At 53.3% G+C, this 57,671-nt stretch carries 52 protein-coding genes and 1 pseudogene (2 of these 53 cut by a window edge); 16 read left to right on the plus strand and 37 right to left on the minus strand.

Annotated features, from left to right (window positions below):
* From nrfF to nrfA, 5 genes and pseudogenes are all read right to left on the minus strand, one after another.
* Positions 1 to 381: pseudogene (nrfF, locus tag OGX90_RS06425) on the minus strand (heme lyase NrfEFG subunit NrfF); it reaches 1,849 nt to the left of the window's first position.
* A gap of 8 nt (positions 382 to 389) precedes the next feature.
* Positions 390 to 1,346 carry a cytochrome c nitrite reductase subunit NrfD gene (gene nrfD, locus OGX90_RS06430; protein ID WP_008786935.1) on the minus strand — a complete coding sequence of 319 codons (957 nt, stop codon included), beginning with the start codon at positions 1,344 to 1,346 and terminating at the stop codon, positions 390 to 392.
* Positions 1,343 to 2,014, minus strand: a complete 672-nt coding sequence (nrfC, locus tag OGX90_RS06435) for a cytochrome c nitrite reductase Fe-S protein (RefSeq protein ID WP_003031761.1) — start codon at positions 2,012 to 2,014, stop codon at positions 1,343 to 1,345. Before nrfC ends, nrfD begins: the two co-directional genes overlap by 4 nt.
* Positions 2,011 to 2,577 carry a cytochrome c nitrite reductase pentaheme subunit gene (nrfB, locus tag OGX90_RS06440; RefSeq protein WP_003826649.1) on the minus strand — a complete coding sequence of 189 codons (567 nt, stop codon included), beginning with the start codon at positions 2,575 to 2,577 and terminating at the stop codon, positions 2,011 to 2,013. The genes nrfC and nrfB overlap by 4 nt, the downstream gene beginning before the upstream one ends.
* Before the next feature lie 44 nt (positions 2,578 to 2,621).
* Positions 2,622 to 4,058 (minus strand): ammonia-forming nitrite reductase cytochrome c552 subunit, encoded by a 1,437-nt coding sequence (gene nrfA / locus OGX90_RS06445; RefSeq protein ID WP_003826647.1) that lies wholly within the window; start codon positions 4,056 to 4,058, stop codon positions 2,622 to 2,624.
* A gap of 434 nt (positions 4,059 to 4,492) precedes the next feature.
* On the opposite strand from nrfA, the gene acs reads away from it, so the two are divergent.
* The 3 genes from acs to actP all read left to right on the plus strand — a co-directional run bounded on the left by acs (position 4,493) and on the right by actP (position 8,654).
* On the plus strand, positions 4,493 to 6,451 hold the full coding sequence (gene acs / locus OGX90_RS06450; protein ID WP_286623372.1) for an acetate--CoA ligase: 1,959 nt from the start codon (positions 4,493 to 4,495) through the stop codon (positions 6,449 to 6,451).
* Positions 6,452 to 6,693: 242 nt separating this feature from the next.
* On the plus strand, positions 6,694 to 7,008 hold the full coding sequence (locus OGX90_RS06455; protein ID WP_286623373.1) for a DUF485 domain-containing protein: 315 nt from the start codon (positions 6,694 to 6,696) through the stop codon (positions 7,006 to 7,008).
* On the plus strand, positions 7,005 to 8,654 hold the full coding sequence (actP, locus tag OGX90_RS06460) for a cation/acetate symporter ActP (protein ID WP_008786931.1): 1,650 nt from the start codon (positions 7,005 to 7,007) through the stop codon (positions 8,652 to 8,654). Before OGX90_RS06455 ends, actP begins: the two co-directional genes overlap by 4 nt.
* 45 nt (positions 8,655 to 8,699) lie before the next feature.
* Here the strand turns inward: actP and OGX90_RS06465 are convergent, their stop codons facing one another.
* Together OGX90_RS06465 and OGX90_RS06470 are read right to left on the minus strand one after the other, a co-directional pair.
* Entirely contained in the window at positions 8,700 to 9,389 is a 690-nt protein-coding gene (locus tag OGX90_RS06465; protein ID WP_003031745.1) for an LrgB family protein, read from the minus strand.
* Positions 9,382 to 9,792 carry a CidA/LrgA family protein gene (locus OGX90_RS06470; protein WP_003826638.1) on the minus strand — a complete coding sequence of 137 codons (411 nt, stop codon included), beginning with the start codon at positions 9,790 to 9,792 and terminating at the stop codon, positions 9,382 to 9,384. The genes OGX90_RS06465 and OGX90_RS06470 overlap by 8 nt, the downstream gene beginning before the upstream one ends.
* Before the next feature lie 101 nt (positions 9,793 to 9,893).
* Here OGX90_RS06470 and OGX90_RS06475 point away from each other — a divergent pair, with 101 nt between their 5' ends.
* Positions 9,894 to 10,784 (plus strand): LysR family transcriptional regulator, encoded by an 891-nt coding sequence (locus tag OGX90_RS06475; RefSeq protein WP_032942105.1) that lies wholly within the window; start codon positions 9,894 to 9,896, stop codon positions 10,782 to 10,784.
* A gap of 75 nt (positions 10,785 to 10,859) precedes the next feature.
* On the opposite strand, the gene OGX90_RS06480 is transcribed toward OGX90_RS06475, so the two are convergent.
* The 4 genes from OGX90_RS06480 to soxR all read right to left on the minus strand — a co-directional run bounded on the left by OGX90_RS06480 (position 10,860) and on the right by soxR (position 16,057).
* Entirely contained in the window at positions 10,860 to 11,351 is a 492-nt protein-coding gene (locus OGX90_RS06480) for an REP-associated tyrosine transposase (RefSeq protein WP_060683098.1), read from the minus strand.
* Positions 11,352 to 11,836: 485 nt separating this feature from the next.
* Positions 11,837 to 13,483, minus strand: a complete 1,647-nt coding sequence (locus tag OGX90_RS06485) for a Na+/H+ antiporter (RefSeq protein ID WP_003826634.1) — start codon at positions 13,481 to 13,483, stop codon at positions 11,837 to 11,839.
* A gap of 157 nt (positions 13,484 to 13,640) precedes the next feature.
* Positions 13,641 to 14,990, minus strand: a complete 1,350-nt coding sequence (ghxP, locus tag OGX90_RS06490) for a guanine/hypoxanthine transporter GhxP (RefSeq protein WP_003826632.1) — start codon at positions 14,988 to 14,990, stop codon at positions 13,641 to 13,643.
* 608 nt (positions 14,991 to 15,598) lie between these two features.
* Positions 15,599 to 16,057, minus strand: a complete 459-nt coding sequence (soxR, locus tag OGX90_RS06495) for a redox-sensitive transcriptional activator SoxR (protein WP_003826630.1) — start codon at positions 16,055 to 16,057, stop codon at positions 15,599 to 15,601.
* An 86-nt stretch (positions 16,058 to 16,143) separates the two neighbouring features.
* Between soxR and soxS the strand changes: the two genes are divergently transcribed.
* Positions 16,144 to 16,467, plus strand: coding sequence for a superoxide response transcriptional regulator SoxS (soxS, locus tag OGX90_RS06500; protein WP_003031731.1), 324 nt, complete (start codon positions 16,144 to 16,146; stop codon positions 16,465 to 16,467).
* Positions 16,468 to 16,469: 2 nt separating this feature from the next.
* Here the strand turns inward: soxS and pdeC are convergent, their stop codons facing one another.
* Positions 16,470 to 18,056: a cyclic di-3',5'-guanosine monophosphate phosphodiesterase PdeC gene (pdeC, locus tag OGX90_RS06505; RefSeq protein WP_048236344.1), complete on the minus strand. Its 1,587-nt coding sequence runs from the start codon at positions 18,054 to 18,056 to the stop codon at positions 16,470 to 16,472.
* 552 nt (positions 18,057 to 18,608) lie between these two features.
* Here pdeC and OGX90_RS06510 point away from each other — a divergent pair.
* Entirely contained in the window at positions 18,609 to 18,890 is a 282-nt protein-coding gene (locus OGX90_RS06510) for a YjcB family protein (RefSeq protein WP_003826625.1), read from the plus strand.
* Between the two features lie 66 nt (positions 18,891 to 18,956).
* Here OGX90_RS06510 and ssb1 read toward each other — a convergent pair whose 3' ends face one another.
* Positions 18,957 to 19,481 (minus strand): single-stranded DNA-binding protein SSB1, encoded by a 525-nt coding sequence (gene ssb1, locus OGX90_RS06515; protein WP_003826621.1) that lies wholly within the window; start codon positions 19,479 to 19,481, stop codon positions 18,957 to 18,959.
* Between the two features lie 250 nt (positions 19,482 to 19,731).
* Here ssb1 and uvrA point away from each other — a divergent pair, with 250 nt between their 5' ends.
* The gene (gene uvrA / locus OGX90_RS06520) at positions 19,732 to 22,554 is read left to right on the plus strand and encodes an excinuclease ABC subunit UvrA (protein WP_061547501.1); all 2,823 of its coding nucleotides are present in this window, start codon (positions 19,732 to 19,734) and stop codon (positions 22,552 to 22,554) included.
* Positions 22,555 to 22,936: 382 nt separating this feature from the next.
* On the opposite strand, the gene OGX90_RS06525 is transcribed toward uvrA, so the two are convergent.
* From OGX90_RS06525 to dnaB, 5 genes are all read right to left on the minus strand, one after another.
* Positions 22,937 to 23,293 carry an MmcQ/YjbR family DNA-binding protein gene (locus OGX90_RS06525; RefSeq protein WP_008786927.1) on the minus strand — a complete coding sequence of 119 codons (357 nt, stop codon included), beginning with the start codon at positions 23,291 to 23,293 and terminating at the stop codon, positions 22,937 to 22,939.
* Positions 23,294 to 23,420: 127 nt separating this feature from the next.
* Positions 23,421 to 24,134, minus strand: a complete 714-nt coding sequence (gene aphA / locus OGX90_RS06530) for an acid phosphatase AphA (protein ID WP_003826615.1) — start codon at positions 24,132 to 24,134, stop codon at positions 23,421 to 23,423.
* A 184-nt stretch (positions 24,135 to 24,318) separates the two neighbouring features.
* Positions 24,319 to 25,512, minus strand: coding sequence for an aromatic amino acid transaminase (gene tyrB, locus OGX90_RS06535; protein ID WP_048227486.1), 1,194 nt, complete (start codon positions 25,510 to 25,512; stop codon positions 24,319 to 24,321).
* A 128-nt stretch (positions 25,513 to 25,640) separates the two neighbouring features.
* Positions 25,641 to 26,720, minus strand: a complete 1,080-nt coding sequence (alr, locus tag OGX90_RS06540; protein WP_003826612.1) for an alanine racemase — start codon at positions 26,718 to 26,720, stop codon at positions 25,641 to 25,643.
* A gap of 16 nt (positions 26,721 to 26,736) precedes the next feature.
* A complete protein-coding gene (gene dnaB, locus OGX90_RS06545) occupies positions 26,737 to 28,152 on the minus strand; it encodes a replicative DNA helicase (RefSeq protein WP_003826610.1) in 1,416 nt (471 codons plus the stop codon).
* Positions 28,153 to 28,216: 64 nt separating this feature from the next.
* Between dnaB and OGX90_RS06550 the strand changes: the two genes are divergently transcribed.
* Positions 28,217 to 29,200, plus strand: a complete 984-nt coding sequence (locus tag OGX90_RS06550; RefSeq protein WP_234691934.1) for a quinone oxidoreductase — start codon at positions 28,217 to 28,219, stop codon at positions 29,198 to 29,200.
* A 179-nt stretch (positions 29,201 to 29,379) separates the two neighbouring features.
* Here the strand turns inward: OGX90_RS06550 and pspG are convergent, their stop codons facing one another.
* The 3 genes from pspG to OGX90_RS06565 form a co-directional block, all read right to left on the minus strand.
* Positions 29,380 to 29,622 carry an envelope stress response protein PspG gene (pspG, locus tag OGX90_RS06555; RefSeq protein ID WP_003031713.1) on the minus strand — a complete coding sequence of 81 codons (243 nt, stop codon included), beginning with the start codon at positions 29,620 to 29,622 and terminating at the stop codon, positions 29,380 to 29,382.
* 133 nt (positions 29,623 to 29,755) lie between these two features.
* On the minus strand, positions 29,756 to 30,754 hold the full coding sequence (gene dusA, locus OGX90_RS06560) for a tRNA dihydrouridine(20/20a) synthase DusA (protein ID WP_048215129.1): 999 nt from the start codon (positions 30,752 to 30,754) through the stop codon (positions 29,756 to 29,758).
* A 107-nt stretch (positions 30,755 to 30,861) separates the two neighbouring features.
* Positions 30,862 to 31,350, minus strand: coding sequence for a cupin domain-containing protein (locus OGX90_RS06565; protein WP_003031710.1), 489 nt, complete (start codon positions 31,348 to 31,350; stop codon positions 30,862 to 30,864).
* 115 nt (positions 31,351 to 31,465) lie between these two features.
* Between OGX90_RS06565 and zur the strand changes: the two genes are divergently transcribed.
* A complete protein-coding gene (zur, locus tag OGX90_RS06570; protein ID WP_003031709.1) occupies positions 31,466 to 31,984 on the plus strand; it encodes a zinc uptake transcriptional repressor Zur in 519 nt (172 codons plus the stop codon).
* A 48-nt stretch (positions 31,985 to 32,032) separates the two neighbouring features.
* Here zur and OGX90_RS06575 read toward each other — a convergent pair whose 3' ends face one another.
* The 4 genes from OGX90_RS06575 to OGX90_RS06590 form a co-directional block, all read right to left on the minus strand.
* Positions 32,033 to 32,242 carry a CsbD family protein gene (locus tag OGX90_RS06575; RefSeq protein ID WP_003031706.1) on the minus strand — a complete coding sequence of 70 codons (210 nt, stop codon included), beginning with the start codon at positions 32,240 to 32,242 and terminating at the stop codon, positions 32,033 to 32,035.
* Between the two features lie 136 nt (positions 32,243 to 32,378).
* Positions 32,379 to 33,698: an MATE family efflux transporter DinF gene (gene dinF / locus OGX90_RS06580; RefSeq protein ID WP_234691933.1), complete on the minus strand. Its 1,320-nt coding sequence runs from the start codon at positions 33,696 to 33,698 to the stop codon at positions 32,379 to 32,381.
* 131 nt (positions 33,699 to 33,829) lie between these two features.
* Positions 33,830 to 34,438: a transcriptional repressor LexA gene (gene lexA, locus OGX90_RS06585; protein WP_003826596.1), complete on the minus strand. Its 609-nt coding sequence runs from the start codon at positions 34,436 to 34,438 to the stop codon at positions 33,830 to 33,832.
* A 109-nt stretch (positions 34,439 to 34,547) separates the two neighbouring features.
* Positions 34,548 to 34,916: a diacylglycerol kinase gene (locus OGX90_RS06590; RefSeq protein ID WP_003826594.1), complete on the minus strand. Its 369-nt coding sequence runs from the start codon at positions 34,914 to 34,916 to the stop codon at positions 34,548 to 34,550.
* A 170-nt stretch (positions 34,917 to 35,086) separates the two neighbouring features.
* On the opposite strand from OGX90_RS06590, the gene plsB reads away from it, so the two are divergent.
* Positions 35,087 to 37,507 (plus strand): glycerol-3-phosphate 1-O-acyltransferase PlsB, encoded by a 2,421-nt coding sequence (gene plsB, locus OGX90_RS06595; protein WP_008786919.1) that lies wholly within the window; start codon positions 35,087 to 35,089, stop codon positions 37,505 to 37,507.
* Between the two features lie 55 nt (positions 37,508 to 37,562).
* On the opposite strand, the gene ubiA is transcribed toward plsB, so the two are convergent.
* The 5 genes from ubiA to malK all read right to left on the minus strand — a co-directional run bounded on the left by ubiA (position 37,563) and on the right by malK (position 42,729).
* Complete coding sequence (gene ubiA / locus OGX90_RS06600) at positions 37,563 to 38,435, minus strand: 4-hydroxybenzoate octaprenyltransferase (protein WP_003826589.1); 873 nt, start codon at positions 38,433 to 38,435, stop codon at positions 37,563 to 37,565.
* Positions 38,436 to 38,448: 13 nt separating this feature from the next.
* On the minus strand, positions 38,449 to 38,946 hold the full coding sequence (gene ubiC, locus OGX90_RS06605; RefSeq protein WP_191221936.1) for a chorismate lyase: 498 nt from the start codon (positions 38,944 to 38,946) through the stop codon (positions 38,449 to 38,451).
* Positions 38,947 to 39,126: 180 nt separating this feature from the next.
* On the minus strand, positions 39,127 to 40,074 hold the full coding sequence (malM, locus tag OGX90_RS06610) for a maltose operon protein MalM (protein ID WP_286623375.1): 948 nt from the start codon (positions 40,072 to 40,074) through the stop codon (positions 39,127 to 39,129).
* Between the two features lie 113 nt (positions 40,075 to 40,187).
* The gene (locus OGX90_RS06615) at positions 40,188 to 41,528 is read right to left on the minus strand and encodes a maltoporin (protein WP_048215133.1); all 1,341 of its coding nucleotides are present in this window, start codon (positions 41,526 to 41,528) and stop codon (positions 40,188 to 40,190) included.
* A 91-nt stretch (positions 41,529 to 41,619) separates the two neighbouring features.
* Positions 41,620 to 42,729 (minus strand): maltose/maltodextrin ABC transporter ATP-binding protein MalK, encoded by a 1,110-nt coding sequence (gene malK / locus OGX90_RS06620; RefSeq protein WP_048215134.1) that lies wholly within the window; start codon positions 42,727 to 42,729, stop codon positions 41,620 to 41,622.
* Positions 42,730 to 43,089: 360 nt separating this feature from the next.
* Between malK and malE the strand changes: the two genes are divergently transcribed.
* From malE to xylE, 4 genes are all read left to right on the plus strand, one after another.
* Positions 43,090 to 44,280, plus strand: a complete 1,191-nt coding sequence (gene malE / locus OGX90_RS06625; RefSeq protein ID WP_003031680.1) for a maltose/maltodextrin ABC transporter substrate-binding protein MalE — start codon at positions 43,090 to 43,092, stop codon at positions 44,278 to 44,280.
* A 130-nt stretch (positions 44,281 to 44,410) separates the two neighbouring features.
* A complete protein-coding gene (gene malF / locus OGX90_RS06630; protein WP_286623377.1) occupies positions 44,411 to 45,955 on the plus strand; it encodes a maltose ABC transporter permease MalF in 1,545 nt (514 codons plus the stop codon).
* Positions 45,956 to 45,969: 14 nt separating this feature from the next.
* Positions 45,970 to 46,860, plus strand: a complete 891-nt coding sequence (gene malG / locus OGX90_RS06635; protein WP_103285894.1) for a maltose ABC transporter permease MalG — start codon at positions 45,970 to 45,972, stop codon at positions 46,858 to 46,860.
* 324 nt (positions 46,861 to 47,184) lie between these two features.
* On the plus strand, positions 47,185 to 48,660 hold the full coding sequence (gene xylE / locus OGX90_RS06640) for a D-xylose transporter XylE (RefSeq protein ID WP_071445334.1): 1,476 nt from the start codon (positions 47,185 to 47,187) through the stop codon (positions 48,658 to 48,660).
* Positions 48,661 to 48,705: 45 nt separating this feature from the next.
* Here xylE and psiE read toward each other — a convergent pair whose 3' ends face one another.
* Positions 48,706 to 49,116, minus strand: a complete 411-nt coding sequence (gene psiE, locus OGX90_RS06645; protein WP_003031674.1) for a phosphate-starvation-inducible protein PsiE — start codon at positions 49,114 to 49,116, stop codon at positions 48,706 to 48,708.
* A 138-nt stretch (positions 49,117 to 49,254) separates the two neighbouring features.
* Between psiE and OGX90_RS06650 the strand changes: the two genes are divergently transcribed.
* Positions 49,255 to 49,707, plus strand: a complete 453-nt coding sequence (locus OGX90_RS06650; RefSeq protein WP_008786912.1) for an acyltransferase — start codon at positions 49,255 to 49,257, stop codon at positions 49,705 to 49,707.
* Positions 49,708 to 49,804: 97 nt separating this feature from the next.
* Here the strand turns inward: OGX90_RS06650 and OGX90_RS06655 are convergent, their stop codons facing one another.
* The 5 genes from OGX90_RS06655 to pgi form a co-directional block, all read right to left on the minus strand.
* Positions 49,805 to 51,901, minus strand: coding sequence for a YjbH domain-containing protein (locus tag OGX90_RS06655; protein WP_286623380.1), 2,097 nt, complete (start codon positions 51,899 to 51,901; stop codon positions 49,805 to 49,807).
* Positions 51,901 to 52,638: a capsule biosynthesis GfcC family protein gene (locus tag OGX90_RS06660; protein ID WP_265639586.1), complete on the minus strand. Its 738-nt coding sequence runs from the start codon at positions 52,636 to 52,638 to the stop codon at positions 51,901 to 51,903. The genes OGX90_RS06655 and OGX90_RS06660 overlap by 1 nt, the downstream gene beginning before the upstream one ends.
* Complete coding sequence (locus OGX90_RS06665; protein ID WP_286623384.1) at positions 52,635 to 53,273, minus strand: YjbF family lipoprotein; 639 nt, start codon at positions 53,271 to 53,273, stop codon at positions 52,635 to 52,637. Before OGX90_RS06665 ends, OGX90_RS06660 begins: the two co-directional genes overlap by 4 nt.
* A 118-nt stretch (positions 53,274 to 53,391) precedes the next feature.
* Positions 53,392 to 53,634, minus strand: a complete 243-nt coding sequence (yjbE, locus tag OGX90_RS06670) for an exopolysaccharide production protein YjbE (RefSeq protein WP_003826562.1) — start codon at positions 53,632 to 53,634, stop codon at positions 53,392 to 53,394.
* 391 nt (positions 53,635 to 54,025) lie between these two features.
* Complete coding sequence (pgi, locus tag OGX90_RS06675) at positions 54,026 to 55,675, minus strand: glucose-6-phosphate isomerase (RefSeq protein ID WP_286623386.1); 1,650 nt, start codon at positions 55,673 to 55,675, stop codon at positions 54,026 to 54,028.
* Between the two features lie 314 nt (positions 55,676 to 55,989).
* Here pgi and lysC point away from each other — a divergent pair, with 314 nt between their 5' ends.
* Positions 55,990 to 57,339, plus strand: coding sequence for a lysine-sensitive aspartokinase 3 (gene lysC, locus OGX90_RS06680; RefSeq protein ID WP_032942084.1), 1,350 nt, complete (start codon positions 55,990 to 55,992; stop codon positions 57,337 to 57,339).
* A 42-nt stretch (positions 57,340 to 57,381) separates the two neighbouring features.
* Here the strand turns inward: lysC and OGX90_RS06685 are convergent, their stop codons facing one another.
* Positions 57,382 to 57,671, minus strand: the 3' portion of a protein-coding gene (locus OGX90_RS06685; RefSeq protein ID WP_168978985.1) for a nucleotidyltransferase domain-containing protein. It continues 496 nt past the right edge of the window; the window shows 290 of its 786 coding nt (coding positions 497–786); its start codon lies off the right edge, out of view; the stop codon is at positions 57,382 to 57,384.

A 57,671-nucleotide genomic window follows, 5' to 3' on the forward strand; every position in this document is an offset into this window, starting at 1 on the left:
CAGCGGAAACAGCGCGTCGGTATCACGCCGATAGCGTAAAGCGAACAGCGCGCTCCAGCCGGAAAGAAACAGCACCCACAGCAGCAGCGATCCTTCATGACCGCCCCACACCGCCGCCAGTTTTAATCCCCACGGCAGTAGACTGTAGCTGTGCTGAGCAACGTAGACCACCGAAAAGTCGCTGGTCAAAAAGCAGAATACCAGAATGGCAAAAGCCAGCAGTAGCAGGGTAAATTGCGCCCACACGCCCACCGTTGCAAGGCGCATCACCCCTTGCCAGCGCTGGCGGACACCCACCAACACGGCAAGCGGGGTCAACACGTTGACCCCAAGGCTTAATAACAGCGCCAGAAAACCGGCTTCAGGAAGGAGAACGTCCAGATATCACCTTACGCAACGGTTAGCTGACCCGCATAGAGTATAAAAAAACGCAGCAGCAGTACGCCGGTCAGGCTGGCGCCGCAGACTGCCAGCACGCCATGAAACGTCGAACTGCGGTTGGCCCAGGGTTTTAGCAGCATCGGCAGTATCAGCCCAAGCCCAGCCACGCCAAGCCAGAACCACCAGGTCCAGAATCCACCGCCCAGTGCCGCCTCCAGCGCGCGCATTTTGCCGTCATCACCCAGCGCCAGACCGACGAAGAACGCCGCCAGCAGGAAGATCTCCAGCCATACCACCGGGACTTCCATACGATGCACAAAGTGCGCTTCGGTACTGTGCGGGTTGCTACGATGGCGTAACGCCATGGCGATCAGCGCCACCGCGGCGCCGGAGGAGATCCCAGAGAACAGGAACAGCACCGGCAGGATCGGGTTATTCAGGAACGGGTAAGATTTCAGCGCCGACAGCAGAAAGCCGGTGTACGCCCCGAGTAGGACCGCCAGCACCAGCATTAACGTCTCAAGCACACGATGGAACGGCCCTATCAACGTCAATACTTTCTGCACGATACCTAACCGCGGCAGCCAGCGCTGTTGCAGAGCAATCACCTCTTTTTCAAAGATTTTTGCCAGCCACAGCACTAACACCACCATGTACAACTGGAACAGCATGACCCCCATCGACATCACCGAAGTGAAGCTGTAGTGGAACATCAGTTTCCAGAAGGTCCATGGACGCGTCAGGTGGAACACCAGAATCAACAGACCGAGGATAATCGCCCCCGGCCCTAACACCAGCGTAGTGCGCAGCAGCGTGCTGTCCGAACCGCCCGCCTCCGGATGGAAGCGACGCAGCAGAATCGCCAGCGTGACCAGTCCGGCAGAGATACCTATCAGGAACAGATAGATGGCAATGGGCCAGTCCCACACCAGTGATTCAAAATGAAATGCAGAAGCGGATGTCATTGGCTCACCTCCCCAAATTTAAAGGGAACGCGGTAGACCTTCGGTTTTGTACCCAACGCCAGCTTGTAACGGTAGGTCGTTTTCTGCTGCAACAAACGGGAGATATCGCTGTTGGGATCGTCCAGATTACCAAACGTCAGCGCCTTCGTCGGACATGACTCAACGCAGGCGGGCTGTTTGCCCGCTTTCAGGTTGGTTTTCCGGCAGAAATCGCATTTATCCGCCGTTTTGCTCACCGGATGGATAAAGCGCACGCGATAAGGACACGCGGCAATGCAGTACTGGCAGCCAACGCAAAGGTCCGGGTTCACATCCACAATGCCGCTGGCGGCATCACGATACGATGCCCCCGTCGGGCAGACGTCAACGCAGGGAGCGTGGTCGCAGTGCTGGCACGAGTGACGGAAGAAGCGATACTTCACATCAGGAAACGTTCCTTGCGGCTCACTGCGAATAATCGTCAGACGCGATACGCCTTCCGGCACGTTGTTGACTTCGCGACAAGCATCCATACAGGCCGTACAGCCGATGCATAATGACTCATCATGTACCATACCGTAACGCACGCCGTTGATGTTCAGCGTCTTCGCCACAACGCGCCCCGCCGTCCCGCTCACTGCCACCAGCGCGCCGACGCCGGTGATAAACTGGCGACGAGAGCAACTCATGGATGCTCCTTAAGCAACGGAATCGACGCCGGGTTAAAGTTCGGATTGTTACGCTGATCGCTGTGGCAATCGACGCAAATCTTGATCCGTCCTTTATCGCTCAGCGTTTGCATCGTGTCTTGCTTCGGATGCAGTGAGTGACAGCTGGCACACGCCACTTTGGTTACATGGACATCGTGCGGCCAGAACGCTTTTTGCAGCTGCTCAGGCAGGTGACAGGACATACAGACGCTGTTCTGCTGCTCCACGTTGTACATCGGCTCATTAAAGCGCATCACATCTTTCACCCCTTCACGGTGGTTCGGTGATGGCTGGCCGTGACAGTTAGTGCAGGTGACCGGCAGTTTGTTATTCGGGTTGATGACTTCCGCATGCTTACCATGCATGCCTTCGGTATCCGGCTTGTGACAGTCCAGACAGGCAGCATCCGGATTACGCTGTTGGGTAACCGTCCAGCGTTGATCCGACTCCTGCGGCGTTGGCGTGGCAGTGATTCCACTCAGGCTCCATAACAAGCCTGACGCCAGCACCCCAGCAGTTAATAACGAACGTAATACGCTCATATTCACTCCGTTGAGTTATCCGCCCCTTGCGGGGCGAAATGGGGTTATTGGCTTAACAGACCGTTTTTACGCGCCTGATCTTCCCACTGCGGAATCACCGTTTTGATGAAGTCCTGCTTCTCAGCATTGATTTGCTGCATGTTGAGACCAATCGCCGCCTGGGCTTTCTCTTTGGTCGAGATATCCGGCAACGGAATTTCATGCGTGATGCCTTTGGTCGCCAGCAAACGGACCAGTTTGGTACGCGCGTCGGCGGCTTTATCCATTGCGCTACCCAGCATCCGCAGACCTTCTTCCGGGGCGTGCATATGAATACCGTGTGAGGCGATAGACAGGTCCCAGCGCCATTGTGCGTGACGGATATCTTCCAGAATCGGCTTCATTTCCGCTTCAGTCGCGCCCGCATCCCATGCGGCTTTCGCTTCGAAGTGCGCACGAACCAGCTGATCTTCAACTTTGATTTTCAGGTCATGAATAGCCTGTTTACGCTCGGCGACCACTTTTTGCAGGGACGCTTTGTCCTGGGTGTGGCAGTTCGCGCAGGTCTGAGGGAAGTTGTCGAACGGGTTACCAATCTTATGGTCGGTATAGATCTTGCCTTCTGCGTTTTGCACTTTCGGCATGTGACAGTCGATACAGGTCACGTTGTTCTTGCCGTGAATGCCCGCGCTCCAGGTTTCATACTCCGGGTGCTGCGCTTTCAGCATCGGCGTTTTAGACAGGGAGTTGGTCCAGTCAGAGAAAGCAATGTTGTCGTAGTATTTCTCCATGTTCTCGACTTTCATGCCGTCGTCCCACGGGAACTTAACGGCTTTGTTTTTACCGTCGAAGTAGTATTCCACGTGGCACTGGCCGCAGACCATGGATTGCTGGTCAAAGCGACCGGCTTTCTCAAACGGTTTACCGATGGCTTCCATCGCGCGTTCTGCATAAGGACGCGACAGGGTCAGTTCTGGCTTGCCTTTGGCGAAGTCTGGTGACGCGGTATTATGGCAATCCGCACAACCGAGGTTGTTAACAATTTCCGGACCGCCGCGCGCCCATTTACCGTGGAAGTAGCCATCTTCACCGTCTTTCTGGATAAGACGCGCTACGTCCGGGCTTTTACAGCTCCAGCAGGCCATCGGCAACGGACCATCTTCTGCCGTTTTTGGTGCGCCGGTACGTAAGGTTTCACGGACATCGGTCACGGCATACGCGTGTCCCCGCGGTTTGTTGTAATCGCGCGAGAATGGGTATCCCGCCCACAGGATCACCAGACGCGGATCTTCTGCCAGTGCATCTTCACGGGCTGATTGCTCAGACGTGGCTTTCCAGGAGAGATATTGATCGGGATGCTGAGGTGCGAAGGTTTCATTCTTCGCTTCAACGGTGACGGTTTTTGCAGGTACAGAAGTTTGTTCAGCGTGAACAGCAGAAATAAATAATAAAGGTAATAACAGGCTGAAGAAACGGCGTACGCGTGATTTTATCCTTGCCATAGGGGTCTCATCCAGATGACGCCATTATCTGCAATGGCGGTTCTTTTATTGTTTTCCACAACAGCAACCACACGAATACTGTCATGACATTGCTCCACCCTATTTGTAACAAGAAACCACACTGAAAATGTTGTTTTTAATCAATTGTAAGTGTATGTAAAATACCACTTTAGAGTTATAACACCCCTCTAATCTCTCACTCTTTTGTCTAATTCAGAGACAGATCACCTTTTCAACAATCCTTTAGATAACTGCATGTTATCGCGAGATTTAATCAATTTTTGCTAGTTCCCTTCAAAATTCAGTTTGTCGCTAATTTGCACAATTCGTTTATTGCGTGATCTGCCGCGCAAATACTAAACAAAACTCTCAAAGCCCCTACATTTAACGTTTATGAGACATATTATTAACATCCTACAAGGAGAACAAAAGCCATGAGCCAAATACATAAACACGCTATTCCCGCAAACATTGCGGATCGTTGCCTGATAAATCCGGAGCAGTACGCAGAGAAATACCAGCAATCCGTTAACGAACCCGACACATTTTGGGGCGAGCAAGGAAAGATTCTTGATTGGATCAAGCCGTACAGCCAGGTGAAGAACACCTCCTTCGCACCAGGCAACGTGTCTATTAAATGGTACGAAGACGGCACCCTGAACCTGGCCGCAAACTGCCTTGACCGTCACCTGCAGGCAAATGGCGATCGTACCGCCATCATCTGGGAAGGCGATGACGCTACCCAAAGCAAAAACATTACCTATCGCGAGTTGCATCGCGATGTCTGCCGTTTCGCCAATACGCTACTGGATTTAGGCATTAAAAAAGGTGACGTAGTGGCCATTTATATGCCGATGGTGCCAGAGGCTGCGGTTGCCATGCTGGCCTGTGCCCGCATAGGGGCCGTGCATTCTGTCATCTTCGGTGGTTTCTCACCGGAAGCCGTCGCCGGACGTATTATCGACTCCAATTCACGCCTGGTGATCACCGCCGACGAAGGCGTACGCGCCGGGCGCGCTATCCCACTGAAAAAGAACGTGGATGATGCGCTGAAAAACCCAAACGTGAAAACCGTTGAACATGTGGTCGTCCTCAAACGTACCGGTGGCAAAACGGAGTGGCAGGAAGGCCGTGACCTGTGGTGGTCCGATCTTATCGAGAAAGCCAGCTCAGAACACCAACCGGAAGAGATGAACGCGGAAGATCCGCTGTTTATCCTGTATACCTCCGGTTCAACCGGCAAGCCGAAAGGCGTGCTGCACACCACCGGCGGGTATCTGGTCTACGCTGCAACCACCTTTAAGTACGTGTTTGATTACCATCAGGGCGATATCTATTGGTGCACCGCTGACGTGGGTTGGGTAACCGGACACAGCTACCTGCTGTACGGCCCGCTGGCCTGCGGTGCAACCACGCTGATGTTCGAAGGCGTACCAAACTGGCCAACGCCTGCGCGTATGTCGCAGGTTGTGGACAAGCACAAGGTCAATATTCTGTATACCGCACCGACCGCCATTCGCGCACTGATGGCAGAAGGCGACAAAGCGATTGAAGGTACTGACCGTTCGTCGCTGCGTATCCTGGGTTCCGTTGGCGAGCCGATCAACCCGGAAGCGTGGGAGTGGTACTGGAAGAAGATCGGCAACGAAAAATGCCCGGTCGTCGATACCTGGTGGCAGACCGAAACCGGGGGATTCATGATCACCCCACTGCCGGGCGCTACCGAGCTGAAAGCCGGTTCTGCAACCCGTCCATTCTTTGGCGTACAGCCTGCGATTGTCGATAACGAAGGTAATCCACTGGAAGGCGCGACGGAAGGTAACCTGGTGATTACCGACTCGTGGCCAGGCCAGGCGAGAACGCTGTTTGGCGATCACGAACGCTTTGAGCAAACCTACTTCTCTACCTTCAAGAATATGTACTTCAGCGGCGACGGCGCGCGCCGTGACGAAGATGGCTATTACTGGATCACCGGACGTGTGGACGATGTGCTGAACGTCTCTGGCCACCGTCTGGGAACGGCTGAAATCGAATCGGCGCTGGTGTCGCATCCGAAGATTGCCGAAGCCGCGGTGGTGGGAATTCCGCATAATATTAAAGGCCAGGCGATCTACGCCTACGTCACGCTGAATCACGGTGAAGAGCCGTCACCTGAGTTGTACGCCGAGGTTCGCAACTGGGTGCGTAAAGAAATTGGCCCGCTGGCAACGCCAGACGTGCTGCACTGGACCGACTCACTGCCGAAAACCCGCTCCGGCAAAATCATGCGCCGCATCCTGCGCAAAATTGCGGCGGGCGATACCAGCAATCTGGGCGATACCTCGACCCTCGCCGATCCTGGCGTCGTGGAGAAACTGCTCGAAGAGAAGCAGGCCATCGCGATGCCATCATAACAAAGTCCTGAAAATGCCGGATGGCGACGCGAAAGCGTCTTATCCGGCCTACAAATCTGACCCTACCCTCTCTTCACCGGGAGGGAAATATAAAAAACCTCCCCCAAAGGATTTCGTGTTACAGGAAGGCGGCAAGCGAGCACATCCCCAAGAGCATAGTTCACTATGTGACTGGGGTGGGCAAGTGCGGCCAACGAACTTGTAGCACGAAAGACGCAGGGGGACCTCTGGAGAGCTCTGTGATGAATGACCAAATTTATCAGCGGATAGAAGACAGTGCGCGTTTCAGGGAGTTAGTAGAAAAACGGCAACGGTTTGCCATCATTCTGTCCATCATCATGCTGGCAGTTTATATCAGCTTTATTTTATTGATTGCCTTTGCGCCGGGCTGGCTGGGTACTCCGCTACACGCGGGAACCAGCGTCACCCGCGGTATTCCGATTGGGGTCGGTGTGATCCTTATCTCTTTCATCCTGACCGGGATCTACATCTGGCGGGCAAACGGTGAATTCGATCGCCTGAACAATGCGGTTTTGCACGAGGTTAAAGCATCATGAAGAGAGTCCTGACGGCGCTTGCCGCCACGCTGCCCTTCGCCGCAAACGCGGCGGATGCTATTAGCGGTGCAGTCCAACGCCAGCCAACCAACTGGCAGGCGATTATTATGTTCCTGATTTTCGTCATCTTTACGCTCGGCATTACCTACTGGGCGTCAAAGCGCGTACGTTCGCGTAATGACTACTACACCGCTGGCGGTAACATCACCGGTTTCCAGAACGGGCTGGCGATTGCGGGCGACTATATGTCGGCGGCATCTTTCCTCGGGATTTCCGCGCTGGTCTTTACCTCCGGTTATGACGGGCTGATCTATTCACTCGGCTTCCTGGTCGGCTGGCCAATTATTCTGTTCCTGATTGCTGAGCGTTTGCGTAACCTGGGTCGTTACACCTTTGCAGACGTTGCGTCTTATCGTCTGAAGCAAGGGCCAATCCGTATTCTGTCCGCCTGTGGTTCCCTGGTGGTGGTTGCGCTGTATCTGATCGCCCAGATGGTTGGTGCAGGTAAGCTGATTGAGCTGCTGTTTGGTCTGAACTATCACATCGCTGTCGTACTGGTTGGCGTGCTGATGATGATGTACGTTTTGTTTGGCGGCATGTTGGCGACCACCTGGGTACAGATCATCAAAGCCGTACTGTTGCTGTTCGGTGCCAGCTTCATGGCCTTTATGGTGATGAAACACGTCGGCTTTAGCTTCAATAATCTGTTCACCGAAGCGATGGCGGTACACCCGAAAGGTTCAGCCATTATGAGCCCGGGCGGGTTGGTAAAAGACCCAATCTCCGCACTGTCGTTAGGTCTCGGCCTGATGTTTGGTACGGCAGGCTTGCCGCACATCCTGATGCGCTTCTTCACGGTTAGCGATGCCCGTGAAGCACGTAAGAGTGTGTTCTACGCCACCGGTTTTATGGGTTATTTCTACATCCTGACCTTTATCATCGGCTTTGGCGCAATCATGCTGGTTGGTGCAAATCCGGCGTACAAAGATGCTGCGGGCGCGCTGATTGGCGGTAATAACATGGCGGCGGTTCACCTGGCGAATGCGGTAGGCGGTAACCTGTTCCTCGGCTTCATCTCGGCAGTGGCGTTTGCCACCATTCTGGCGGTGGTTGCCGGCCTGACGCTGGCGGGCGCATCGGCGGTTTCTCACGATCTGTACGCCAACGTGTTCCGCAAAGGCGCCACCGAACGTGAAGAGCTGCGGGTTTCGAAAATCACCGTGCTGGTGCTGGGCGTGATTGCCATCGTGCTCGGCGTGCTGTTCGAAAACCAGAACATCGCCTTCATGGTCGGCCTGGCGTTCGCCATCGCGGCGAGCTGTAACTTCCCCATCATTCTGCTCTCTATGTACTGGTCGAAACTGACCACGCGTGGCGCAATGTTGGGTGGCTGGTTAGGCCTGCTGACGGCAGTCGTGCTGATGATTCTTGGTCCAACAATTTGGGTACAGATCCTGGGTCACGAAAAAGCCATTTTCCCGTATGAGTATCCGGCGTTGTTCTCCATCAGCGTAGCATTCCTCGGGATCTGGTTCTTCTCTGCCACCGACAACTCAGAAGAAGGCAACCGCGAACGCGAGCAGTTCCGTGCTCAGTTCATTCGTTCCCAGACCGGGTACGGCGTAGAACAAGGTCGCGCGCACTAACTTCCCTTTTCCTCCGGCTTTCGGGCCGGAGGATTACATCCTTTCTCAGAACATCAGCCTCGCCACCAGCGGTGCCACCAGCACCATTACCACGCCGGAAAGCATCATCACCAGGCTGGCAACGACCCCTTCCTGCTGACCGAGTTCATAAGAGCGTGCCGTGCCTGCGCCGTGCGATGCTGCGCCAAATCCTGCGCCTTTCGCCATCCCTTCACGAATGGAAAGCCGTAAAAACAGCACATCGCCGACCGCCATACCAAATACGCCGGTCACCACCACGAACAATGCCACCAGGTCCGGCTGCCCGCCCAACGGTTCTGCCGCCGCCAGCGCAAACGGTGTGGTGACGGAGCGCACCGCCAGACTGCGTTGGATCTCATCAGGCAACATAAACAGGCGCGCCAGCCATACGGAACTGGTGACGGCCACCAGCGTTGCCGTTACCACGCCCGCCGTCAGCGACATCCAGTGACGCTTAATCACGGCAAGGTTGTCATACACCGGAACGGCAAACGCGATGGTCGCCGGGCCTAACAGCCACAGCAACCAGTGCGATTCACCAATATAGTTTTGCCAGGAGATATGGCCGAAAACCAGCATCAGCACCAGCAGGGCCGGGGTGAGAACTAATGGCATCAGGGGTAATTTACGAAAACGGCGATACAGGCGCTTATTGGCAAAGTAGATACCCAGCGTAATCACCAGACACAACACGCTTAACTGGAAATTACTCACGGTTTAGCCTGCGCATTTCATAGCGATACACTTTATCCACCACCCACGCCGTTGCGCCGAGCACCATCAGCGTACTGATCGCAATCACGGCAAATATACGCCAGCCATCAACCAGCAACAGCTGCGTGTAGTTCACAACGGCGACCACCGCCGGGACAAAAAACAGCAGCATTTCAGCCAGTAACCAGCGAGCACCTGCGCGAATCCAGTTCAGCGGGATAACTCGACAGACAATTAACGCCAGCATCAGCACCATCCCGACCAGGTTGGCAGGAAGCGGCAGATGCAGCCAGGAGACAAGATATTGAGCAAATACAAAAAGACCTGCGTACAACAGAACCTGAACAGGAATCTGGAGTCGATGAATAACGGCAGGCGTCACGCGGCTTATCGCCACAGCCATGAGGGTATGTCCTTAAAAAATAGAGAGCGCCAGTATAGAGAGCCCCCGTCCAGGACTGAAATGAATTAAACTCATTGCAGGCATAGTCTTAAGGAATAATCATGGATATCAGAACGCTGCGATATTTTGTTGAGGTGGTTCGTCAGCAGAGCTTTACCCGCGCAGCGGAGAAGCTTTTTGTCACCCAGCCCACCATCAGTAAGATGTTGAAGAACCTTGAAGACGAGCTTAACTGCACGCTGTTAATCCGCGACGGTCGGCGACTGCTGTTAACCGATACCGGGCAGGTCGTTTTCGAACGCGGCCTGGCAATCCTTGCCGAGTTTCGCCAGCTTGAAGCGGAACTCAGTGACATTAATCACCTCAACAAGGGCGTGCTGCGCCTCGGTATTCCGCCCATGGTGGGGATGTTGATGGCCGGGCCGATCGGCCTGTTTCGCCAGCGCTATCCCGGCGTAGAGCTGAAGGTCTCTGAATTTGGCGGCTTAACCGTTCAGCAGGCGGTAATGAACGGTGACCTGGATGTCGCGATGACCGCGCTGCCGGTTGAAGAAGAGAGCGGTCTGGCAACCTTACCGCTTTTTAGCCATCCACTCTGTGTGTTGGTTCCTCGCTCCGGCCAGTGGACAACGTGCGAATCCATTTCCCCCGAGGCGCTGGCGGAACATCCGCTGCTTATCTACAACGAAGATTTCGCGTTGAGCCGCCAATTGCTTGAGCTGTTTAGCCAACACAACGTCAAGCCCCGCATCGCGGTGCGCAGCGGGCAGTGGGATTTTCTGGCGGCAATGGTACAAGCCGGAGTCGGGATTGCCATTTTACCGGAGCCGATTTGCCAGCGGCTGGATAAGCAAACGTTGCGCTGGATCCCTCTGGAGAGCGACTTACGCTGGCAGTTGGGCATGATTTGGCGCGAAGGCGTTTATCTGTCGCACAGCGCCCAGGCGTGGCTCAAATGCTGTGAAGGGTTTTGGCTACCGCAAGCGTCGTAAAATGCCGGATGCGGCTAACGCCTTATCCGGCCTACATCGGTATGCCGGTGTTGTAGGCCTGATAAGCGTAGCGCATCAGGCACGTTCACCCGCATTAAAATCCATGATTTCACCTGCCCAATCTTGCGGGTACAAACCGTGCCTCACATCACGATGAAATGTTGAAAAAGGCCAATCCTGTACCTGTTTTACCCAGGCGTGCTTCACAGGGTTAATGTAAATATAATCAACATGCTGGCGATAATCATGTTCATCACGGATGGTGTGCTCCCAAAAGCGAGATTGCCAGATATGTCGGGAAGACAATGAGTGGGTGAAATGCTTCTTAATTTCCCGCCAGCGAGAGGAATAATCCGCATCATTGCCAGGTAACGTCCATATACAATGCATATGCTCGGGTAAAACGACCCACGCATTGATGCGAAAAGGCCTAACCTTTTTGACCGCAGCGATTGCACACCGAAGCGCGTGAATGTTGTCTGTCAGAAGGTGGCTTCGACGGTCCTGCAGATTTACCGTAAAAAACCAGGTTCCCCCATTGATGTAATTTCGTCGATAGTTGGACATGTTTCCCCCTTTCCTCAACCGTATGGAGAAAAGAGGGAATCGACAAGAGGGATGGATTCGTTCAGGAATGTCGCTCGCAAATTACACGATGAATAATTTCTTGCAGCCAGTTGCGCGCCATTTGGCCCACCTTTCGCCGGATGCGGCTAGCGCCTTATCCGGCCTGCATCGCTATTGCCGGTCTTGTAGGCCTGATAAGCGTAGCGCATCAGGCACCCCTTCGCCGGATGCGGCTAGCGCCTTATCTGGCCTACATCGCTGTTGCCGGTCTTGTAGGCCTGATAAGCGTAGCGCATCAGGCACACCCTTCGCCGGATGCGGCTAGCGCCTTATCCGGCCTACATCGCTGTTGCCGGTTTTGTAGGCCTGATAAGCGTAGCGCATCAGGCACACCCTTCGCCGGATGCGGCTAGCGCCTTATCTGGCCTACATCGCTGTTGCCGGTCTTGTAGGCCTGATAAGCGTAGCGCATCAGGCGCTATCGTTTACTGATTCTCAATCAACAGCGCTTCCAGCAAATCCAGGTCGTGCAGTAGTTTTTGCAGCGTTTCATTGCTGATTTCACGCGTGGCGCGCAGGTGATAAAGCTCTGCGCGTTCTGAACGCAGCGCTGCCAGGCGGAAACGTCGCTCGAGGTTTTCTTCCTGCATCGAGCTTTCCACATCGTTGCGCCCGTCGGCGCGTCGGCGCAGGTTACCAATCACGCGTGAACTCACCTCGGTGAGCAACTGGTTATCGATGTTCTCTTCGGTGTCCGCGGCCAGTCGCTCCTCCATTTTCTGGATCGCGACAATCGCCACTTCTGCCGTGGCGGCGCGGGCAATACGTTCCTCTTTCTGCTGCTGCGAGTGGTCTGCCACTTCCAGATGTTGTAGCAGAATCGGCAGCATCACCACGCCAACAAACAGCGAGAACAGGATCACGCCTGCGGCAAGGAAGATCAGCTCATATCGCGCCGGGAAGCCGCTACCGTCCGGTAACAACAGTGGAATGGAGAGCACACCGGCGAGGGTAATGGCCCCGCGTACACCGGCAAAAGAGGCGATCATGATTTCACGCGTCGTCCAGGATCCAAACTCCATCGGTTTTTTCTTCAGGAAGCGCAGACTGAACTTTTTCATGGTCCACAGCCAGCCAAAACGCACCAGCATTAGCGCCACGTAAATCAGCACGACATCGGTAAACAGCATCCAGATTTCAACATTCGGATCGGCCTCGGCCGCCGCCAAAGAAGACTCCAGAATTCCCGGTAACTGTAGCCCTAACAGCAAGAAGACCATGCCGTTAAACACAAACTCCAGCATCGCCCAGGTACTGTTAGCACGTAAACGCATCGCCAGCGGCGCGCGGCGCATCACCCCGGAACGGGTGATCGTCATCCCGGCAGCGACCGCTGCGAGGATACCGGAAACGCCGATATGTTCCGCAATCAGGTAAGACGCAAACGGCAGCAGGAACAGCAGGACGATTTGCGTTGCCGGCTCGTCACCGCCCCAGCGGCTGAGGAAGCGCAGGGAGCGGCCGTACAGCCAACTGACGACAAAACCAGCCAGGATGCCGCCAATCGCCACTTTGAAGAACTCAAGCGTTGCGCCACCAACGGTGAATACCATTGTGCCCATCGCCACGGCGACGGCAAACTTCAGAGAGACCAGACCGGAGGCGTCGTTCATCAACGCTTCGCCCTGCAGGATACCCATGATTTTCTTCGGTATACGTCCCTCTCCCACAATGCCGGAAAGTGCGACGGCATCGGTTGGCGATAGCACAGCAGCCAGCGCAAAGGCTGGGATGAGAGGGATCCCCGGCACCAGCCAGTAAATCATAAATCCAATGCCGACCACCGTGACCAGCACCAGCGCCAGTGCCAGGCCGAAAATCTCTCGCCCGTGCTCGAGAAACTCACGCGTTGGCGTCTTCCAGCCATCGGCAAAGAGCAGCGGCGGGATGAACAGAACCAGGAACAGCTCAGGATCGAATTCCACATGCAAACCAAACGTCGGCCACGCCAGCAAGGCGCCGATGGCGATCTGCATAAGGGGTAAAGGAAGTTGGAAGGGCAATACGCGAGTAAATACCCCCGACAGCGAGACCACAAGGGTCATGATGAGTATGGTGAAAAAGATTTCCATGCGTTCCCTGTTTGCGATGTTTCTTATGATTGCTAATGAGAGGCGTCGTGCCTCAATTCTATCTAATTGAGAGTAACGCAAAAGACAACGAGTGTGTTCTGAAAATGAAAACGGGCGGCCAAAGCCACCCGTTTTTAGGATCTTCAGGAAATCAGAATCAGATAGCCCAACCGCCGGCGTAGAAGGCCACCAGCGCGATGGCGATCACCACGGTGCCGATGTTCAATTTGCGCCATTCACCAGAAACGATGCGGCCAATTACCAGGGTCGCAAAGCCAATCATGATGCCGGTAACGATGTTACAGGTCAGCACGATAAATACGGCCGTAACCAGTCCTGCCATTGCGTCGACAAAGTCAGCGAAATCGATTTTCGCAACATTGCTCAGCATCAACAGACCCACATACATCAGCGCAGGTGCCGTTGCGTACACAGGTACAAGATAAGAGAGCGGAGAGAGGAACAGGATCAGCAGGAACAGTACGCCAACGGTGATCGCTGTCAGGCCAGTTTTACCGCCTGCCGCCGTACCCGCTGCGGATTCAATGTAAACCGCCGCCGGAGCTGCACCCACCAGACCAGAGAACACGCTGCTCAGGGAGTCAGTGGTCAGCGCTTTGCCACCGTCGATAATCTGTCCGTCTTTATCCAGCAGATTCGCCTGTCCGGCTACCGCGCGGATGGTTCCAGTTGCATCGAAGACAGCGGTCATGACCAGCGCCAGCACGCTCGGCAGGACAATCGGGTTCAGTGCCCCCATGATATCCAGGCTGCCGATCAGCGAGTTGCCGTTTTCATCACTCAGAGACGGCATGGCAAAAATGCCGGAGAAATGCACTGCCGGGTCGAAAATCAGACCAACCACTGAAATACCGATAATGGTCAGCAGAATGCCACCCGGTACTTTCAGTTTTTCGAGGCCAATAATCACCGCCAGACCAATTAACGACATAATGACCGGGAAGGTATCGAAGTCACCCAGCGCAACCGGCAGGCCGTCCAGCGGGTTCTTAATTACCAGACCGACACCGTTTGCCGCAATCAGCAGCAGGAACAGGCCGATACCAATCCCCGTACCATGCGCAACGCCCTGCGGCAGATTGCGCAGGATCCAGCTACGGATACCGGTCGCGGAAATGATGGTAAACAGGACCCCCATCAGGAACACCGCACCCAGCGCAACGGGCACGCTAATATGTTGGCCCAGCACCAGGCTGAATGCGGTAAATGCGGTCAGAGAAATGGCGCAACCAATTGCCAGCGGCAGGTTTGCCCACAGGCCCATCACAATAGAACCGACGCCCGCGACCAGACAGGTCGCCACAAATACAGCAGCAGGTGGGAACCCGGCTTTACCCAGCATCCCCGGAACCACGATAACGGAGTAGACCATGGCCAGGAAGGTCGTTAATCCGGCAACGACTTCCTGACGAACGGTACTGCCGCGGAGCGAAATTTTAAACCAGGCGTCGAGTGAACCGCCGGTACGCGCTGAAGGCGTAGACATAGAAAACATCCCCTGAGAGTTTATTTTTTCGTCATTATGCGTGCTGGACAATCCACTGCCTGCTAAACGTTTTCTCCATGTGCCAGGTTTGCGTCAATAGGGGTGTCGCAAAAAAGCAAACGTTTAGCTCCGCGCATAAAAAACGGGTGGTAAAAAAAAGCAAACGATTATCCAGCGATCATACGCTGGTTTTCAACTGAACTTTGCCGCTTTTTACTCATTTCTTCTTATAACGCGCAAGAAATAACCAGTCGATGCGCAAACGTTATCGTCAATGCGCAATTTGGCAACAAATTTCGCGGAGTGATTACATCATCGGCGTGTTTATTTCGCGCAACTCGCGCAAGAAAACAGGTGAAGATGCGTAAAATTTTTTGGCTAAAAAATCACCATTTCACTGGCAAATGGAGGGAGGTGGCTTACACTTACATTATCAACACAGGCCGGAACCTCCCCTAATGTGCTCGACTGAGGGGTGTTGATGTCGGGGGAAACCCTCCCGTGAACCAGCGGGATAGAGTGAAAGACAAAGACCGGAACCAAACTAAAGCGCCCTCTGTGGCGCTTTAGTTTTATATCCTTCATACCCGTCACATATTTTAAACCAATTAATCATCTTCCAGCAGGCGCGCTCCGGTCCCCTGCTCGCCAAGCTGATCGCCAGGGTTACGCAACGGGCAATCGCTACGTGACAAGCATCCGCAACCAATACACCCATCCAGCTCATCGCGTAGCGCCACCAAAGTATGGATGCGTCGGTCCAGTTCTTCACGCCATTGCGAAGAGAGCTGCTTCCACTCTTTGGCACTAAGCGAATGCCCCTCAGGTAATACACCTAACGCGTCACCGATCGTGGCCAGCGGGATCCCGATGCGTTGAGCAATCTTGATTATCGCGACGTAACGCAACACATCACGTTTGTATCGCCGCTGATTGCCGCTGTTGCGCATGCTACTGATTAACCCTTTGCTTTCATAGAAATGCAGGGTCGATACCGCCACGCCGCTACGTTTGGCGACTTCACCTGGTGTGAGCAGCGCTTTTATCCGGGGTAATTTCTTTTCCATAAATCGCTTTACCTCAAGTTAACTTGAGGAATTATACTCGCCCACAGACAAAACGACGAATCGAATACTGAGAAAGAGGCAGCCCTATGTCCCATCAGCAGATTATTCAGACCCTTATTGAATGGATTGATGAACATATCGATCAACCGCTGAACATTGAGGCGGTGGCGAAAAAATCAGGTTACTCGAAGTGGTATTTACAAAGAATGTTCCGCACGGTGACGCGCCAGACCTTGGGTGACTACATCCGCCAGCGTCGACTTTTGCTGGCCGCCGTTGAACTGCGGACAACTGAGCGACCTATTTTTGATATCGCGATGGATCTTGGTTATGTGTCGCAACAAACCTTCTCGCGTGTGTTTCGCCGCGAATTTGATCGTACTCCCAGCGACTACCGCCATCGTCTGTAAGATTATTGCCCGCTCTGCGTCAGTATGGCGGGCGACCGTTGTATCCAGTGCATGAACTCCTGCGGCGGCAGCGCCTTCGCAAAATACCAGCCCTGACAATACTGTACGCCGCGTTCAAGCAGCCATTCGATTTGCTCCTTCGTTTCCACCCCTTCCGCAATCGTCTTCAGGTGTAAGCTTTGTGCCATCTCAATAATATGTTCGGCAATCAAGTGACTGGTGCTGTTAGTGGACAACGTGCTAATAAACGATTTGTCGATCTTCAGGATATCGACATTCAGCGCTGACAAATTATGCAGATTGGAATATCCCGTGCCAAAATCATCAAATGCCACTTCATAACCCGCTTTGCGGAACGCCTGGATTACGGGGGTCATTTTATGTACATCTATGAACCCACGCTCGGTCACTTCGACTTTAATTTGCTGGGCCGCCACGGAGTACTCACGATTTTTGTCGTTAATCAGAGCAATCAATCGGGATGAATGAAAGTCAGAAGCGGAAAGGTTAATCGATATAGAAAGCTGAGGATGCGCCGAAAGAAAATACCCCAAATCGTTGAACACCTCTTCAACGACATAATCCGTGATCCGCTCAATCATTCCCTCTTTTTCAGCCAGTGGAATAAACTCCGTCGGGCTCATCACCTCACCTTTACAGCCCGGCCAGCGCAGCAGAGCTTCAGCGCCAACACATTGACCGTTCTTGATATCAATAATCGGCTGGTAATGCAGGCAAAGCTGACGTTTTTTGATCGCGCGTTTTAGCAAACGCCGAGGGGATAAGTATTCCTGACGCGTGCGCCACCACATTAGCAATATCAGGATGCTGCAGATAATCCCGAAGGGAATGGTTAATGCCGCCTCGTGATAGAAAATCTGACTTACGCGGTTGTCTGAGGTCGACACAATAATCGCAATTGGACGTTTTTCTGAATGCACGATGGTGTAGAAGCGATCGTCTTGTTGAAAGGTCGAGGCTTCACCGCGTATGAGCGGCGCGAATTGCGCAATATTTGCCGCTTCACTAGCAGAGAAAAACGTATCTGTTACTGTGTCATACACGCCCCAGGAGAGATCCGGATCATCTGACATGACTTCGCTGTAGGACAATGGATTGATGACTGCGACGTAGTTCCCGCGTTGCATGTACGTCATTCTGTAGCCAGCGAAAAAAGGGGTATCGCGGTAGTAATAGATGGCGATATCCGGCGTACGTTTATAATCGGCTGTCGGCATAATATAAGTAACAGGCGGCGCCATCGACGTAGAGCACAAAAAGTGATCGCCCTGCGCATAAATTAGCTCACTGATATATAAACGACCGCGAATAATATTTAGCATACTTTTCTGATGTGCCGGGGTACACATCTTACCCTGATACAACTGGGCCATATCACGCGCCAAATCAGCTTGTAGGATCACCAATTCTGTTTTATTTAACACCAGTTGAGCAAAAGAGCGGAGTTGGCTATGGGTTTCGGTCATCGCCCGGATGTGCGCAAACCATATCGCCAGCACCACGGGGAACAATACCACCATGAATGTTCCCAGGAACTTCAGCATCTTGCGTCGCGCACTGTGATTCATGTCAGCCCTATTTCCCTGTTTCGTATATGCCAGAACCCATCAAGGCAGGATGCTATAAACACCGACTGATTAAGTTGCATGAATCTATCAGTATTAGCAACAGACTTCTCTATGTAAAAGTCTGATAATAGTTGATGATGATATTATTTTTCCGTAAGGCAAACTTAAAGTTATGCTTATTTCATAACGTTATTATCCCCACGGAGTAATTTTTTATGAGCATTATCCTGGCTGCATTTAAGAAATTCATTAATTTTTTTTAACGTTTAATTTAGGATAAATATAACAAGCAGACTAAATGCATGTTTAAAACATGGTTATTTATTATCAACTCTTCATTAAACAAAACCACACACTTGAAGTGGTTATAAGCCTACAAAAATAACGGCCAATACTGGTGAACAAACGACCAGATGTGATATAGTTCACAAAAATCATGTAACAGAAACAATGTTTCATTCATGTTATTGCCCGTCGATAGCCAGAGTATCACACCCTCGGTGAACACCCCCGCGCTGTCCTGGGCATCCAGACTTTCTGAGGACGTTTTTCATGGCGACAATAACAACTGGCGTGGTTCTTCTGCGGTGGCAACTACTCAGCGCGGTGCTGATGTTTTTAGCCAGTACGCTCAATATCCGTTTTCGTAAATCAGATTATATTGGCCTGGCCGTCATTAGCAGCGGTTTAGGGCTGGTTTTTGCCTGCTGGTTTGCGACTGGATTGCTCGGCATAACCCTGGTGGATATGTCCGCTATCTGGAAGAACATTGAAACCGTAATGGTTGACGTGATGAGCCACACACCGCCAGATTGGCCGATGGTGTTGAACTGATAACAAAATTGCATATGGCTACCCCAGTCTTGAGGTAGCCATTATTTTCAGCGTAACGCAGTGGGATTAGAACGGAATATCGTCGTCGAAATCCATCGGCGGCTCGTTAGACGGCGCTGCCGGCGCTGACTGTTGCGGGCGAGACTGTGCGCCGCCGCTGAACTGGTTGCCACCCTGCGGCTGCTGAGGTTGACCCCAACCGCCCTGCTGCTGACCGCCACCTGCCGGAGCACCACCACCCTGACGACCACCCAGCATTTGCATGGTGCCGCCAACGTTAACCACAACTTCTGTGGTGTACTTTTCTACACCGGACTGATCGGTCCATTTGCGGGTACGCAGCTGACCTTCGATATAGACCTGAGAACCTTTACGCAGATATTCGCTGGCCACTTCCGCCAGTTTGCCAAACAGCACAACACGGTGCCATTCAGTCTGCTCTTTCATTTCACCAGTCGCTTTATCACGCCAGGATTCGGAAGTAGCCAGCGTAATGTTGGCAACTGCGCCACCATTCGGCATATAGCGTACTTCCGGGTCCTGGCCCAGATTACCGACGAGAATCACCTTGTTTACGCCTCTGCTGGCCATGATCGTGTCTCCTGAAAACGTTACTGAATAAGTGTAAGCGCGGGATTGTAGCATTTCCAATAGCGCTTTTACTACGTTGCGAAGTTGATTCCAGTAAACAACTCCAGCCAGACATTGTTGCACAGACGTCTGCGTTTTGCATTCCAATACTGTATATCCATTCAGGTCAGGTTGTGTCATAATTAACCGTTTGTGATCGCCGGTAGCACCATGCAGCCAGGCAAAAAAGCGTTTAATCCGGGAAAGATGAATGGATAAGATCGAAGTTCGGGGCGCCCGCACCCATAATCTCAAAAACATCAACCTCGTCATCCCGCGCGACAAGCTGATTGTCGTCACCGGGCTTTCGGGCTCAGGCAAATCTTCGCTCGCTTTCGACACCTTATATGCCGAAGGGCAGCGTCGTTACGTTGAATCCCTTTCCGCGTACGCGCGTCAATTTCTGTCGCTGATGGAAAAACCGGACGTCGACCACATTGAGGGGCTCTCTCCTGCCATCTCAATTGAACAAAAATCGACGTCCCATAACCCGCGATCCACGGTAGGTACAATTACCGAAATTCACGACTATCTGCGTCTGCTGTTTGCCCGCGTTGGCGAGCCGCGCTGTCCGGATCACGACGTTCCCCTGGCAGCGCAGACCGTAAGCCAGATGGTGGATAACGTCCTGTCGCAGCCGGAAGGTAAGCGGCTGATGCTGCTGGCGCCGGTGATCAAAGAGCGTAAAGGCGAGCACACCAAAACGCTGGAAAACCTGGCAGGCCAGGGCTATATCCGCGCCCGTATCGACGGTGAAGTCTGTGATCTTTCCGATCCGCCCAAGCTTGAGCTGCAAAAGAAACACACCATTGAAGTGGTGATTGACCGCTTTAAAGTCCGTGACGACCTCACCCAACGACTGGCGGAATCCTTTGAAACCGCACTGGAACTGTCCGGCGGTACGGCGGTCGTTGCCGATATGGACGATCCGAAAGCGGAGGAGCTGCTGTTCTCCGCCAACTTCGCCTGCCCTATCTGCGGCTATAGCATGCGCGAACTGGAACCGCGGCTGTTCTCGTTTAACAACCCGGCGGGCGCGTGTCCAACCTGTGACGGTCTCGGCGTGCAGCAATATTTCGATCCTGATCGGGTGATCCAAAACCCGGAGCTGTCGCTGGCCGGTGGTGCTATCCGCGGTTGGGATCGCCGTAACTTCTATTACTTCCAGATGCTTAAGTCTCTGGCGGAACACTATAAATTCGACGTTGAAGCCCCGTGGGCCAGCCTGAACCCTACCGTGCATAAAGTCGTACTGTACGGTTCCGGTAAAGAGAATATCGAATTTAAATACATGAACGATCGCGGTGATACGTCCGTACGTCGCCATCCGTTCGAAGGCGTATTGCACAATATGGAGCGCCGCTATAAAGAAACGGAATCCAGCGCGGTACGTGAAGAATTAGCCAAGTTCATCAGTAACCGTCCTTGCGCTAGCTGTGAAGGGACGCGTTTACGCCGGGAAGCCCGTCACGTATTTGTTGAAAATACGCCGCTACCTGCGATTTCTGACATGAGCATCGGTCATGCAATGGATTTCTTCAACAATCTGAAGCTTGCGGGTCAGCGGGCGAAGATTGCCGAGAAAATTCTTAAAGAGATTGGCGATCGTCTGAAGTTCCTGGTCAACGTCGGCCTCAACTACCTGACGCTATCGCGGTCGGCGGAAACACTCTCCGGCGGTGAGGCCCAGCGTATTCGCCTGGCAAGCCAGATCGGTGCGGGTCTGGTCGGTGTAATGTACGTACTGGATGAACCGTCTATCGGTTTGCATCAACGCGATAACGAGCGTCTGCTGGGTACGCTTATCCACCTGCGTAATCTGGGAAATACCGTCATTGTGGTCGAGCACGATGAAGATGCAATTCGCGCCGCTGACCACGTTATCGATATCGGCCCGGGCGCGGGTGTTCACGGCGGTCAGGTCGTCGCCGAAGGGACGCTCGACGACATCATGGCAGTGCCTGAGTCGCTGACCGGCCAGTACATGAGCGGTAAACGCAAGATTGAAGTGCCTAAACAGCGCGTTGCGGCTGACCCAGAGAAAGTGCTGAAGCTCACCGGTGCACGCGGTAACAACCTGAAAGATGTCACCCTGACGCTGCCGGTAGGTTTATTTACCTGCATTACCGGTGTTTCCGGTTCGGGTAAATCGACGCTGATTAACGACACACTGTTCCCGATTGCACAGACGGCGCTAAACGGTGCGACGCTGGCTGAACCTGCGCCGTATCGCGACGTTCAAGGCCTGGAGCATTTCGACAAAGTGATCGACATTGACCAAAGCCCGATTGGCCGTACGCCGCGCTCTAACCCGGCAACCTACACCGGGGTGTTTACGCCAGTGCGCGAACTGTTTGCCGGTGTACCGGAGTCACGAGCACGCGGTTACACGCCGGGGCGTTTCAGCTTTAACGTCCGTGGCGGACGCTGTGAAGCCTGTCAGGGCGACGGCGTGATCAAAGTCGAAATGCACTTCCTGCCGGATATCTACGTGCCGTGCGATCAGTGCAAAGGCAAGCGCTATAACCGCGAAACGTTAGAAATTAAGTACAAAGGCAAGACTATCCACGAAGTGCTGGATATGACGATTGAAGAAGCACGTGAGTTCTTCGATGCCGTTCCGGCGCTGGCACGTAAGCTGCAAACGCTGATGGACGTTGGCCTGACGTACATTCGACTGGGTCAGTCCGCTACCACGCTCTCGGGCGGTGAAGCACAGCGCGTGAAGCTGGCGCGCGAGCTGTCCAAACGCGGTACCGGGCAAACGCTGTATATTCTCGATGAGCCGACCACCGGTCTGCATTTTGCGGATATTCAGCAACTGTTGGACGTGCTGCATCAACTCCGGGATCAGGGCAACACCATCGTGGTGATTGAGCACAATCTGGACGTGATTAAGACCGCAGACTGGATTGTCGATCTCGGTCCGGAAGGCGGCAGCGGCGGCGGCGAAATCCTTGTCTCCGGCACACCAGAAACGGTCGCTGAGTGTGAAGCCTCACACACGGCCCGCTTCCTCAAACCGCTGTTGTAATTACGCAACACTTGTCTGGCCTACAGAATATGCATAAAGCCTGTAGGCCGGATAAGGCGCTTGCGCCGCATCCGGCAACAGTTGCGCCTGATGGCACTGCGCTTATCAGCACCTACGAAACTACAGAATACGCATAAAGCTTGTAGGCCGGATAAGGCGCTTGCGCCGCATCCGGCTACCGTTGTGCCTGATGGCGCTGCGCTTATCAGGCCTACGAAACTACAGACCAGGTATAAAGCTTGTAGGCCGGATAAGGCGCTTGCGCCGCATCCGGCAACGGTTATGCCTGATGGCGCTACGCTTATCAGGCCTACGAAACTACAGACCAGGTATAAAGCTTGTCGGCCGGATAAGGCGCTTGCGCCGCATCCGGCGAAACGGATCAGGGCTGCGTCAGTATCCGGCGTTTATCTTCCGGCAACGTGTTCACAGCCTGCTGATAAGAGGCGTCGACCAGATAATAAATCTGTGAATCCGGCAGCGAGCCGTCCAGATACACCGTACTCCAGTGCGCCTTATTGAGATGCCTGCTTGGCCGAACATCGCTATGCTGCTGGCGCAACAGTTCTGCCAGTTCAGGGCTGGTTTTCAGAGACACCGCCGGGCGTTCTTCCACCTCTTTTACCATGGCAAAAAGCACATCTTCGACTTTGATTTGCGTGGCCTTCCAGTCACTGTGAACGCTCTGCTCCGCGCCCGTTTTTGCCATGCAGTATTGCAGCAACTCCGAATTCGTCATCTTTATTCCCCTTACCAGCATATTGCCTCATGAGAACATCTTTTATTCAGTGTGCAGCAAGTCCGCAAAAGGTAAAAGCCAGCAATGTAAATTTGTTTAAAAAAACAGCAATCCGCAGCCAGCGTCCTCAATATTCCGAGTTGACGATCACCTCTTCACCAAACGCACCGGCCTGTGGCAGCGGCTTATAAGTGGAGTTAGAGGCGCGCAAAATGCGAATACCGCGAATACCCACGTCGCGAGCGGCAGTGATGTCATTATCGGAGTCACCGTAGAACATGCGGATATTTTTATCCTGCAGCCACTGCGTTTTGGTGTTCTGACCCGGCTTGTCGCCGGCAAAAATGACCGGATTCATATTTCCAGCTGGGATGTGAAAGTTATCAGACAACGTTTTCGACACCGTTTCAGTCTTCGTCTGGCTACGCCCGGTCACGAAAAAGATGCTGTCACCGCGACGCACGTGCATATCAATCAGTTGGCGCGCGACTTCTTTTGGAATACTGAACTCGTCCCAGCCATTGTTCATTTTTTCCCAGAAGGCCGGATTCTTCAGGTAATCCTCACTGTCCGGAGAATACGTTTTTTTACCGCGCCAGAAGCCTGGGCTGGAAAAGAGGACAGTGTCATCGATATCAAACCCGACGGCCATCGGCGGACGTCCGGTCAGGCTGTTTTCAATTTGTGCCACGGAGACCCAGTGAATGGGAGCCTGCTCAGCGAGCTTTGCAACGTTAGTGCCTGGATTGAGCTGAGAGGGAGAAGAAACGAGTGCCTGGGCTGGCTGATTTAGCGTGAACAATAAACAAACGGCACTCAGTGCCAACGTAAACTTGCGCATATTTTTCCCTAAGTAGTCAGTTAGTTATCATTTTTTTATTAACAACTGGTCAAAAAACTATCTGACCTTACCCCTTAGGGGGAGGGAAAGGAAGGATTTTCTCTGGTTTTGTCCTGGAAAAGGAGCACGATCACATTGGAAAACAGGCCTGATGGCGCGACGCTTATCAGGCCTGCAAAGTCGGTTACATGACGGCGGCAAATGCCTTCGCCACGCGCTGCACGTTACCGTGATTCAACCCGGCCACGCACATGCGACCGCTGGCGATCAGGTATACACCGAACTCATCGCGCAGACGATCAACCTGGGCTGCGCTAAGCCCGGTATAGCTGAACATCCCGCGCTGTTGCAGCAGGTAGTCAAAGTTACGGCCTGGGATCTCCGTATTCAATACGTTAACCAACTCCTGGCGCATCGCCAGAATGCGGGTACGCATCTCTTCAACTTCCGCCAGCCAATTGGCTTTCAGCGCGTCATCACCCAGTACCGCGGCAACTACCTGCGCACCAAAGTTTGGCGGGCTGGAGTAGTTTCGACGCACCGTCGCTTTTAGCTGCCCCAGCACGCGGCTGGCGGTATCAGCGTCTTCACATACCACTGACAGTCCGCCGACACGCTCGCCGTACAAGGAGAAAATCTTCGAGAATGAGTTGCTGACAAGAGCGGGCAATCCGGCGCTGGCAATGGCGCGAATCGCATAGGCGTCGTCTTCCATTCCACCACCAAAGCCCTGGTAAGCAATATCCAGGAACGGGATCAGATCGCGTGCTTTCAGGATCTCAATAACGCTATCCCACTGCGTAGGCCTTAAATCCGCCCCTGTCGGGTTATGGCAGCACGGATGTAGCAGCACGATGCTGCGCGCCGGTAGGGTATTCAGCGTTGCCAGCAGGTCGTTGAAACGCACGCCGTTGGTCGTGTCGTCATACCATGGGTAAGTGCTTACTTCGAATCCGGCACCTTCAAAAATCGCGATATGGTTTTCCCAGGTCGGATCGCTGACCCACACGCCAGAATCAGGGAAATAACGTTTCAGGAAGTCTGCGCCAACCTTTAACGCACCGGAGCCGCCCAGCGTCTGAATGGTTGCGACGCGCTGCTGCTGGAGAACCGGATGTTCTGCGCCAAACAGCAGCGGCGCAATAGTATGGCGATACGTGTTCAGACCTTCCATCGGCAGATACAGCGAAGCGCCATGCGGTTTGGCATTGAGGCGGGCTTCCGCTTCCGCCACAGCTTTAAGCTGAGGAATAATGCCGTCTTCGTTGTAATACAGGCCGATACTGAGATTCACTTTGTCGCTACGTGAATCTTCTTTGAAGCGCTCCATGAGCGATAAAATCGGGTCGCCGGCGTAGGCGTCAACTTTTTGAAACACGTGTGGTTCTCCGGGTTTACAGGCAGGGGTTAAGAACACAATAAACCGGAAGTGGGAGAAGATCGAGAGGATGTTGAGAGGAATATTGCCGGAAGGCGGCGTAACCACCTGTCCGGCACATCATGCTGCTAATCGATATACTTCATCGCTACCCTTGAGGTCAGGCGCGTAATAAGTTCGTAAGCACTTACCTTCGTCATTTCAGCAATGCGTTCAACGGGCAGGCCCTCGCCCCACAGAATCACCGAATCGCCGGCTTTATCCTGCGCTTCAGGGCCTAAATCGACGCAGATCATATCCATCGCGACGCGACCGACGATCGGCACTTCACGGCCATTGACCAGCACCGGTGTCCCAGACGGCGCTGCGCGCGGATAACCATCGCCATAGCCCATCGCTACCACGCCAAGACGCGTGTCGCGCTCGCTCAGCCAGGTTCCTCCATAACCAACCGGCTCGCCCGCTTTGTGCTCACGCACCGCAATCAGACTTGAGGTCAGCGACATTACCGGCTGGCAGCCAAAATCAGCGCCGATGGAGTGATTTTCCAGTGGCGATACGCCATACAGAATCAGCCCCGGACGCGCCCAGTCGAAGTGAGACTGCGGCCACAGCAAAATACCACCCGACGCGGCAATCGAACGCTGCCCCGGTTTGCCTTCACAAAAACTGTTGAAGATATCAAGCTGTTTTTCGGTCGCGCCACACTCAGGCTCATCCGCACGAGCAAAGTGGCTGACGATATTGACCGGCTGGCGCACGTTTTCACACTGTGTTAAGCGCTGATAAAACGCCTCGGCCTGCTCAGGGCGTACGCCCAGGCGATGCATACCGGTGTCGAGCTTCATCCAGACGGTAACGGGTTCAGCCAGTTTAGCGGCTTCCAGGGCTTCGAGCTGCTCCTGGTTGTGGACGGCAGTATGCAGGCGCTGCGCGGAAATAGTCGGCAGATCGGAGGCATCAAAAAATCCCTCCAGCAGCAGGATGGGCTGCGTGATCCCTCCCGCTCGCAAGCGCAGGGCTTCTTCAAGACGAGCGACACCAAAAGCGTCCGCATCGGGGAGCGTTCGCGCGGTCTCTAACAGACCATGGCCGTAGGCGTTCGCTTTCACGACCGCAACCAGTTTGCTGGCTGGAGCCAGTTCACGCAGACGTTGCAGGTTGTGTCGCAGAGCGCGGCGGTTAATGACTACAGTTGCCGCTTGCATTTGTATTCCTTAGAAATTACTCATCGTCATATTGAGGACCGGCATAGTTGTCGAATCGCGACCACTGACCGTTAAACGTCAGGCGCACCGTACCGATCGGGCCGTTACGTTGCTTACCAATAATGATTTCTGCGATCCCTTTCAGGTCGCTGTTTTCGTGATAAACCTCATCACGATAGATAAACATGATTAAGTCGGCATCCTGCTCGATGGAGCCAGACTCACGCAGATCCGAGTTGACCGGACGCTTGTCGGCACGTTGTTCCAGAGAGCGGTTAAGCTGCGACAGCGCCACCACCGGCACATGCAGTTCTTTCGCTAACGCTTTCAGCGAGCGGGAGATTTCTGCAATTTCCAGCGTACGGTTGTCGGAGAGCGACGGCACGCGCATCAGCTGCAGGTAGTCGATCATGATAAGTCCGATACCGCCATGTTCACGGGCGATACGACGGGCACGCGAGCGCACTTCCGTAGGCGTCAGGCCGGAGGAGTCATCAATATAGATGTTTCGTTTCTCCAGCAAAATCCCCATTGTTCCGGAAATTCGCGCCCAGTCTTCATCATCCAGTTGACCGGTACGAATTTTGGTTTGGTCTACGCGTGAGAGCGAGGCCAGGGAACGCATCATGATCTGTTCTGAGGGCATTTCAAGACTAAAGATAAGAACCGGCTTATCCTGCAACATCGCCGCATTTTCGACGAGGTTCATTGCAAATGTCGTTTTACCCATCGACGGACGCGCGGCGACGATAATTAAGTCTGACGGCTGCAAACCAGCCGTCTTTTTATTGAGGTCGTCATAACCGGTGTTCACCCCGGTGACGCCGTCGTGCGGTTGCTGGAACAGCTGCTCGATACGCGCGACGGTGGCGTCGAGCACGTCAGTAATATTTTTCGGGCCTTCGTCTTTATTAGCGCGGCTTTCCGCGATTTTAAAGACACGGGATTCTGCAAGGTCCAACAGATCTTCACTGGAGCGTCCTTGCGGATCAAAACCGGCTTCCGCGATTTCGTTTGCAACTGAAATCATGTCACGAACAACGGCGCGTTCGCGGACGATATCCGCATAAGCGCTAATGTTCGCCGCACTTGGCGTGTTTTTAGACAACTCAGCCAGGTAAGCAAAACCGCCGACGCTGTCCAGTTGTCCCTGAACTTCCAGCGACTCAGCCAGCGTGATCAGATCGATGGGTTTTCCCATCTCCTGCAGGCGATGCATTTCCGTGAAGATATGCCGGTGCGGACGGGTATAAAAATCTTCCGCCACCACACGCTCGGCGACATCGTCCCAGCGTTCGTTATCCAGCATTAAACCGCCCAACACCGACTGTTCCGCTTCAATCGAGTGCGGCGGTACTTTCAGCCCGGCGACCTGGGGATCGCGCTCACGAGCATCAGTCTGTTGTTTGTTGAAGGGTTTATTTCCTGCCATAGTGAATGGAGTTACCGAGATAATGATTGGGTCGAAAGATTACCACATTTCTTTTGGAGGAAGCATGGCAACACGTATTGAATTTCACAAGCATGGTGGCCCTGATGTACTCAAGGCGGTGGAGTTTACGCCCGTAGACCCGGCGGAAAACGAAATCCAGGTCGAGAACAAAGCGATTGGGATCAACTATATCGACACCTACATCCGCAGTGGTCTTTATCCACCGCCTTCCCTGCCCAGCGGGCTGGGTACCGAAGCCGCCGGCGTAGTCAGCAAAGTTGGCAGCAAAGTGACACACATTAAAGCTGGCGATCGCGTGGTGTATGCCCAGTCTGCTCTTGGCGCCTACAGCTCAGTGCATAACGTTCCGGCCGATAAAGCCGCCATCCTGCCTAACGCTATCTCGTTTGAACAAGCTGCCGCCTCGTTTCTTAAAGGGCTAACCGTTTTTTATCTGTTACGTAAAACCTATGAAATTCAACCTGATGAGCCGTTTTTGTTCCATGCGGCTGCGGGCGGCGTCGGCATGATTGCCTGCCAGTGGGCAAAAGCATTGGGTGCGAAGCTGATTGGTACCGTCGGCAGTGCGCAAAAAGCGCAAATTGCGCTGCAGGCTGGCGCATGGCAGGTCATTAACTATCGTGAAGAGAGCATTGTTGAGCGAGTGAAAGAGGTAACTGGCGGTAAAAAAGTGCGGGTGGTGTATGACTCGGTGGGGAAAGATACCTGGGAAGCCTCGCTGGATTGTTTGCAGCGCCGGGGACTAATGGTCAGCTTTGGTAATGCTTCCGGGCCGGTTACTGGCGTGAACTTAGGCATTCTGAACCAGAAAGGTTCGCTATACGTGACCCGTCCTTCTCTACAGGGTTACATCACCAATCACCGCGAATTAACCGAAGCCAGCAATGAGCTTTTCTCGCTGGTTGCCAGTGGAGTGATCAAAGTGGATGTCGCGCCTGGTCAAACGTTCGCACTGCACGATGCACAGCGTGCTCATGAAGTACTGGAAAGCCGGGCCACGCAGGGATCGAGTTTGCTGATTCCTTAAGATGACGGGGAAAGAAAGAATTAGGGCTTCCCGCAGGAAGCCCTTTCTTTTTTTAGTTCGGCTGTATGTAGGGTACAGCTCGATGAATTCGTTAACCTGGCAATAGTGACAGATTTGATAATCAATTCCTATTTGGTTCTAAAGGCAATGTTGCAGGTTGTGACGTACCGCTCAATACCTTAGTAAAACCGGCGGTTATTGCGCTGATACTGTGGGACTTTTGGCGCTTTTATCGCCTTGATCACCCACACCACAGCAACAGCCAGTAGCAGCCAGGGCAACAGTTTAATCATCAAGGCAAATAGTCCGCCCAGAAACATCACGGCGGTGGCTACGACCAATGCGGCCAGAACGCCCAGCAAAGATACGCCGGTGACCATCAGCATGATAAAAAATCCAATCACAAAAAGTAGTTCCAGCATGGCTCTCTCCCGAAATGAAATTCTCTCCATTGCTTTACAAGAAACATGCCAAAAATAATGCGTTGATTTATAAAGAAAACGCCCCGCGACAAAGCGCAGGGCGTGGTGAAATTAACTAACTTTTGGTGAAAACTTAACGCTTGTCTGCCACCAGCTTCAGCGCATGCTCCAGAACGTTAATATCTGCCCCGGCTTTATGTGCATTCTCGCTCAGGTAACGACGCCACTGGCGCGCACCGGGAATACCCTGAAACAGCCCCAACATATGGCGTGTCACATGTCCCAAATAGGTTCCCTTACTCAGTTCACGCTCAATATACGGGTACATGGCACGCACCACGGCGACTGGATCGGAATCTTTGGTGGTAGCTGCAAAAATCTCGCGGTCAACGGACGCCAGAATGCCTGGGTTTTGATACGCCTCACGCCCCACCATCACGCCATCCATATGTTGCAGATGAATTTTCGCTTCTTCCAACGATTTAATGCCGCCGTTGATCGACATCGTCAGATGCGGAAAATCGCGCTTTAACTGATAAACACGGTCATAATCCAGCGGTGGAATTTCGCGGTTTTCTTTCGGGCTTAACCCTGACAGCCAGGCCTTGCGGGCGTGAATGATAAACATCTCACATTCGCCTTTGCCAGATACCGTGTTGATGAAATCGCAGAGGAATTCGTAGCTGTCCTGGTCATCAATACCGATACGAGTTTTCACCGTTACCGGAATCGACACCACGTCGCGCATTGCTTTGACGCAATCGGCGACCAGTTGCGCATTCCCCATCAGGCAGGCGCCAAACATGCCATTCTGTACGCGGTCGGAAGGACAACCCACGTTGAGGTTAATTTCGTCGTAGCCCCGCTGTTCAGCGAGCTTTGCGCACTGCGCCAGCGCCGCAGGATCGCTCCCGCCCAGTTGCAATGCGACCGGATGTTCTTCTTCGCTATACGCCAGATAATCGCCTTTACCATGAATGATTGCCCCAGTGGTTACCATCTCCGTATAGAGCAGCGTCTGGCTGGACAGTAAGCGCAAAAAGTAGCGGCAGTGTCTGTCCGTCCAGTCGAGCATCGGCGCGATAGAAAAACGATGAGCGGGAAAAGCGGTAGACTGAGATTCAGGCAGCATGGCGAATATTCAAGCATCCGGTTAAAAAAGGGGCGCTACTATAGCATAGACCGTTACGATAGTGAGCCACATCCTCGCGGCTCACTCCCCCTGACCCTAAACAAACGCTATTTACGCCCCGGTTTTCCGTCGTGAGATCCAAAAAACTGCGGCGGATGGTCGACCCAGCGATCCTCACGTGTAGCGGCATAGACCGGGTTAAGCGGATAATAAATGCGGTTGTATTTTTTGTTCGCCTCACCCACGACTAACAGGCGCACCTCTTCACTGGTGTTATTGATAAAGGTATGGCACACGCCTGTACCTGCCGGGAAACCGACGCTGTCGCCCGGTTCCAGCTTCCATAAATACCCGTTAATCCAGGCCTCAGGATAACCTTCCAGCACGTAGATAAATTCTTCCTCATCGCTTTCGGCGTGCGGGTACGAGGTACGCCGACCCGGCGGCAGGCGTTCATGATGAATGCCGAGTCGTCCTAACCCCAACTTGCGGGCAAGCGGCGCGCCAATAGCAAATAGCTCATCGCTGTCAGGATAAGTGGAGTCATCAGCCCCCTCAACCTCACGCCAGTGGCGAATACAATCGGGTCTTTTCATGGTTATTTTCCAGTATTGCGATGCGTCAGGTATAGCACACCACGGTGGATCTCGGCGTTTTAAGCAGAACATGTTAAAGTAAGGGATTAACCTTCCACGCAAATCGAGGCGCCAAATGGACAAAACCACTACGCAAGAGTTATTGGCTCAAGCTGAAAAACTCTGCGCGCAACGCAACGTGCGGCTTACGCCACAACGCCTCGAAGTACTGCGCCTGATGAGCCTGCAGGAAGGTGCGATCAGCGCCTATGACCTGCTCGACCTGTTGCGGGAAACTGAGCCACAGGCTAAACCACCTACCGTATATCGTGCGCTCGATTTTCTGCTGGAACAAGGTTTCGTGCACAAGGTGGAATCCACCAACAGCTATGTGCTTTGTCATCTGTTCGATCAGCCAACCCACAGTTCAGCAATGTTCATTTGCGACCGCTGTGGCGTGGTAAAAGAAGAGTGTGCGGAAGGCGTGGAAGACATTATGCATACGCTGGCGGCAAAAATGGGCTTTGCACTGCGGCATAACGTTATTGAAGCCCACGGGCTGTGTCCGGCCTGTGTGGAAGTTGAATCTTGCCGCCATCCTGGCGAGTGCCAGCATGACCATACGATTCAGGTGAAGAAGAAAGTTGGGCGCTAGGTAAGCGGGAGAGCGTACATCCTTGTACTCTCAGGAGGGAAGGGTTAATTACCAGCGGTAATCATTACGTTTTTCCCAATCGTTAACTTCTTTCTCCGCCTGATCTTTCGCGTAACCGTAACGCTCCTGGACTTTACCGACCAGTTGGTCACGTTTACCTTCAATGACCGTCATATCATCATCGGTCAGTTTGCCCCATTGCTCTTTCACTTTACCTTTAAACTGCTTCCAGTTGCCGCCGACTTCGTCTTTATTCATCATCAAGTCCTCATCGTTAGGTTGTGAATAGCGAGAGTGCCATGCCCAGACACATGCTGTTTTTGCTGGACGTGAGAATAAGTGTAGTCAGTGATTCTGGGTTTTATTTACTATTCGGAATTTTTAACCATCCCGCTCAGGCAAACCAGGTTCCATTACGCCAGTGACGTCGCCAGATAAAGGCCAGTGAAAGCCCGCGCAACGCCAGGAAAACGGTTAACGCCAACCACAAGCCATGGTTTCCCAGCCACGGCAAAGTCAGCAGCGTTAATGCGAATCCTGTGGCAGCAACGGCCATACTGTTGCGCATTTCTGCCGCGCGCGTCGCGCCAATAAACATTCCGTCGAGCAGATAACACCAGACACCCACCAGCGGTAACACCACCTGCCAGAAAAGATAGCGATCGGCCAGCTGTTGGATCTGCGGCAGCGAGGTCAGCAGCGCAACAATCTGCTCGCCAAACAGGGCATAAACCAGCGAAAACAAAATAGCCACAATACCGGACTGTCGGCAGGCCGCCCGCCAGACGTCCAGCAACTGGCTACCGTCTCGCGCCCCATAGGCCTGGCCCGAATGCGCTTCCACGGCATAGGCAAATCCATCCAGCGCGTAGGCGGTAAAGGTTAACAGGGTCATCAGAACGGCATTAACCGCAATGATATCGCCTCCCAGACGCGCACCCAGCACCGTGATTGCGCCAAAACAGAGCTGCAGCAGTAGCGAGCGCAACATGATGTCACGGTTAAGCGCCAGCAAATGGCGGAAGTTGCCACGCCACGCCTGCTTCAGCATTGCCAGCGAAATTCCGCGCATATGCAGGACTTTGCGCACCATCATCAGGCCGATCAGCAAGGTGGCATATTCAGCAATCACCGTTGCCAGTGCCGCACCTTGCACGTTCATATGCAGGCCCATCACCAGCCATATATCGAGCACAATGTTGAGAATATTACCGACAATCAACAAGATAACCGGCGCACGCGCATACTGAACGCCAAGCAGCCAGCCGAGCAGCACCAGATTCGCCAGCGAGGCGGGTGCGCTTAACCAGCGAATTTCGAGGAAACGTCGGGCCTGCTCCAGTACCGCTTCACTTCCGCCAACAATGTGCAGAGCCAGATCGATAATCGGCGTACGAAAAAGTGCGATAAGCAACCCTGCTCCCAGCGCCAGCATGAGCGGCTGCACCAGTGCGCGCGCCAGCGCCTGCGGATTTTTCGCACCAAATGCCTGGGCGGTAAGACCGGTGGTGCTCATGCGCAAAAAAAGCAGCAGCATAAAAAGAAAACTGGTTGCCGTAGCACCAACCGCAACACCGCCAAGATAGACCGGACTATCCAGATGACCAATCACCGCGGTATCCACCAGTCCCAGCAGGGGAACGGTGATATTGGAGAAGATCATGGGTAAGGCGAGGTGCCAGAGTGCTTTATCAGAAGAGGTAAAGAAAGGCATACAGGAGGGCCTGAGAAGAAGTTAGACGTACTGGATAATGTGATGCAGGCCCGGCAAGCGCAGCGCTACCGGGCACGTTGCCGGATGGCGACGTCATCGTCTTATCCGGCCTACAGGGATTCAACAGAAAATTACAGCCATTCACCGTTACGGATAACGCCTACTGCCAGCCCTTCAATAGTGAAGTTTTGTTCGCGCAGGTCGACAACGATAGGTTTAAATTCACTGTTTTCTGGCAGAAGTTCAACCTTGTTACCCTGCTTTTTCAGACGCTTAACCGTAACTTCATCATCAATACGGGCAACAACAACCTGTCCGTTACGCACGTCCTGGGTTTTATGCACAGCGAGTAAATCACCGTCCATAATCCCGATATCTTTCATCGACATACCGCTAACGCGCAGAAGAAAATCGGCGTTCGGTTTGAACAGTGAAGGATCGACTTGATAGTGGCCTTCGATGTGCTGCTGCGCCAGAAGTGGCTCACCGGCTGCCACGCGCCCCACAAGCGGTAACCCTTCTTCTTCTTCCTGCAACAGTCGAATACCGCGCGATGCGCCGGATACAATTTCCAGCACACCTTTACGCGCCAGCGCTTTCAGGTGTTCTTCAGCTGCGTTTGGGGAACGGAACCCCAAACGCTGCGCGATCTCCGCACGCGTCGGTGGCATACCTGTCTGGCTGATGTGATCTCTAATGAGATCAAACACCTCTTGTTGCCTGGCCGTTAACGCTTTCATTCCGCCCCCTGGGTGTATATACAGTTATGCTGTGAGTATATACAGCTAAAGGCGATTTTGGAACCGCAAACTGCACAAAAAACAGGAGATTTATGCAGTTGTGGAAGCCTTATCGCAAATGCGACCACAACAGGATGCCCCAGGTGATTAGAGCGACAAAAATAGACAGCAATACCGCAGCCGACCCCATATCTTTCGCCCGACCGGAAAGTTCGTGATACTCAGAACCAATACGATCAACCACCGCTTCAATCGCACTGTTGAGGATTTCAACGATCATCACCAGCATCACAGAACCAATCAACAACACGCGGGTAATTGCATCAACATCCAGCCAGCAGGCGATGGCGACGCCCAGCAGGACAGCAACACTTTCCTGACGGAATGCCGCCTCATTAATCCATGCGGCGCGAAAACCTTTCCAGGAATAACCTGCAGCTTTGATAATTCGGGTGAATCCAGTGGTATTATTGGCCATCAAAAAGAACCTTTTTACATTATTAGCGTCAATGTCATTGTAACGTTACCCCGTTTGTTCAGGGTGTGGCAAAGCAGCGCGAAGTATGACCGGATACCACAGAAATTCACTAAACTTTCTGATATCCTTGCAGCGCATTTGCATTATTAACCAGAGGCTTTACATCGTTTATGTCCGGCTGGCCACGAATTTACTACAAATTACTGAATTTACCATTAAGCGTCCTGGTAAAAAGCAAGTCTATTCCAGCAGAACCTGCTCCGGAATTGGGACTCGATACTTCGCGTCCCATTATGTACGTCCTACCGTACAATTCGAAAGCTGACTTGCTGACGCTGCGTGCCCAATGTCTGGTGCACGACCTCCCCGATCCCCTGGAACCACTAGAGATAGACGGAACGCTGTTACCGCGCTACGTGTTTATTCACGGCGGTCCGCGTGTATTCACCTATTACACGCCGAAAGAAGAGTCCATCAAGCTGTTCCACAACTATCTCGACTTGCATCGCAGCAATCCAGATCTGGATGTGCAGATGGTGCCGGTTTCGGTGATGTTTGGCCGTGCGCCGGGGCGTGAAAAAGGCGAGGTCAATCCGCCGTTACGTATGCTAAACGGCGTACAGAAATTCTTTGCGGTGTCCTGGCTGGGTCGCGACAGTTTTGTCCGCTTCTCTCCGTCGGTCTCTCTGCGCCGTATGGCGGATGAACACGGTACGGATAAGATCATCGCCCAGAAGCTGGCACGCGTGGCGCGTATGCACTTTGCTCGCCAGCGCCTGGCCGCTGTCGGCCCGCGCCTCCCTGCCCGCCAGGATCTGTTTAATAAGCTGTTAGCTTCAAAAGCGATCGCTCGTGCGGTAGAAGATGAAGCGCGCAGTAAAAAAATCTCCCACGAAAAAGCGCAGCAAAATGCCATTGCGCTGATGGAAGAGATTGCCGCCAACTTCTCCTACGAAATGATTCGTTTGACGGACCGTATTCTGGGCTTTACCTGGAACCGTCTGTATCAGGGGATTAACGTTCACAATGCTGAACGTGTACGCCAGTTGGCGCACGATGGGCATGAAATCGTGTACGTTCCGTGCCACCGCAGCCATATGGACTATATGCTGCTGTCGTACGTTCTGTACCACCAGGGTCTGGTGCCGCCGCACATCGCAGCCGGTATCAACCTGAACTTCTGGCCAGCGGGTCCGATTTTCCGCCGTCTGGGCGCGTTCTTTATTCGTCGTACCTTCAAGGGCAACAAGCTCTATTCCACCGTTTTCCGCGAATACCTGGGCGAGCTGTTCAGCCGCGGCTACTCGGTTGAGTACTTTGTCGAAGGGGGCCGTTCACGTACCGGTCGTCTGCTCGACCCGAAAACCGGCACGCTGTCGATGACTATTCAGGCGATGCTGCGCGGCGGTACACGTCCGATTACCCTCGTTCCTATTTACATCGGCTATGAGCACGTAATGGAAGTGGGCACCTACGCAAAAGAGCTGCGTGGCGCGACGAAAGAGAAAGAAAGCCTGCCGCAAATGCTGCGTGGCTTAAGCAAGCTGCGTAACCTGGGTCAGGGCTACGTCAACTTTGGTGAACCAATGCCATTGATGACTTACCTCAACCAGCATGTGCCGGAGTGGCGTGAATCTATCGACCCTATCGAGTCTATCCGCCCGGCCTGGCTGACGCCGACGGTGAATAACATTGCCGCCGATTTGATGGTGCGCATTAACAACGCAGGCGCGGCCAACGCCATGAACCTGTGCTGTACTGCTTTACTGGCCTCCCGCCAGCGCTCTCTGACCCGTGAACAGCTGACTGAACAACTCGACTGCTACCTGAGCCTGCTGCGCAACGTGCCGTATGCTGCGGATTCGACGGTGCCGGCACAGAGCGCCAGTGAACTGATCGACCACGCCTTGCAGATGAACAAGTTTGAGGTCGAGAAAGACACTATCGGTGACATCATTATTCTGCCGCGCGAGCAGGCGGTCTTGATGACTTACTACCGCAATAACATTGCGCATATGCTGGTTCTGCCTTCGTTGATGGCAGCCATTGTGACTCAGCATCGTCGTATTTCACGCGCCGCGTTGCAGCAGCATATTGATGCGCTGTACCCGATGTTAAAAGCGGAGCTGTTCTTACGCTGGGAGCGTGATGAGCTTGCCGGGGTGATTGACGAACTGGCCAGCGAAATGCAGCGCCAGGGACTCATCACCCTGACCGATGACGAACTGCATATCAATCCAGCCCGCTCCCGCACGCTACAGCTGCTGGCGGCAGGTGCTCGCGAGACGTTGCAGCGCTACGCCATTACCTTCTGGCTGCTGAGCGCGAACCCGTCCATCAACCGTGGCACGCTGGAGAAAGAAAGCCGCACCGTGGCGCAACGCCTCTCAGTGCTGCACGGCATTAACGCGCCGGAATTCTTCGATAAAGCCGTGTTCAGCTCTCTGGTGCTGACGCTGCGTGACGAGGGATTCATCAGCGATACCGGAGATGCCGAACCGGAAGAGACGATGAAGATCTATCAGATGCTGGCCGAACTGGTCACGTCAGATGTGCGTCTGACCATCGAGAGCGCCACTCAGGGCGAGTAAGCATAAAAAAACCGGTCGGAATGACCGGTTTTTTATTTTGCAGGCTAAGCCAAAATCAAAAATGCCAGTAGCTCATTGCCAGGCCTAAGAACAGCACCAGGCCGACGTAGTTATTGTTCATAAACGCTTTAAAGCAGGCATCACGTTCACGGTTAACGATCAGTTTCTGCTGATAGACAAACAGCGCGCCCGCCACCAACAGAGACCAGTAATAGCCCAGTCCCAACCCGTTTAACCAGCCCACCAGCGCCATCAGCACCAGCACGCCTACCTGCAAAATACCAATAATCAGCTTGTCGTTCTGACCGAACAGGATCGCGGTCGATTTAATGCCGATCTTCAGGTCATCATCCCGGTCAACCATGGCGTACTGCGTATCATAGGCCACCGCCCAGAGAATATTCGCAAGGAACATCAGCCAGCAACTCAGCGGTACGGATTCACTCACGGCGGCGAACGCCATCGGGATCGACCAGCCAAACGCCGCCCCCAGCACCACCTGCGGCAGATGCGTATAGCGCTTCATAAACGGGTAAACCCACGCTAATGCTAATGCCGCAACGGACAACAAAATGGTCATCGTGTTGAGGGTCAAAACCAGCAGGAAGGCCAGCAGCACCAGTACCACAAACAGCGTTCGGGCTTCTTTCTCGGTGACAGCCCCGCTCGGCAGCGGTCGATTCGCGGTGCGTTTGACGTGCCCGTCAAATTTCCTGTCGGCATAATCATTCACCACGCATCCGGCGGCGCGCATTAACCAAACGCCAGCGACAAAAACCGCCAGGATCCACAGTTGCGGCATGCCTGGGGTCGCCACCCACAGTGCCCACAGCGTAGGCCAGAGCAGCAGTAAGGCGCCGATTGGCTTATCCGTACGCATCAAGCGGTGAAACGCCAGCAGCTTATTCTGCGTCAGACTCCACTCCATCTTTATCTTCCTCTCAGTACAACGGCGACGCAGGCAGAAAAAGCTCGGTAAGCATCAGTGGCTTACCGCTCAGCCGCAGGCGGGAACGACGCCCCCACAGCGCTGCATCGCGGCCAATCTCAATAAAATCTCGGGTCAATGTCGATGACGTAAACAGGTAGCGTCCGAGCGGGGTTTTCCCCAGGTTCTGTAAGGCCAGTTCAGGGCCGCACAAGGTTGATTCAGGCACCACAGTCCGTCCGGCAAGCCAGGGTTCATCATCCGCGCATAACAGGATTTCACGTAACCAATAACGAGACTCTTTAGGCAGCAGCGTCAGTTCTTCAGCCACCTCATTTTGCCCAACGAATTCTTCGCGAATCAACGTTACGGTGACCTTTTTCCCCTGCTGCTCAAAACGTTTGGTCATGGAATCTTCCAGTAACAACCAGTCGAGCAGTTGGGCGTCCAGCGCCGGGATCGCATCAAAATAACGCAGCGCACGCAGTTGCGTTAACGCAGGGTGTGGCATGCCTTACTCTCCGATTTATAACCTGAAGGCATTGTATCGCAGAAAAGGCATTACGGGGTGAGCAAACACGATTAAGTGATCGGCAGGGCAACATAAGTGTAACAATTAGCACCGAAGGATAAAAAAAGGTGCGCCAGGAGACGCACCAGTTGTTGCAAAATCAACAATGTGGGGAGATGTTTACCCCTTGCCTTTTACACTGCTGATAAAGGTGGATCGGGCAGATTTGGATCCCAGACGTTCCGCTTCATCAAGCAGCTTCAGCGCTTTATCAACATCGCCTTTTGCAACTGCATCCTTAATCGCCTGATTAAAATAGCTTTCCGTGTCGTTCAGCATCGGCTCACTTTTCTTCACCGGCTGCGGCGCTGGAGCGGCAACGGCTGCCGCCGGAGCCGCATAAGTCACTGCAGGCGCTGCGGTATTGCCGACAGTGACAGGGCCAGGGCCGGAAGAACCGAACAGCGGCCCCACCAACACACTGGAGGACGAGCTGGTTTTGACTTTTAATTTCAGCAGACCATCGGTGGTGTGGCGGGCAATCGGGTCCGGAATATCCGGAACAGCGTTACCTACACCCTTGGCGTAGGCTTTTGCCGGGTCAAGCAGGGTCGTGGTCTGCTGGAGATCTTTATCTGTGGTAAAGACCAGAACATACAGTTTTTGCTGGCCCAGCGCTGGCGTCAGACGCATTACGCCTTCCAGACGATCGGCACTCATCACGCCGGGCTCCTGGTAGGTGAAATAGCTGCTGGGGAAGAACGCAGATGGCGTCATGTTTTGGTCAAGAATTAAGACGTTTGGCGCAAATACGCTGGTTTGTTTGTTGACTTCACTGGTCAGCGTCAGCGTCAACTCACCGATATTGGCTGGTACGCTATAGGCCGCTACAGGGCCAGTAATACCATCAACATCTAAACGCTGACCTGCATTGGCAAGCTGTGTGGACTGAGTTTTAGATTGATCAACCGGCGTCCAGGTTAACTGTTGCAGCGCAGCAGTGGGGATTGTTGGGGCCGCGGTGGTGTTCTGCGGAACAATATTTACATCGGCCAGGCTGATGCCAGGCGCGCTGGCAAATAACCCTGCAGATAAACAAAGGGCAACGAGACTTTTCTTCATTTTCATTGTTATCACCTCAGATAGCATGGGTTCAGCGGTGGCCAGGCAATAGCGCGCTAAACCGTAATCAAGAGGGGCTTGCGCCCCTCTTTCGGTCTTTACGTCAGGTTAGTGCTGAATTACCACCAGATTTCCATCTGAGCACCGAATGACCACTCATCGCTGTCGCCACGGCTGGTTGTGCTGATACCAGAGTTCGTTGCAGCTGCGTATTTAGATACGTTGTTACCATTTTTGATGTAACCCCACTCTTCATCCCATTTTGCATAGGTTGCGAAGACACGGATTGCCGGACGAGACCAGATGCTGTCGCCAGCCTGCCATTGTTGAGCCAGGGTGATTTTGTACTGGCTGTTGCGATCGCTGGTCTGCTGAGATTTGACGTTGTCGTAGCCGACTTCCAGCAGGGTGCTCATGATTGGCGTCCATTTATACATCGGGCGAATACCGACGGTGTACCATTCGGTCCCCAGGTCGTTATCCATATCGAGATTCTGGTACATACCGACGTACATCAGGTCCCATTTGTCGCCAAGGGAAATTGCACCGTGGTCAAGCACGCGGAACAGGCTACCGTTGTTATTCACAACATTGTTGGCATAGTTCACGCCATCAATAGTAATGCTAGATGAGCCGTAGGAACCTTGAGACAGGCCTTTGCCCTGAGTGGTCATGGAATCTGTCGCGTACTGAACTACAAACTTGTTGTAGCCCTTCAGCATGCTCTGGGTATGTTCAGCGGTGAACATCCAACCGTCTTTAGATGCGCCGTCTGCCAGGCTGTAGTCGTCGGTGGTGTTAGCACGACCGTAGTCGACGCCCAGCTCCAACATACCATCCGGGTTAGTAGCCATCTGCGCTAAACGAACGTCAAATACATCGTTCGCGGTGTCTTTGGTACGGTCATAGATATTCTGGCTGCTGAACGCGTATGAACCGCCCGCTTCCTGAGAACGGGTTGCTGCCAGAGATAGTTTACCGAAGCCCAGATCGATGTTTTCAATACCAGCACCAGGACCTGAAATATCCCAGTAGTAGAAGTCGATCATGTGGACGTCATGACGCTGATAGAAGCGCTTACCGGCCCAGATAGTGGAGCCTGGCAGCCATTCAATCAGGTTTTTACCCTGCACGTTGGCTTCACGGAAGGCCGGGTCAGTCCCTTCCCAGTCATTTTGCTGTGCAACGGAGTAGGCAACGTTAGTGTCGAAGTAGAAGCTCTTATCGCCCTCTTTCCACACTTCCTGACCTAATTTAATTTCCGCATAGGTTTCACATTCGTTACCAAGACGGTATTTACTTTGTGCACCTGTTGCCTGGAAACATTGTTGTTCACCGCCGCTACCTGTCCAGCCAATGCCGGAACGAGCATAACCATGGAAATCCACAGCCATTGCCTGAACAGACATAATGCCTGCTGCTACAGCAACCGCCAGAGGGAGTTTGCGCAGAGTAATCATCGTTCTATCTCCTGAGATCATTGCTTTTCTTTAAACGCTGCCACCTTCTAAAACTGCGAATGGTTTTGCGTTTCGTTTTTTTATGGGGGCCTTAAACGCCCGGCTCTTGGTGCAACCGACGACATGCAGTGCCATCCTCACGGAACAGATGGCAACGCTCTGGCGGCAGGCCGATAGCGAATGTGGCACCCTCTTCTACCAACACCACGTCGTTCTGGCGGTAAACCAGGTTTTGACGGATGGCGGGGATCTGGATATGAATTTGTGTTTCGTGACCAAGCTGCTCGACCACCTGCACCTCACCTTCAAGGGTGACATCGGCGATATCGCTGGGCAGCAGATGTTCCGGGCGGATACCTAAAGACATGTTGGCGCCAACCTGTACCGCATGGCTGTCTACCGGGAGCCATATTTGCTGGCGGTTGGGCAGTTCAACCTGCACCTGATCAATAGCCGTTGCCGTGACTTTCACCGGCAGGAAGTTCATCTTCGGGGAACCAATGAAGCCCGCCACAAAGCGGTCAGCCGGGTAGTGATACAGTTCCAGAGGCTTACCAACCTGCGCTACGCGACCGGCATCCAGCACCACAATTTTGTCGGCCAGCGTCATCGCTTCGACCTGATCATGGGTGACGTAAATCATCGTGCGGCCAAGACGTTTATGCAGGCGGGAGATTTCAATACGCATCTGCACGCGCAGAGCGGCGTCGAGGTTCGACAGTGGTTCGTCCAGCAGGAATACGCGCGGTTCGGCGACCAGCGTACGGCCAATCGCCACACGCTGACGTTGTCCACCGGAAAGCGCTTTCGGTTTACGCTCCAGCAGGTGTGCCAGTTGCAGAACTTCCGCAACCTGATTCACGCGCTGGTTCATCACCTCTTTTTTCGCTCCGGCCAGTTTGAGGCCGAACGACATGTTCTCCGCGACGGACAAATGGGGATACAACGCGTAGGACTGAAAGACCATGCCCACTCCGCGTTCGGCGGGTGGAATGTCGTTCATCCGGGTCTCCCCGATAAACAGGTCACCACTGGTGATGGTTTCAAGTCCGGCGATCATACGCAGCAAGGTCGACTTACCGCAGCCTGACGGTCCGACAAACACCACGAATTCCCCTTCGTGAATGTCGAGATTGATATCTTTCGATACCACCACGTCACCCCAGGCTTTCGTTACATTTCGTAGCTGTACGCTCGCCATGCCCTTCTCCCTTCGTTACAACCTGTCATCGACAGCAACATTCATGATGGGCTGACTATGCGCGATCCCTTGACTGCGTGAATCCTCCACCCCCCGGCTTTTTTATGGGGGAGGAGGCGGGAGGATGAGAGAGCAGCGTCTGAGACCCGGGCCACCAGCCTCAGAGGAATTTCGTGATGCAGCCTGCAAAAATCGGTGGGTTTTTATGTGCGCCAGTACGCAATACTCACATTTATGTAACACAGATCACATAAAGAGCGGGTGGGGCGTAGGGGTAAGGAGGATGGAAAGAGGTTGTCGTATAAAGAAACTAGTAACCGTTAAGCCACCTCTGCAAAATCACCAAACAGGATGGGAACTATGAAAATCAAAACTGGCGCACGCATCCTCGCATTGTCTGCATTAACGACGATGATGTTTTCCGCCTCGGCTCTCGCCAAGATTGAAGAAGGTAAGCTGGTTATCTGGATTAACGGCGACAAAGGCTATAACGGCCTCGCTGAAGTGGGCAAAAAATTCGAGAAAGACACCGGGATCAAAGTCACTATTGAGCACCCTGACAAACTGGAAGAGAAATTCCCGCAGGTTGCCGCGACCGGCGACGGCCCGGACATCATCTTCTGGGCACATGACCGTTTTGGCGGCTACGCTCAGTCTGGTCTGCTGGCTGAAATCACGCCTGACAAAGCATTCCAGGACAAGCTCTATCCATTCACCTGGGATGCCGTACGCTATAACGGCAAACTGATTGCCTACCCGATCGCGGTTGAAGCACTGTCGCTGATTTACAACAAAGACCTCGTTCCAAATCCACCGAAAACCTGGGAAGAAATTCCTGCGCTGGATAAAGAGCTGAAGGCGAAAGGTAAATCCGCGCTGATGTTTAACCTGCAAGAACCGTACTTCACCTGGCCGCTGATTGCCGCCGACGGTGGTTACGCGTTCAAGTTTGAGAACGGTAAGTACGATGTGAAAGACGTGGGCGTGGATAACGCTGGCGCGAAAGCGGGTCTGACCTTCCTGGTTGATCTGATCAAGAACAAACACATGAACGCGGATACCGATTACTCCATCGCCGAAGCGGCCTTTAACAAAGGCGATACCGCGATGACCATCAACGGTCCGTGGGCGTGGTCCAACATCGATAAGAGCAAAATCAACTACGGCGTCACGCTGCTGCCAACCTTCAAAGGCAAAGCGTCTAAACCGTTTGTTGGCGTTCTGAGCGCCGGTATCAACGCCGCCAGCCCGAACAAAGAACTGGCGAAAGAGTTCCTCGAAAACTACCTGCTGACCGATCAGGGTCTGGATGAAGTGAACAAGGACAAACCGCTGGGCGCCGTTGCGCTGAAATCCTTCCAGGATCAGTTAGCGAAAGACCCACGTATCGCCGCCACCATGGATAACGCCCAGAAAGGCGAAATCATGCCGAACATCCCACAGATGTCCGCATTCTGGTATGCCGTTCGTACCGCAGTGATCAACGCAGCCAGCGGCCGTCAAACCGTCGATGCCGCACTGAAAGACGCGCAGGGTCGTATCACCAAGTAATGCAGTTGTGAACGTGCCGGATGGCGGCATAAATGCCTTATCCGGCCTACATACCCTGTAGGCCTGATAAGCGCAGCGTCATCAGGCACGCTGACCAACAGGTTTTCATTGTTGTTGAGGATTGAACCCCATGGATGTCATTAAAAAGAAACACTGGTGGCAAAGCGACACGCTGAAATGGTCAGTGATGGGTCTGCTTGGGCTGCTGGTCGGTTACCTTGTTGTTTTGATGTACGCTCAGGGGGAGTACCTGTTTGCCATCATGACGCTGATTTTAAGCTCTGCTGGCCTGTATATTTTCGCTAACCGTAAAGCCTATGCCTGGCGCTATGTTTACCCGGGCGTTGCCGGTATGGGGCTGTTTGTCCTGTTTCCGCTGGTTTGTACGATCGCCATTGCTTTTACCAACTACAGCAGTACCAACCAGCTGACATTTGAGCGTGCTCAGGAAGTCCTGATGGATCGTTCGTACCAGGCTGGGAAAACCTACAACTTTGGCCTGTATCCGGCGGGTGATGAGTGGAAACTGGCCCTCACCGACGGTGAAACCGGCAAGAATTACCTTTCTGACGCCTTTAAATTTGGCGGCGAGCAGAAACTGCAACTGAAAGATGCCGAGGCGCTGCCGGCAGGCGAACGTGCAACGCTGCGTATCATCACGCAGAATCGCCAGGCGCTTACCCAATTGACCGCCATCCTGCCGGATGAAAGCAAAGTTACCATGAGTTCGCTGCGCCAGTTTTCCGGCACGCAGCCACTCTATACGCTCGCTGAAGACGGTACGCTCACCAACAGCCAGAGCGGCGTAAAATACCGCGCCAACAACGATATTGGTTATTATCAGGCGATTAACGCTGACGGTAGCTGGGGTAGCGAAAAACTCAGCCCGGGCTACACCGTTGCCATCGGTTGGGATAACTTCACCCGCGTGTTTACCGACGAAGGCATCCAGAAACCATTCTTCGCCATCTTCGTCTGGACGGTGGTCTTCTCGGTACTGACCGTTATTTTGACCGTTGCCGTGGGCATGGTGCTGGCCTGTCTCGTACAGTGGGAGTCTCTCAAAGGCAAAGCGATTTACCGCGTCCTGCTGATTCTTCCGTATGCCGTACCGTCGTTTATCTCGATTCTGATTTTCAAGGGCTTATTCAACCAGAGCTTTGGTGAAATCAACATGATGCTGAGCGCGCTGTTTGGGATCAAACCGGCCTGGTTCAGCGACCCAACCACCGCGCGTTCGATGATTATTATCGTCAACACCTGGCTCGGTTATCCATACATGATGATCCTGTGCATGGGTCTGCTGAAAGCGATTCCTGACGACCTGTATGAAGCCTCGGCGATGGATGGCGCAGGTCCGTTCCAGAACTTCTTTAAGATAACGCTACCGCTGTTGATTAAGCCGCTGACGCCGCTGATGATCGCCAGCTTCGCCTTTAACTTTAACAACTTCGTGCTGATTCAGCTGTTGACCAACGGTGGTCCGGACCGTCTTGGTACCACCACACCAGCCGGTTATACCGACCTGCTCGTAAGCTACACCTACCGTATCGCCTTTGAAGGCGGCGGTGGTCAGGACTTCGGTCTGGCGGCGGCGATTGCCACGCTGATCTTCCTGCTGGTTGGTGCGCTGGCGATTGTGAACCTGAAAGCCACACGTATGAAGTTTGATTAAGGGAGATTACGACAATGGCTATGGTCCAACCGAAATCACAAAAGTTACGTTTATTCGCAACGCACTTAGGGCTGCTGGTTTTTATCGCGGCAATCATGTTCCCGCTGCTGATGGTTATCGCTATCTCGCTGCGCGAAGGTAACTTTGCCACCGGCAGCCTGATCCCGGAAAACATCTCCTGGGAACACTGGAAACTGGCGCTGGGCTTTAGCGTTGAACACGCGGATGGCCGTGTGACGCCACCGCCGTTCCCGGTACTGTTATGGCTGTGGAACTCGGTGAAAGTGGCCAGCATCACCGCGATCGGTATCGTGACGCTTTCCACTACCTGTGCTTACGCCTTTGCCCGTATGCGTTTCCCGGGCAAAGCAACCCTGCTGAAAGGGATGCTGATTTTCCAGATGTTCCCGGCGGTGCTGTCTCTGGTCGCGTTGTATGCTTTGTTTGATCGCCTGGGCCAGTACATTCCGTTTATCGGCCTGAACACGCACGGCGGCGTGATCTTCGCCTACCTCGGCGGTATTGCGCTGCATGTATGGACGATTAAGGGCTATTTCGAAACTATCGACGGCTCACTGGAAGAAGCGGCCGCGCTGGATGGCGCTACGCCGTGGCAGGCATTCCGCCTGGTGCTGTTGCCGCTTTCCGTTCCGATTCTGGCGGTCGTGTTTATTCTGTCTTTCATTGCCGCTATTACCGAAGTACCGGTCGCGTCACTGCTGCTGCGTGATGTGAACAGCTATACCCTTGCGGTAGGTATGCAGCAGTACCTCAACCCACAGAACTATTTGTGGGGCGACTTTGCCGCCGCGGCTGTACTTTCAGCCATTCCGATCACTCTGGTGTTCTTGCTGGCACAGCGCTGGCTAGTCAACGGTCTGACCGCGGGTGGTGTGAAAGGTTAAGTTTTACCGAAGTACCTGCCCGGCAACGGGCAATGCCACTGCAACCCTCAACTTATGTTATCCCAACCTGTGACTGTTATTCGGCGCTCTACGGAGCGCCCTTTTTTTATGTTATTTTGCATCACTGTTACGATTATTTCCTTTCGTGCTCTCCATCACTGCAATTCTATTTCCTGTCTGAATATAGATAAATCAAACAGAATTAAGATCACAGAAAAGACAAAACGTAATTGCAATGTAAAAAATGATAATTGTCTTCCCTGCCTGTTAAATTCAACATCACGGCACTGATCAAAAGAGCTGTATCCTCTAAGGCAGGTCTGAATGAACTCTCAATATAATTCCAGTTATATTTTTTCGATTACATTAGTGGCAACGTTAGGAGGGCTATTATTCGGCTACGACACTGCGGTCATATCCGGAACGGTAGAATCCCTGAATACCGTGTTTGTCGCACCACAACATTTAAGTGAATCCGCCGCCAACTCGCTGTTGGGCTTTTGCGTCGCCAGTGCGTTGATAGGCTGCATCATCGGCGGTGCACTGGGCGGCTATTGCAGTAACCGGTTTGGCCGCCGGGACTCGCTGAAAATCGCGGCTCTGCTGTTCTTTATTTCCGGTATTGGTTCCGCCTGGCCGGAATTAGGCTTTACGACGATTAATCCTGATAATTCCGTACCTGTTTATTTGGCCGGATACGTTCCCGAATTTGTTATTTATCGTATCATTGGTGGTATTGGCGTAGGTTTAGCCTCAATGCTCTCACCAATGTATATTGCTGAACTGGCACCCGCACATATTCGTGGAAAACTGGTGTCATTTAACCAATTCGCCATTATTTTTGGTCAATTGTTGGTGTATTGCGTTAACTATTTTATCGCCCGTTCTGGCGACGCTAACTGGTTGAATACCGATGGCTGGCGCTATATGTTTGCGTCCGAAAGTATTCCCGCCCTGCTGTTTTTACTGCTGCTGTACACCGTACCAGAAAGCCCGCGCTGGCTGATGGCGCGTGGCAGACACGAGCAGGCGGAAGGTATTCTGCGCAAAATTATGGGCAGCACCCTCGCTACCCAGGCCATGCAGGAGATCAATCAGTCTCTGGAACATGGTCGTAAAACCGGTGGTCGCCTGCTGATGTTTGGCGCAGGCGTTATCGTCATCGGCGTAATGCTGTCTATCTTCCAGCAATTCGTCGGTATTAACGTCGTGCTCTACTACGCCCCAGAGGTGTTTAAAACGCTGGGAGCCAGCACCGATGTGGCGCTGTTACAGACCATCATTGTTGGCGTGATCAACCTGAGCTTTACCGTGCTGGCGATCATGACGGTGGATAAATTTGGTCGCAAACCGCTGCAGATTATTGGCGCTCTGGGCATGGCCATTGGTATGTTCAGCCTCGGTACCGCGTTTTATACCCAGGCTTCCGGGCTGGTTGCTCTGCTGTCGATGCTGTTTTACGTCGCCGCATTCGCCATGTCCTGGGGACCGGTTTGCTGGGTGCTGCTGGCAGAAATCTTCCCCAATGCGATTCGCGGCAAAGCGCTCGCCATTGCGGTGGCCGCACAATGGCTGGCGAACTATTTCGTCTCCTGGACCTTCCCGATGATGGACAAAAATTCGTGGCTGGTTTCCCATTTCCACAACGGTTTCTCCTACTGGATTTACGGTTGTATGGGTATTCTGGCGGCGCTGTTTATGTGGAAGTTTGTACCGGAAACCAAAGGCAAAACGCTGGAAGAACTTGAAGAACTGTGGGAACCCGCCGCAGAGAAAACCCAGCCTGCCTCTGCGCAGTAACCCTGACCTGCAACACGCCGCAGCCCGATTGCGGCGTGTTGTCTGTTACTCTCGCTTCAGCCGTTTTGAATTACACAGCCACAGGGTGATCACCAGCAGCAGGATCGCCGCGGAATAGATCAGCACATCCATCGGTGCTTTATGATCGACAATGATCAACCGCACAATCGCGGTGATCCCGATATAGACAAAATAGCGCAACGGAAAGTGAAAGCCCGACTGAAAGTACTTCACAATCAGCGCGATAAATTCAAAATAGAGGAAGTAAACCACCAGCCCTTCCACCAGCTCATACTTGCTGGTTTGTTCCGGCGCGAACAGCACATCCGCCAGATGCAGCGTTTCTTTCCCGAGGAATACAACCAGGATCAGGCCCAGACTCAGCAGTCCCAGATTCAACACGGTCTGTAAGATGGTGGAGATAAACTCCACGCGCGGACGAGATAGCGACGTCATAACAGCACCTCTTACTCAGTGGCGAGGTTCCTGTATAACGCAAAAATGTGACAGAGATCTACATTTTTTGTTTATGTTTTGTGCAAGAAAGGTCAGCGGGGAATGATGAATGTCACGACACATTTCACAGGATGAAGTATGCAGCTAAGACAATCCGCTGTCCGCAACGTTACCTGCGGTGAGAACGTGGTGATTTATGAACCCGCAAATCTCTACAACTGCACATTGGGTGACAACGTTTTTGTCGGGCCATTTGTTGAAATCCAGGGTAATACGCAAATTGGCGCAGACAGCAAAATTCAGTCGCACACTTTCATCTGCGAATATGTCACCCTGGGCGCCCGCTGTTTTATCGGTCATGGCGTGATGTTCGCCAACGATATGTTTCGCGAAGGAAAACCCAACGCCGACCGCAACAGTTGGGGAAGAATTTCGATTGGCAACGATGTCTCAATCGGCAGTGGAGCGACCATTCTGGCGGTCACCATCTGCGATGGCGCGGTCATCGGTGCGGGGAGCGTGGTGACCAAATCGATCACCGAGAAAGGCGTGTATGCAGGAAACCCGGCAAAATTATTGCGTCGCCTGTAACTTGCCTGCTGACGGCGCAAATGCCTTATCCGGCCTGCAGTACAGGCAGTTTGTAGGCCGGATAAGCGTAGCGCCATCCGACTGGCAAACGGCTCGATTAACGGAAGTTTTCACTTCTGTCGCTGGTCATGTCGTACAAACCAAACTTACGTCCAAGCTGCTGGCCGCCATCACGCGTTAACGGCGTCCAGCCAATCGCCGCACGGCTGCGGGTCGGGCCTGACGAGAACAGATCCAGCGGCACGGATACGTACACCCCTTTGGTAAAATCACCCTCTCCGTACTCATCCGGCGAGGCGTCGGTGATGGTCGCATAGCCGCCTACCACAACACCGCTGTCAAAGCGCTTCGCCACTTCCAGCGTTCCGCCCTTATCTCCCGCCAGATACTGGCCCACACTGGCTTTCACCAGTACATCCTGAGCGAATGACGGATTCCAGTACGCCGTCAAATGCCCGGTCTTCACGCTGTAGTCGGTGAATTTCATCATGTCCTGCGCGCTACGCCAGTCACGCTGTTTCACGTAGTTGGCATCAACACCAAACGCCCAGTTGCTGTCCAGCGGACGATACAGCACTTCTGCCCCCGCTCCGCCGTACATGGTTTCCAGATAGCCACCGTAAACCTGTCCGTAGAACCCGTTTCCGAGTGACTGGAAGTAGTTGGCCTGCAGGTTATTCACGTAGACATCGTTTTGCACATACTCGCGCACATGGGTACGCACTCGTGGCAAATGCGAATCCTGCGGCGGGTTGGTGTAGTTAAATTTGTCATAGTTATTGGCGAGGTTGGCGAACAAACTCCCGGTGGTCAGCAGGTGATCGGTAACCCACCAATCCGCCGTTCCCATCACGCCCAACTGATACATATAGAAGTTTTCCGGGCCGCCCACCGACTGGTTAAGCACCGGATCGATGTGGAAATCGAAGCGTGACTTATCGATATACCAGCCCTGCTCGGTCTTTTTCGGCACCACGGGCTCAACACGTTTTTGCGCCAGCTGGGTTTCATGGCCCAACGGTTCACCTTCCAGATGACGCTTGAGGCTGGAAACCTCCGTTTCGGTCGTCACCTGCGGCAAGTTAAGACGATTTTCCGTAATACGGATCGTGCGGATCCCGTCGGGAAGATCGTTCATCACGATCCGGTTGGCACGTTCGATCCCTTCGCGCGAATCACGGTATTTCACCTGTTCACCGGTCACATATAGCGTATCGCCCTGCACCTGAATTTTAGGATCGGCCAGTCCGGCGTTATATTTCAGCAGCGTTAGCTGATTCGCCACCACCGAATGTTGCAGGATGGCATCCTGCGGCTGTGGCTGATATTTCGGGCGGGCATTGTCGTTATAGTTTGGCCGCAGATCGTTGAAGTTAGTCCGCAGCGTGACCCCAAACATAAAGGTGTTCCCGCGCTCATAGCTGAGGTTAACGTCGGCCCAATCGGTGACGCGATAAATAGCGCCGACGTTAAACTTGCTCTTCTGATCCAGCTTGCCCGCAAAATCCTGCTGGTAATTGTTTCCCTCATACTCCAGTTTCAGACGCAACGGCTGCCAGGGCGTCTGATACTCGACGCCGCCAAACAGTGATGCCGGGCCGTGGAACATCTGGCTGCCGTCAATAGAACCGGCCTGCTTGTAGCTGTTATCGCGATAGCAGAATTTATCGCTGTATGAGCAAAACGGATTGCTGACGTTACCGCTGGTCCCGAGATATCCCCAGCCCAGGCCAAGCGAGAAATCAAACGGCCCCCAGGCTTTATTCGCCACAATATACTCCGCATCGAACAGGCCAGTTCCGCCAATATCTCGCGCGCCAACCGCCACCTGCGGCATCCAGTAGCTCTCTTCCCACAGCCGTAGTTTGAGATCAAAAGCTTTATCCTTGTAAGTCTGATCGCCAGAAAACGACTCCACGCTACTGTATTTTTTGGTACGCACATCGGTGTAGCGCAGCGTGGTTTCCAACCACGGGAAGAGCTGCACCGACGCAGAGTAGTAGCGGTACTGATCGTTATCGCGGTAATTGAGGCTCATTTCGCCCTCACGTGCCATGCGTGCGGTTGGGGTTTGCAGCAGCCCCACGCCGCCAAAATCGGACTGCGAAGGTCCAATGGGCGCGGGCCAGGTTTCACCGTGGCAGGCAACGCTTACGCCCAGCGCCAGTAAGCTGAGCAGGTAAGTTTTTCTCATTATTCGGGTATCCGCTGGGTCAGGGTGCGAAGAATGTCGGCATTAATTTCATCCGGGGTGCTGCTCCAGACAGCATCAGAGAGTCCGACATAAATGATGCTGCCGGGCATCGGCTCAACGTGACGTTTGTTCCAGTAAGCGACAGGTACTTTTTGCGTGCGCCCGTCAGGATAGATAACCCAGGCGAAGCTACAATCCGCGCCGCTGAGCCGACTTTGCCCATCGAGATAACTGGCAACATCACGCCCGGGCATAAACGGTTGTTTACCCGGATGGCTTAGCAGGCCAAACAGCGTGATATGCGTTGGCTGCGCTCCGACCCACAGCGTGTAATTGCCCTGCAACGGCGGGTTGCCTCGCTCGCTGACGCGCACAACATCCGGGTCAAGGTTAATTTTCTGCCTGCCAGTCACCTTCAGCGCCTGAATTTGCTGGCGTAAGGTGTTGATAGCCTCGGCATCGTCACCGCTTTCTTCAGCACTCAGCGCTGCCAGACGAGCCAGTAATGCCTGCTGCTGACGTCCCGCCTCCATCGTTGCCCGCTCTTCGCTGATAACCGCGCCTGGCCACCAGCTATTGCTCAATCGCGGCTGTCCAACCAGGTCGAGCAGATGTTCGGCCCCGGTCAGCGTTTTTGGCTCTTCGCTGGCGGAGGTAAAGACCTTAACGCTGCCCGCAGCAAAAACAGACGCTGCGCTCAGGCTCAACAGCAGCGCCATAACGACTCGTTTGATCATGATTTTGCCGCCTTAATCAGCGTGGTTTCCACCGGGAAGTAATGCGCGCCAAGATACTGTTCCGACTGGCGAATCAGCCCTTCACTGTCGATCCAGTAGCGGTTATGCCAGCGCGTTTGATCGGTAGTTATCTCTTCATCGAGGATCCGTACCGGGGTGTCATCGCTGCCGACCTTGATGGTGTCTGCGCCATCCCATTTGAAAACCGATCGCGCGGTGGCATAGCGTACCTGCTGATGTTCAGTCCAGCCCATTGTGCGGGTCCACGTTGCGCCATCGACTATCTGATTGGGTTTGATGAGTGGGTCTTCCGCCAGATTATTCAGCTCAATTAGGTTGTCCCCGCCGAGATGCGTTTTCACAATGCGCCCATGCTGCGTGACGAGAATAGCCCGATCCTGAGTCACCCATTTCTGCTGTCCGTTTTCCGCAAACGCGAGTACCACAAACAGTTGGGGACCGCCGTTTAGCTGCATATACTGGCTGGCGTAGGGCATATTTTGGATTTCATCGTCCGTCATCTGTACGCCGGGAGTACCAAACACGCTATCCCACAGCGAATGCCCCAACCCTTCGGTGGTGGCTGAGCACGCCTGCAGTAACAGGCAAACCATTATGAGCGCTGGTCGCTTCACGACGTTTCTCCGCATTATTGCCGGGTGGCGCAACGCTTATCCGGCCTACAAATCCCACATACTTTTGGCAATTCAAAATAACCACACCGAAGTGTGGTTAGAATTAAACGTACCTTTATTACTGGGTACTGGTGGTTGTGGTGGTTGTGGTTCCGGTATTAGAACCATCGCCGCCACCGGTCGCCGCCAGGGCGACCCCCACTGCAGAACTTACGGTGCTCACGCTGGTTGCGGAGGAACTTCCTGCCGAAACCGACGCGGCAGCCGACCCTGCTGCCTCACCCACCTGAACGGGGGCGGCATAGACAGAAGTCGCCGCAAGCGCAGATATAGCCCACAGGCCATACAGAACTTTTTTCATCACAAATTCCCTTCATTGTATGAATGGAGATTTACCCAAAAGAATTTCGGGCGAGATCGAGTATACACAAGCCAAAGTGTGCAAATTACGCCACGCGGGAATTTAGGATAATTAGATAACGAAAGGAAAAATGATTAAAAAATACAACAAAAACAATTAAATCAATAAATTAAAATATAAAAATTAAAATGCAATATCCGGTAAATCCGAAAACATCAGAAATTGAATAACATTAATAAAATTATTTTAGGATTAAGCTCAATTAAGGTATGAAGTTAAAACGTAGATATCCTGGAGCATTCTTATAAAAAAGCCGATATTAATATCGGCTTTTTATTTCATTAATGCCGGATGCGGCTAAACGCCTTATCCGGCCTACAAGTGTGTGCTATCAGGCACGCCAGGACTTATAACGGTTAATCAAACCGTTGGTAGAACTGTCGTGGCTGCTCACTTCGGAACCATCTTTCAGCTCTGGCAGAATGCGGTTCGCCAGCTGTTTGCCCAGCTCAACGCCCCACTGGTCAAAGGTGAAGATGTTCAGGATAGCGCCCTGAGTGAAGATTTTGTGTTCGTACAGTGCAATCAGCGCACCCAGGCTGAACGGCGTGATTTCGCGCAGCAGGATGGAGTTCGTTGGGCGGTTACCTTCGAACACTTTGAACGGTACAACGTGGTCCAACGTTGCCGGATCTTTACCCTGGTCGCGGTATTCCTGCTCAACCACTTCACGAGATTTACCGAATGCCAGCGCTTCGGTTTGCGCGAAGAAGTTAGACAGCAGTTTCGGATGGTGATCCGACAGCGGGTTGTGGGTGATGGCCGGCGCGATGAAATCGCATGGAACCATTTTGGTGCCCTGGTGGATCAGCTGGTAGAACGCATGCTGGCCGTTAGTACCCGGCTCACCCCAGATGATTGGGCCAGTCTGGTAATCCACCGCATTGCCGTTACGGTCAACGTATTTACCGTTGGATTCCATGTTGCCCTGCTGGAAGTAAGCCGCGAAACGGTGCATATACTGGTCATACGGCAGAATCGCTTCGGTTTCGGCACCGAAGAAGTTGTTGTACCAGATACCGATCAGCGCCAGCAGCACCGGCAGGTTTTTCTCAGCCGGAGTGGTGGAGAAGTGTTTGTCCATCGCATGCGCGCCGGAGAGCAGCCCAACAAAGTTGTCGAAGCCTACGGACAGGATGATGGACAGACCGATTGCAGACCACAGGGAGTAACGACCGCCAACCCAGTCCCAGAACTCGAACATATTGGCAGTATCAATACCAAACTCGCCAACCGCTTTACCGTTAGTGGAGAGCGCTGCGAAGTGTTTGGCAACGTGCTTGTTGTCGCCTGCGGTCGCCAGGAACCAGTCTCGCGCGCTGTGGGCGTTGGTCATGGTTTCCTGGGTGGTGAAGGTTTTGGAAGCGACCAGGAACAGCGTGGTTTCCGAGTTCACTTTCTTCAGCACTTCAGCAATGTGCGTACCATCGACGTTAGACACAAAGTGCATGTTCAGGTGATTTTTGTACGGACGCAGCGCTTCGGTCACCATGAACGGACCGAGGTCAGAACCGCCGATACCGATGTTTACTACATCAGTGATGGCTTTACCGGTATAGCCTTTCCAGCTTCCGGAGATGATCGCTTCAGAGAAGGATTTCATCTTCTCCAGCACAGCATTCACTTCCGGCATGACATCTTTGCCGTCAACGATGATAGGCGTATTGCTACGGTTGCGTAGCGCCACGTGCAGCACGGCACGGTCTTCAGTGCGGTTGATTTTCTCACCGGAGAACATGGACTTGATGGCACCCGCCAAATCGGTTTCTTTCGCCAGATCCTGCAGTTTAGCCAGCGTCTCTTCAGTGATGCGGTTTTTGGAGAAATCCACCAGCATCAAATCGTCAAACGTCGCGGAAAACTTAGTGAAACGATCGCTATCTTTCGCGAAAAGATCCGCGATAGTAACGTCTTTCATTTCTTCAAAGTGTTTTTGTAGTGCCTGCCAGGCTGAGGTCTGCGTTGGATTGATGTTTTTCATTAGCAATACTCTTCTGATTTTGAGAATTGTGACTGAGATCGATTGTAACGCCAGTCACAGAAAAGTGTGATTGTTTTAATGCCATTGCCAGGGCATCCGCCAAACGTGGCTAAAAAGTATAGCGGTTATTAGCGTTGTTATTAGTACCGTTACTCAACGCAGTTGCAGCATGAAAAATCCGCATAATCCCAGCGTTGACAGTGCAAGCTACACATTTTATTTATAAATACGGTATTTGCATTTGCGCCTGCACCGGTTTCTGTTCTGCCTTATGTGCCATGGTCGCTCTATTCATTCCCTGACACGAGGTAGTTATGACTGATGTAGTTGTCTCCAAATTTGGCGGTACCAGCGTGGCGGATTTTGATGCCATGAATCGCAGCGCTGATGTAGTACTTTCTGATGCTAACGTCCGTGTAGTGGTACTTTCCGCTTCTGCGGGTATCACCAACCTGCTGGTCGCACTGGCTGAAGGGCTGGAGCCAACCGCGCGCTTCGAAAAACTCGATGCCATTCGTCAAATTCAGTTCAATATTCTGGAACGCCTGCGTTATCCAAACGTGATCCGTGAAGAGATCGACCGTCTGCTGGAAAACATCACCACGCTGGCTGAAGCGGCGTCACTGGCGACCTCAACTGCGCTGACCGACGAACTGGTCAGCCACGGCGAACTGATGTCTACCTTGCTGTTCGTCGAGATCCTGCGTGAGCGCAACGTGCAGGCGCAGTGGTTTGACGTACGTAAAGTGATGCGCACCAACGATCGTTTTGGCCGCGCAGAACCTGACGTCGCGGCGCTGGCCGAACTGGCAACGCTCCAGTTGGCCCCGCGTCTGAGCGAAGGCCTGGTGATTACTCAGGGCTTTATCGGCAGTGAAGGTAAAGGCCGCACCACCACGTTGGGGCGCGGCGGGAGCGATTATACGGCTGCCCTGCTGGCCGAAGCGCTGCACGCCACGCGCGTCGATATCTGGACCGATGTTCCTGGCATTTACACGACCGATCCGCGCGTTGTTCCGGCGGCGCAGCGTATTGATGAAATCGCCTTTGAAGAGGCCGCAGAAATGGCGACCTTTGGCGCGAAAGTGCTACACCCGGCAACGTTGTTACCTGCCGTACGTAGCGATATCCCGGTGTTTGTTGGCTCCAGTAAGGATCCAAAAGCAGGCGGTACGCTGGTATGCAATAAAACCGCGAATCCACCGCTGTTCCGGGCGCTGGCACTGCGTCGTAAGCAAACGCTGCTGACGCTGCATAGCCTGAATATGCTGCACTCTCGCGGCTTTTTGGCGGAAGTGTTCGGCATCCTGGCGCGCCACAACATCTCGGTAGATTTAATTACCACATCCGAAGTCAGCGTGGCGCTGACGCTGGATACCACCGGTTCGACCTCCACCGGCGATACACTGTTAACACAGTCTCTGCTGATGGAACTGTCTGCCCTGTGTCGGGTTGAAGTGGAAGAAGGCCTGGCGCTGGTGGCACTGATTGGCAACGACCTGTCCAAAGCCTGTGGCGTGGGTAAAGAGGTGTTCGGCGTACTGGAGCCATTCAACATCCGCATGATTTGCTACGGCGCGTCCAGCCATAACCTGTGCTTCCTGGTGCCCGGTACTGAAGCCGAACAGGTGGTACAGAAGCTGCACCATAATTTGTTTGAGTGAGTAGATGCCAACGCCCGATGGCTCTTGTCCCATCGGGCATTTTCACCGCATCACCGTTTCATATAACAATCTGTCCAACTCCCTGACATCGCCTTCCCGACTATCCGGTAACGTCGGCGGAATCTCTCCTCTTTCCAGCTCGGCGCGGATAAACGCATGCAACAGTGGACGACGCGGGCCGTATTCCGCTTCACCCGCACACTGCTTGCGCTCCAGCAGCTCATCAATTTCCTGACGCAATGGCGCATCCAGTTCACTTCCCGCCAGCAGATCGGCAAAACGCATCGGTGGCACGCCTTTCCCCTCCTCCACCCAACGCACCGCCAGCAGCG

Origin of the sequence: Citrobacter sp. Cpo012 (assembly GCF_030333015.1) — a bacterium.
Lineage (GTDB): Bacteria > Pseudomonadota > Gammaproteobacteria > Enterobacterales > Enterobacteriaceae > Citrobacter > Citrobacter portucalensis.

Bases quoted from the DNA above. Each gene is read 5' to 3' on its own strand.
- lysC (WP_032942084.1), top strand. From the start codon at position 55,990: ATGACTGATGTAGTTGTCTCCAAATTTGGCGGTACCAGCGTGGCGGAT.
- OGX90_RS06470 (WP_003826638.1), bottom strand. From the start codon at position 9,792: ATGGCTGTGGCGATAAGCCGCGTGACGCCTGCCGTTATTCATCGACTC.
- malG (WP_103285894.1), top strand. From the start codon at position 45,970: ATGGCTATGGTCCAACCGAAATCACAAAAGTTACGTTTATTCGCAACG.
- soxS (WP_003031731.1), top strand. From the start codon at position 16,144: ATGTCCCATCAGCAGATTATTCAGACCCTTATTGAATGGATTGATGAA.
- OGX90_RS06575 (WP_003031706.1), bottom strand. From the start codon at position 32,242: ATGAATAAAGACGAAGTCGGCGGCAACTGGAAGCAGTTTAAAGGTAAA.
- OGX90_RS06615 (WP_048215133.1), bottom strand. From the start codon at position 41,528: ATGATTACTCTGCGCAAACTCCCTCTGGCGGTTGCTGTAGCAGCAGGC.
- yjbE (WP_003826562.1), bottom strand. From the start codon at position 53,634: ATGAAAAAAGTTCTGTATGGCCTGTGGGCTATATCTGCGCTTGCGGCG.
- psiE (WP_003031674.1), bottom strand. From the start codon at position 49,116: ATGACGTCGCTATCTCGTCCGCGCGTGGAGTTTATCTCCACCATCTTA.
- xylE (WP_071445334.1), top strand. From the start codon at position 47,185: ATGAACTCTCAATATAATTCCAGTTATATTTTTTCGATTACATTAGTG.
- OGX90_RS06455 (WP_286623373.1), top strand. From the start codon at position 6,694: ATGAATGACCAAATTTATCAGCGGATAGAAGACAGTGCGCGTTTCAGG.
- nrfC (WP_003031761.1), bottom strand. From the start codon at position 2,014: ATGAGTTGCTCTCGTCGCCAGTTTATCACCGGCGTCGGCGCGCTGGTG.
- dnaB (WP_003826610.1), bottom strand. From the start codon at position 28,152: ATGGCAGGAAATAAACCCTTCAACAAACAACAGACTGATGCTCGTGAG.
- dinF (WP_234691933.1), bottom strand. From the start codon at position 33,698: ATGCCTTTCTTTACCTCTTCTGATAAAGCACTCTGGCACCTCGCCTTA.
- malF (WP_286623377.1), top strand. From the start codon at position 44,411: ATGGATGTCATTAAAAAGAAACACTGGTGGCAAAGCGACACGCTGAAA.
- malM (WP_286623375.1), bottom strand. From the start codon at position 40,074: ATGAAAATGAAGAAAAGTCTCGTTGCCCTTTGTTTATCTGCAGGGTTA.
- OGX90_RS06525 (WP_008786927.1), bottom strand. From the start codon at position 23,293: ATGACGAATTCGGAGTTGCTGCAATACTGCATGGCAAAAACGGGCGCG.
- zur (WP_003031709.1), top strand. From the start codon at position 31,466: ATGGACAAAACCACTACGCAAGAGTTATTGGCTCAAGCTGAAAAACTC.
- OGX90_RS06485 (WP_003826634.1), bottom strand. From the start codon at position 13,483: ATGGAAATCTTTTTCACCATACTCATCATGACCCTTGTGGTCTCGCTG.
- ssb1 (WP_003826621.1), bottom strand. From the start codon at position 19,481: ATGGCCAGCAGAGGCGTAAACAAGGTGATTCTCGTCGGTAATCTGGGC.
- OGX90_RS06660 (WP_265639586.1), bottom strand. From the start codon at position 52,638: ATGATCAAACGAGTCGTTATGGCGCTGCTGTTGAGCCTGAGCGCAGCG.
- pgi (WP_286623386.1), bottom strand. From the start codon at position 55,675: ATGAAAAACATCAATCCAACGCAGACCTCAGCCTGGCAGGCACTACAA.
- OGX90_RS06565 (WP_003031710.1), bottom strand. From the start codon at position 31,350: ATGAAAAGACCCGATTGTATTCGCCACTGGCGTGAGGTTGAGGGGGCT.
- ubiA (WP_003826589.1), bottom strand. From the start codon at position 38,435: ATGGAGTGGAGTCTGACGCAGAATAAGCTGCTGGCGTTTCACCGCTTG.
- OGX90_RS06650 (WP_008786912.1), top strand. From the start codon at position 49,255: ATGCAGCTAAGACAATCCGCTGTCCGCAACGTTACCTGCGGTGAGAAC.
- acs (WP_286623372.1), top strand. From the start codon at position 4,493: ATGAGCCAAATACATAAACACGCTATTCCCGCAAACATTGCGGATCGT.
- ubiC (WP_191221936.1), bottom strand. From the start codon at position 38,946: ATGCCACACCCTGCGTTAACGCAACTGCGTGCGCTGCGTTATTTTGAT.
- pspG (WP_003031713.1), bottom strand. From the start codon at position 29,622: ATGCTGGAACTACTTTTTGTGATTGGATTTTTTATCATGCTGATGGTC.
- uvrA (WP_061547501.1), top strand. From the start codon at position 19,732: ATGGATAAGATCGAAGTTCGGGGCGCCCGCACCCATAATCTCAAAAAC.
- nrfB (WP_003826649.1), bottom strand. From the start codon at position 2,577: ATGAGCGTATTACGTTCGTTATTAACTGCTGGGGTGCTGGCGTCAGGC.
- OGX90_RS06590 (WP_003826594.1), bottom strand. From the start codon at position 34,916: ATGGCCAATAATACCACTGGATTCACCCGAATTATCAAAGCTGCAGGT.
- plsB (WP_008786919.1), top strand. From the start codon at position 35,087: ATGTCCGGCTGGCCACGAATTTACTACAAATTACTGAATTTACCATTA.
- lexA (WP_003826596.1), bottom strand. From the start codon at position 34,438: ATGAAAGCGTTAACGGCCAGGCAACAAGAGGTGTTTGATCTCATTAGA.
- OGX90_RS06475 (WP_032942105.1), top strand. From the start codon at position 9,894: ATGGATATCAGAACGCTGCGATATTTTGTTGAGGTGGTTCGTCAGCAG.
- pdeC (WP_048236344.1), bottom strand. From the start codon at position 18,056: ATGAATCACAGTGCGCGACGCAAGATGCTGAAGTTCCTGGGAACATTC.
- OGX90_RS06655 (WP_286623380.1), bottom strand. From the start codon at position 51,901: ATGAGAAAAACTTACCTGCTCAGCTTACTGGCGCTGGGCGTAAGCGTT.
- soxR (WP_003826630.1), bottom strand. From the start codon at position 16,057: ATGGAAAAGAAATTACCCCGGATAAAAGCGCTGCTCACACCAGGTGAA.
- nrfA (WP_003826647.1), bottom strand. From the start codon at position 4,058: ATGGCAAGGATAAAATCACGCGTACGCCGTTTCTTCAGCCTGTTATTA.
- OGX90_RS06550 (WP_234691934.1), top strand. From the start codon at position 28,217: ATGGCAACACGTATTGAATTTCACAAGCATGGTGGCCCTGATGTACTC.
- alr (WP_003826612.1), bottom strand. From the start codon at position 26,720: ATGCAAGCGGCAACTGTAGTCATTAACCGCCGCGCTCTGCGACACAAC.
- dusA (WP_048215129.1), bottom strand. From the start codon at position 30,754: ATGCTGCCTGAATCTCAGTCTACCGCTTTTCCCGCTCATCGTTTTTCT.
- actP (WP_008786931.1), top strand. From the start codon at position 7,005: ATGAAGAGAGTCCTGACGGCGCTTGCCGCCACGCTGCCCTTCGCCGCA.
- OGX90_RS06480 (WP_060683098.1), bottom strand. From the start codon at position 11,351: ATGTCCAACTATCGACGAAATTACATCAATGGGGGAACCTGGTTTTTT.
- OGX90_RS06510 (WP_003826625.1), top strand. From the start codon at position 18,609: ATGGCGACAATAACAACTGGCGTGGTTCTTCTGCGGTGGCAACTACTC.
- nrfD (WP_008786935.1), bottom strand. From the start codon at position 1,346: ATGACATCCGCTTCTGCATTTCATTTTGAATCACTGGTGTGGGACTGG.
- aphA (WP_003826615.1), bottom strand. From the start codon at position 24,134: ATGCGCAAGTTTACGTTGGCACTGAGTGCCGTTTGTTTATTGTTCACG.
- ghxP (WP_003826632.1), bottom strand. From the start codon at position 14,990: ATGTCTACGCCTTCAGCGCGTACCGGCGGTTCACTCGACGCCTGGTTT.
- malK (WP_048215134.1), bottom strand. From the start codon at position 42,729: ATGGCGAGCGTACAGCTACGAAATGTAACGAAAGCCTGGGGTGACGTG.
- malE (WP_003031680.1), top strand. From the start codon at position 43,090: ATGAAAATCAAAACTGGCGCACGCATCCTCGCATTGTCTGCATTAACG.